This is a genomic window from Pseudomonas neustonica, assembly GCF_003797945.1.
Classification (GTDB): Bacteria; Pseudomonadota; Gammaproteobacteria; order Pseudomonadales; family Pseudomonadaceae; genus Halopseudomonas; species Halopseudomonas neustonica.
The window spans coordinates 1-43,114 of sequence record NZ_RKKU01000033.1 but is presented as its reverse complement, the minus strand read 5'-3'; the positions used below and the strand labels follow the sequence as shown (position 1 = coordinate 43,114).

The 43,114-nt window shown below is 56.7% G+C and carries 45 protein-coding genes, 3 pseudogenes and 1 riboswitch; of the genes and pseudogenes, 21 read left to right on the top strand and 27 right to left on the bottom strand.

Annotated features, from left to right (window positions below):
* Positions 1–527: 527 nt before the first annotated feature.
* Complete coding sequence (locus EF096_RS18160; RefSeq protein ID WP_123891181.1) at positions 528–1,838, bottom strand: hypothetical protein; 1,311 nt, start codon at positions 1,836–1,838, stop codon at positions 528–530.
* A gap of 356 nt (positions 1,839–2,194) precedes the next feature.
* Here EF096_RS18160 and EF096_RS18155 point away from each other — a divergent pair, with 356 nt between their 5' ends.
* Entirely contained in the window at positions 2,195–2,428 is a 234-nt protein-coding gene (locus EF096_RS18155; RefSeq protein ID WP_123891180.1) for a helix-turn-helix domain-containing protein, read from the top strand.
* Between the two features lie 139 nt (positions 2,429–2,567).
* Here EF096_RS18155 and EF096_RS18150 read toward each other — a convergent pair.
* From EF096_RS18150 to EF096_RS18110, 10 genes are all read right to left on the bottom strand, one after another.
* Positions 2,568–3,718, bottom strand: a protein-coding gene (locus tag EF096_RS18150) for an IS3 family transposase (protein WP_123891179.1) whose coding sequence is annotated in 2 segments (ribosomal slippage) — positions 2,568–3,475 and positions 3,475–3,718 — 1,152 coding nt in all. Because the reading frame shifts where the segments join, the coding sequence is not laid out codon by codon here.
* Positions 3,719–3,822: 104 nt separating this feature from the next.
* On the bottom strand, positions 3,823–3,996 hold the full coding sequence (locus EF096_RS20335; protein ID WP_158611315.1) for a hypothetical protein: 174 nt from the start codon (positions 3,994–3,996) through the stop codon (positions 3,823–3,825).
* A 218-nt stretch (positions 3,997–4,214) separates the two neighbouring features.
* Positions 4,215–4,529, bottom strand: a complete 315-nt coding sequence (locus EF096_RS18145; RefSeq protein ID WP_372237935.1) for a helix-turn-helix domain-containing protein — start codon at positions 4,527–4,529, stop codon at positions 4,215–4,217.
* Positions 4,530–4,546: 17 nt separating this feature from the next.
* On the bottom strand, positions 4,547–5,431 hold the full coding sequence (gene ccmI / locus EF096_RS18140; protein ID WP_218565796.1) for a c-type cytochrome biogenesis protein CcmI: 885 nt from the start codon (positions 5,429–5,431) through the stop codon (positions 4,547–4,549).
* 2 nt (positions 5,432–5,433) lie between these two features.
* Positions 5,434–5,922: a cytochrome c-type biogenesis protein gene (locus EF096_RS18135; protein ID WP_011784903.1), complete on the bottom strand. Its 489-nt coding sequence runs from the start codon at positions 5,920–5,922 to the stop codon at positions 5,434–5,436.
* Complete coding sequence (locus EF096_RS18130; RefSeq protein ID WP_022964277.1) at positions 5,913–6,437, bottom strand: DsbE family thiol:disulfide interchange protein; 525 nt, start codon at positions 6,435–6,437, stop codon at positions 5,913–5,915. Before EF096_RS18130 ends, EF096_RS18135 begins: the two co-directional genes overlap by 10 nt.
* The gene (locus tag EF096_RS18125; RefSeq protein ID WP_123891176.1) at positions 6,434–8,431 is read right to left on the bottom strand and encodes a heme lyase CcmF/NrfE family subunit; all 1,998 of its coding nucleotides are present in this window, start codon (positions 8,429–8,431) and stop codon (positions 6,434–6,436) included. The genes EF096_RS18130 and EF096_RS18125 overlap by 4 nt, the downstream gene beginning before the upstream one ends.
* A gap of 113 nt (positions 8,432–8,544) precedes the next feature.
* On the bottom strand, positions 8,545–9,183 hold the full coding sequence (locus tag EF096_RS18120; protein ID WP_123891182.1) for a peroxiredoxin: 639 nt from the start codon (positions 9,181–9,183) through the stop codon (positions 8,545–8,547).
* Positions 9,184–9,283: 100 nt separating this feature from the next.
* Complete coding sequence (gene lspA, locus EF096_RS18115) at positions 9,284–9,796, bottom strand: signal peptidase II (protein ID WP_123891175.1); 513 nt, start codon at positions 9,794–9,796, stop codon at positions 9,284–9,286.
* Position 9,797: 1 nt separating this feature from the next.
* Positions 9,798–10,694, bottom strand: a complete 897-nt coding sequence (locus EF096_RS18110; protein WP_123891174.1) for a cation transporter — start codon at positions 10,692–10,694, stop codon at positions 9,798–9,800.
* A gap of 97 nt (positions 10,695–10,791) precedes the next feature.
* On the opposite strand from EF096_RS18110, the gene cadR (EF096_RS18105) reads away from it, so the two are divergent.
* Complete coding sequence (gene cadR / locus EF096_RS18105; RefSeq protein WP_123891173.1) at positions 10,792–11,196, top strand: Cd(II)/Pb(II)-responsive transcriptional regulator; 405 nt, start codon at positions 10,792–10,794, stop codon at positions 11,194–11,196.
* A 224-nt stretch (positions 11,197–11,420) separates the two neighbouring features.
* On the opposite strand, the gene EF096_RS18100 is transcribed toward cadR (EF096_RS18105), so the two are convergent.
* The 6 genes from EF096_RS18100 to lnt form a co-directional block, all read right to left on the bottom strand.
* Positions 11,421–12,374, bottom strand: a complete 954-nt coding sequence (locus tag EF096_RS18100) for a bile acid:sodium symporter family protein (protein ID WP_058089841.1) — start codon at positions 12,372–12,374, stop codon at positions 11,421–11,423.
* 437 nt (positions 12,375–12,811) lie between these two features.
* Positions 12,812–13,387, bottom strand: a complete 576-nt coding sequence (locus EF096_RS18090) for a TlpA family protein disulfide reductase (protein ID WP_123891172.1) — start codon at positions 13,385–13,387, stop codon at positions 12,812–12,814.
* A 56-nt stretch (positions 13,388–13,443) separates the two neighbouring features.
* Complete coding sequence (locus tag EF096_RS18085; RefSeq protein ID WP_235869792.1) at positions 13,444–14,127, bottom strand: SCO family protein; 684 nt, start codon at positions 14,125–14,127, stop codon at positions 13,444–13,446.
* A 61-nt stretch (positions 14,128–14,188) separates the two neighbouring features.
* Positions 14,189–14,779, bottom strand: a complete 591-nt coding sequence (locus tag EF096_RS18080; RefSeq protein ID WP_096346787.1) for a protein-disulfide reductase DsbD domain-containing protein — start codon at positions 14,777–14,779, stop codon at positions 14,189–14,191.
* Positions 14,780–14,795: 16 nt separating this feature from the next.
* Positions 14,796–15,986, bottom strand: a complete 1,191-nt coding sequence (locus EF096_RS18075; RefSeq protein WP_096346804.1) for a protein-disulfide reductase DsbD family protein — start codon at positions 15,984–15,986, stop codon at positions 14,796–14,798.
* Between the two features lie 257 nt (positions 15,987–16,243).
* Positions 16,244–17,683: an apolipoprotein N-acyltransferase gene (lnt, locus tag EF096_RS18070; RefSeq protein WP_036992120.1), complete on the bottom strand. Its 1,440-nt coding sequence runs from the start codon at positions 17,681–17,683 to the stop codon at positions 16,244–16,246.
* Positions 17,684–17,976: 293 nt separating this feature from the next.
* Here lnt and cadR (EF096_RS18065) point away from each other — a divergent pair, with 293 nt between their 5' ends.
* On the top strand, positions 17,977–18,378 hold the full coding sequence (cadR, locus tag EF096_RS18065; RefSeq protein ID WP_022964291.1) for a Cd(II)/Pb(II)-responsive transcriptional regulator: 402 nt from the start codon (positions 17,977–17,979) through the stop codon (positions 18,376–18,378).
* Between the two features lie 46 nt (positions 18,379–18,424).
* On the opposite strand, the gene EF096_RS18060 is transcribed toward cadR (EF096_RS18065), so the two are convergent.
* From EF096_RS18060 to EF096_RS18050, 3 genes are all read right to left on the bottom strand, one after another.
* The gene (locus EF096_RS18060; protein ID WP_235869791.1) at positions 18,425–18,733 is read right to left on the bottom strand and encodes a TlpA family protein disulfide reductase; all 309 of its coding nucleotides are present in this window, start codon (positions 18,731–18,733) and stop codon (positions 18,425–18,427) included.
* 56 nt (positions 18,734–18,789) lie between these two features.
* Complete coding sequence (locus EF096_RS18055; protein WP_023007037.1) at positions 18,790–19,173, bottom strand: YkvA family protein; 384 nt, start codon at positions 19,171–19,173, stop codon at positions 18,790–18,792.
* A 69-nt stretch (positions 19,174–19,242) separates the two neighbouring features.
* Complete coding sequence (locus EF096_RS18050; RefSeq protein ID WP_158611314.1) at positions 19,243–20,298, bottom strand: DNA-binding protein; 1,056 nt, start codon at positions 20,296–20,298, stop codon at positions 19,243–19,245.
* 195 nt (positions 20,299–20,493) lie between these two features.
* Between EF096_RS18050 and EF096_RS18045 the strand changes: the two genes are divergently transcribed.
* Positions 20,494–21,483, top strand: coding sequence for a site-specific integrase (locus tag EF096_RS18045; RefSeq protein ID WP_063091982.1), 990 nt, complete (start codon positions 20,494–20,496; stop codon positions 21,481–21,483).
* A 161-nt stretch (positions 21,484–21,644) separates the two neighbouring features.
* On the opposite strand, the gene EF096_RS18040 is transcribed toward EF096_RS18045, so the two are convergent.
* The 4 genes from EF096_RS18040 to merT are packed head-to-tail and all read right to left on the bottom strand — an operon-like array spanning position 21,645 to position 23,959.
* On the bottom strand, positions 21,645–21,857 hold the full coding sequence (locus EF096_RS18040; RefSeq protein ID WP_223305241.1) for a hypothetical protein: 213 nt from the start codon (positions 21,855–21,857) through the stop codon (positions 21,645–21,647).
* 20 nt (positions 21,858–21,877) lie between these two features.
* Positions 21,878–23,281 (bottom strand): mercury(II) reductase, encoded by a 1,404-nt coding sequence (merA, locus tag EF096_RS18035; RefSeq protein WP_123891169.1) that lies wholly within the window; start codon positions 23,279–23,281, stop codon positions 21,878–21,880.
* 5 nt (positions 23,282–23,286) lie between these two features.
* A complete protein-coding gene (gene merP / locus EF096_RS18030; protein ID WP_232774847.1) occupies positions 23,287–23,538 on the bottom strand; it encodes a mercury resistance system periplasmic binding protein MerP in 252 nt (83 codons plus the stop codon).
* A gap of 58 nt (positions 23,539–23,596) precedes the next feature.
* Positions 23,597–23,959 (bottom strand): mercuric ion transporter MerT, encoded by a 363-nt coding sequence (merT, locus tag EF096_RS18025; protein ID WP_085682208.1) that lies wholly within the window; start codon positions 23,957–23,959, stop codon positions 23,597–23,599.
* Between the two features lie 164 nt (positions 23,960–24,123).
* Here merT and EF096_RS18020 point away from each other — a divergent pair, with 164 nt between their 5' ends.
* The 14 genes and pseudogenes from EF096_RS18020 to EF096_RS17955 all read left to right on the top strand — a co-directional run.
* A complete protein-coding gene (locus EF096_RS18020; protein WP_198556035.1) occupies positions 24,124–24,798 on the top strand; it encodes a MerR family transcriptional regulator in 675 nt (224 codons plus the stop codon).
* Positions 24,799–25,026: 228 nt separating this feature from the next.
* On the top strand, positions 25,027–26,481 hold the full coding sequence (locus EF096_RS18015) for a cytochrome D1 domain-containing protein (RefSeq protein WP_123891168.1): 1,455 nt from the start codon (positions 25,027–25,029) through the stop codon (positions 26,479–26,481).
* A gap of 73 nt (positions 26,482–26,554) precedes the next feature.
* Positions 26,555–27,139, top strand: coding sequence for an RNA polymerase sigma factor (locus tag EF096_RS18010; protein ID WP_123891167.1), 585 nt, complete (start codon positions 26,555–26,557; stop codon positions 27,137–27,139).
* A complete protein-coding gene (locus tag EF096_RS18005) occupies positions 27,132–27,947 on the top strand; it encodes an anti-sigma factor family protein (RefSeq protein ID WP_123891166.1) in 816 nt (271 codons plus the stop codon). The genes EF096_RS18010 and EF096_RS18005 overlap by 8 nt, the downstream gene beginning before the upstream one ends.
* A gap of 128 nt (positions 27,948–28,075) precedes the next feature.
* Positions 28,076–29,305: a SorT family sulfite dehydrogenase catalytic subunit gene (gene sorT, locus EF096_RS18000; RefSeq protein WP_123891165.1), complete on the top strand. Its 1,230-nt coding sequence runs from the start codon at positions 28,076–28,078 to the stop codon at positions 29,303–29,305.
* A gap of 66 nt (positions 29,306–29,371) precedes the next feature.
* Positions 29,372–29,686, top strand: a complete 315-nt coding sequence (gene sorU / locus EF096_RS17995) for a SorU family sulfite dehydrogenase c-type cytochrome subunit (RefSeq protein WP_085682203.1) — start codon at positions 29,372–29,374, stop codon at positions 29,684–29,686.
* A 133-nt stretch (positions 29,687–29,819) separates the two neighbouring features.
* The gene (locus EF096_RS17990) at positions 29,820–30,470 is read left to right on the top strand and encodes a cytochrome c biogenesis CcdA family protein (protein ID WP_123891164.1); all 651 of its coding nucleotides are present in this window, start codon (positions 29,820–29,822) and stop codon (positions 30,468–30,470) included.
* Positions 30,471–30,610: 140 nt separating this feature from the next.
* Positions 30,611–33,037, top strand: a complete 2,427-nt coding sequence (locus EF096_RS17985; RefSeq protein WP_123891163.1) for a heavy metal translocating P-type ATPase — start codon at positions 30,611–30,613, stop codon at positions 33,035–33,037.
* Positions 33,038–33,078: 41 nt separating this feature from the next.
* Positions 33,079–33,396 carry a heavy-metal-associated domain-containing protein gene (locus EF096_RS17980; RefSeq protein ID WP_085682200.1) on the top strand — a complete coding sequence of 106 codons (318 nt, stop codon included), beginning with the start codon at positions 33,079–33,081 and terminating at the stop codon, positions 33,394–33,396.
* On the top strand, positions 33,386–33,805 hold the full coding sequence (locus tag EF096_RS17975) for a hypothetical protein (protein ID WP_218565795.1): 420 nt from the start codon (positions 33,386–33,388) through the stop codon (positions 33,803–33,805). Before EF096_RS17980 ends, EF096_RS17975 begins: the two co-directional genes overlap by 11 nt.
* A gap of 96 nt (positions 33,806–33,901) precedes the next feature.
* Positions 33,902–33,975, top strand: a riboswitch (Fluoride riboswitch).
* Positions 33,976–34,058: 83 nt separating this feature from the next.
* Complete coding sequence (gene crcB / locus EF096_RS17970; RefSeq protein WP_372237933.1) at positions 34,059–34,439, top strand: fluoride efflux transporter CrcB; 381 nt, start codon at positions 34,059–34,061, stop codon at positions 34,437–34,439.
* Between the two features lie 74 nt (positions 34,440–34,513).
* A complete protein-coding gene (locus EF096_RS17965) occupies positions 34,514–34,834 on the top strand; it encodes a DUF190 domain-containing protein (RefSeq protein ID WP_085682198.1) in 321 nt (106 codons plus the stop codon).
* A 144-nt stretch (positions 34,835–34,978) separates the two neighbouring features.
* Positions 34,979–35,356, top strand: coding sequence for an MFS transporter (locus tag EF096_RS17960; RefSeq protein WP_218565794.1), 378 nt, complete (start codon positions 34,979–34,981; stop codon positions 35,354–35,356).
* A 27-nt stretch (positions 35,357–35,383) separates the two neighbouring features.
* Positions 35,384–35,752: pseudogene (locus EF096_RS17955) on the top strand (YkvA family protein); the annotation flags it as partial.
* 317 nt (positions 35,753–36,069) lie between these two features.
* On the opposite strand, the pseudogene EF096_RS17950 reads toward EF096_RS17955, so the two are convergent.
* A pseudogene (locus tag EF096_RS17950) lies at positions 36,070–36,852 on the bottom strand (ISL3 family transposase); the annotation flags it as partial.
* Between the two features lie 7 nt (positions 36,853–36,859).
* Positions 36,860–37,023 (bottom strand): annotated as a pseudogene (locus tag EF096_RS20675) (mercuric transporter MerT family protein); the annotation flags it as partial.
* A 73-nt stretch (positions 37,024–37,096) separates the two neighbouring features.
* Here EF096_RS20675 and merR point away from each other — a divergent pair.
* Together merR and EF096_RS17930 are read left to right on the top strand one after the other, a co-directional pair.
* Complete coding sequence (gene merR, locus EF096_RS17940; protein WP_085682196.1) at positions 37,097–37,561, top strand: Hg(II)-responsive transcriptional regulator; 465 nt, start codon at positions 37,097–37,099, stop codon at positions 37,559–37,561.
* Positions 37,562–38,080: 519 nt separating this feature from the next.
* On the top strand, positions 38,081–41,053 hold the full coding sequence (locus tag EF096_RS17930; RefSeq protein WP_063091986.1) for a Tn3 family transposase: 2,973 nt from the start codon (positions 38,081–38,083) through the stop codon (positions 41,051–41,053).
* A 474-nt stretch (positions 41,054–41,527) separates the two neighbouring features.
* On the opposite strand, the gene EF096_RS20665 is transcribed toward EF096_RS17930, so the two are convergent.
* Positions 41,528–41,746 carry a hypothetical protein gene (locus tag EF096_RS20665; RefSeq protein ID WP_235869790.1) on the bottom strand — a complete coding sequence of 73 codons (219 nt, stop codon included), beginning with the start codon at positions 41,744–41,746 and terminating at the stop codon, positions 41,528–41,530.
* A 100-nt stretch (positions 41,747–41,846) separates the two neighbouring features.
* Here EF096_RS20665 and EF096_RS17915 point away from each other — a divergent pair, with 100 nt between their 5' ends.
* Positions 41,847–42,566, top strand: a complete 720-nt coding sequence (locus EF096_RS17915; protein ID WP_123891160.1) for an SOS response-associated peptidase — start codon at positions 41,847–41,849, stop codon at positions 42,564–42,566.
* Positions 42,567–43,114 lie beyond the last annotated feature (548 nt).

The window sequence follows — 43,114 nt, the reverse complement described above, 5'->3', positions numbered from 1 at the left end:
GCTCAAAACGCGGTATCGATTGACCCATCGTGACCGCTCAGAGTACAAAACCCGTTCCAGCGTGAAGGCCGTGTGCAAATCGGTCACGATCACCGGAATGACCGGTCACGTTCGCCGGAATACGCACCAGTCAACGTTTTGCAGAAATCGCTGAGAATAGGGTTTCTGACCGGCCTAACCAAAAGCGATAGAGAGTCCAGCAACTTGCCTTGGCGAGTTGCAATTGCACATCCCAGCTCAATGATCTCCATGTTGAAAACGCTCTGAGGTTCGCCATCTGGACTGATTTGATCCTTCCAGCATGTCGCTTCAAGATCAACCACCAATAGAAGAGGTTCTTCCGTTAGCGTAGGGGTCGCGGAATGTAATGTCATGGTGAACCTCGCGCAAAGGGACGTTTATCGCGTTATTAGTCGGCATGTTTGCCAATACCATTTTCGTGCTTTTGGGATTTACTGGCCAAGGAATGGGTTTAAAATCGGCCTTAACCAGGCATCAAACTGAAGTGAATGGTATGCCGGAATAGCTTATGCACCGCGGTTTACGATTTCTAGGATCGCATCCTCCGTCGACAAGCCTGAACGTATAAGCACGGCGAACGCATCTAGAGCCGCAACCGAATCTTGTCCTTCCAATGTTTCCTTCATAAAACTGGCTGCCAACTTGTAGAGATCTCCTTCTCCTTTTCGTTTATCACTGATAGCCGAGAACAGCCTTAGAACTTCTGCACCTTTGGTAAGCTCATTCATACCAAACTGCGAATTGAATACCTGCCCAATAGCACCAGCGATATGGGGTTCTGGCCGACCCCAGTCATTACGCAGCGTTGCACCTTGATAAGCCGCTTCTAACTGCTTATGTATTTTTGTGGGAATCGTCGCAGTTGCCTTCTCGTGACTGTAATAAATGCGGCTGGCTAGAGCCGCAGCATCCCTTGTGACCTTCCAAATAATGAACCACATTTGAGATACGCTGAAGGTGCGTAACCCGTGCCGTACCAAACCCTCGACTTTCTGGATTGCCTCTTGATCCAGATCGTGATTGTGAAGTGAGCACTGATTGTCCATGTATCTCATAACATCAGTGACTGCAAAATCAAGCCAGAGATTAGTCAGCGCATTAGCGTCCGAAAACTCCCTATCAAATAACTCTCGGATCGCTTCTGGTTCGCGTCCCCTACCTGTATCAGGGGGCAGCAAATAACGAGCTGTAGATTTCTTTATCAGTAATTTGCCTTTTTCTACGAGATAGGTCCCGTTGGGGGCGTCAGTGGGGTCGTCTACCAACACCTCTTCCGTATAAAGGCGATCAATAAAATCACGCGCCCCCATAGGGGTCAGCTGCTCACAATCGCTAAGACAGAACGTTCCAAGCAACAATCGTGGACCAATCAGTATGCTAATTGCCTGCAATACAATTATCGTGTCATCCGTAAAGCCCTTGTAGGAAACCGTTTTGTTCTGCATATCATAGATATGGGGCCCTAGATGCCTCTCCAGTTCTGCTCGCTCTGCAGCCCTTCTGCCTGCAAGCTCTTTTCCCCGGCGCTCCAGGCAAATATCGCAAGTTTGGTAGGCTCGACGTGGTGTTTTCTTCACATCCGCCCGACCGTTGATAGGCATTGCACCGTCACATACAGGACAACTTTGGTTTTCATCGAATGCCTGACAGATCTCGCGGATATATTTAGCAACCACCCCAGGTTTAGTGATATCTCTAAACGGCAGAAGCTCGGCCACTCTCTCCAGATAAAGACCCTCGGCGTCCATTGCCCAGTACCGTTTAGCAAAATGGATTGCTTGCTGATCCTCGGTTAAAAACTCTAGTTTCACCGCCATATCATCACCTAAAAATCTTCATCGTCGGCTCTATAGCTAGTTGGTGATCCTGGAAGCGCAAGCCACTAGCAAACCATTACGAAGCATTCAATGGGGCTTTTCGTGCTATGACAGCACATCTCGTCAAGTCGAAAACATGGTCCGGTTAAACGCTTGGCACAAATATCCAGTTAATCGGGGTTTATGAATCGCCAGTGCTGCTCGTACAGGAGCAGCTTGCGTAGTCACCTGTCGAAGCTGAGGGGACCGAATCTCAAGCTGTCAGCCCAACAAAGAAAGCCAATACGGATTATAGTCCGTGGCCTACGAGTCCGCAAACACTGGATAGTTCTGCCTCAAATTACATTGAGGCGTTTATGGAGCTACTGGCTGAAGCAATGGGAGCTCGCATCCGGATGCAGAGAATGGCTTGTCGAATTTCTCAAGATGCGCTCGCGCTTGCTTGCAATATCGACCGTAGCTATATGGGGCGCATTGAGCGCGGAGAGGTGAATATCACCGTTCAGAAGCTATACCGGATCGCCATCTCGCTAGACTGCGACCCCGCCTTGCTGTTGCCCCCAATGAAGGACTGCAATCCTGCCGATTGATGAGTCAGTAGCAATGCAAATGGATGGTCAGGTGCACGCAATTTCGCAATAAATGATCGCAATATCCAGACGGATAGCGTAGCGGACTAGTGCCCTCTCTTAACAGGTAGCAGGCGCTCTGTGAATCGCCCCCGGTATCCTAGACACCCGTCAGGCTCTGGTAGTGACGCTTTTCGTACTCGACCGGTGACAGGTCACCACTCGTGCCGTGTCGGCGCCTTGGGTTGTAAAACATCTCAATATAATTGAACACATCGCGCCTTGCAGCCTCACGTGTCGGATAGATCTGCCGCTTAATGCGCTCCCGTTTGAGCAACTGAAAGAAGCTTTCGGCGACTGCATTGTCATGGCAGTTACCGCGACGACTCATGCTGCCCACCAGATGATTCGCTTTCAGAAAGCTCTGCCAATCACCGCTACTGAATTGACTACCTTGATCCGAATGGACCATTACGGACCCTGACGGTTTACGGCGCCATACTGCCGCTAACAGAGCGTCCAGCGCCAAATCCGAAGTCATGCGCGGCTTCATCGACCAGCCAACGACCTGGCGAGAGAACAGGTCGATAACCACGAACAAATACAGCCAGCCTTCGTAGGTGCGGATGTAAGTTATATCTGTCACCCAGGCAACATTGGGCGCCGACACTTCAAACTGACGATCTAGGTGGTTCGGTGAGACAACAGCAGGTTTACCGCTGTAGTAGCCTCGACGGCGCCGATAGCCGGTCTGAGACCGCAGTCCTTCGCCGCGCATTAGCCGGGCCACCCGGTGCTTACCGCAGGTCTCGCCAGCTTCACGAAGATCCAGATGAATTTTGCGATAGCCATACACGCCGCCGCTTTCAAGCCATGAGTGTTTTATCTGGCCCAACAGGCGCTGATCTTCCCGAGCACGGTCAGATAGCTTGTTGCGACAACAGGCATAGTAACCACTGGGGTGCACTGTCATCATCTTGCACAGGCGGCGCACGGGATATTTGTCCACTTGGCTCTGAATAAACGCGTACCTCAGTCGGACTCTCTGGCGAAGTACGCGGTGGCCTTTTTTAATATATCGCGCTCTTCTGATACGCGTTTGAGCTCGGCCTTCAATCGCCGGTTCTCAGCCTGGAGATCGTCATCCTGCTGTCGCTGGGCGGTGGGCTTATCGTAGCGCTTGAGCCATTGATACAGGCTGTGTGCCGACACGCCTAATCGAGCGGCGACCTCGGCAACGGAATGGCCTCGATCTGCCACCTGCTTGACGGCTTCGATTTTGAATTCTTCGGTGTAGCGTGGGTTGCTCATTGGACCTCCTGGGTGCCTCGATTATAAGGCCTGGAGGTGTCTACGAAACTAGGGGCGATTCACTGCGCCGCATTCCCATATGAACTCATTCCGCCCATATCTTGTCAGCGCTCGATAGAAATAGAGGCGCTGCCGAGTTCCTCCAGCGCCAAGTTGATGTAGTCGCTGAGGAGGACGCTCAGTTCAGTAGGACTTCTGCCGTGGCTGAGTTCGAGAGCAACATCCTTAAGATTGGACTGTAGGGATTCGACGGCAAGCTTTGCTTTAATCAGGTCCAAGGTGCTTCCAAACCTCGCCACTTCCTCGCAAGCTGCAGGCCGCACCAATTCCTTAACTCCCTTCCGGACAAAACAGTTCACACGAGTTCTCAGACCTGGTACGGATCCTGTTACCTCCAAAAGGTCACGTCCTGCAGTACCTCGAGGCCCAGCCGCATCACCTCCAAGAGTCACATCGCCGGCACCGCGTCCGGCAGGTCCTGTGGCCCTGGGTGACGCTAGGCGGCGACGACGGAAACCCGGCCTGGCGTTGTAGAGTGGCTGTCAGCGCCGATCACAATCTGTACATCGAGCCCGAGCCGCGTCAGGCATTCGAGCATCATGGCTTCACTGATGCCTCGAAATTGGCCCCGAAGCATCTTGGATACCTTGGACTGAGGCATGCCAATCACTTCTGCCGCTTGGCCCTGTTTCCATTTGTGGGTCTTGATGATTTCGCCGATCTGGGAGGCCAGTTGGGCCTTTATCTGCATTTCATCAGCATTAGGAATGTCGAGGTCGGCATAAACATTGGCCGTCCTGACTCTGTTTATGAAAGTGTGTCCGGGTTTTAATCAACAACAAGGCCAGCTTCATTGGCAGACTGTTCCAGCCGCTGCTCAGCAACAGCGGTACCTTTACGAATGGCCTCTGCGGAGGCGGAATCCTCGAAGCCAGCCAACGCCCGGCGCCAGTAACCGATCGCCTGTTCATAGCGGCCATCGTCAAAGGCCTCGACCCCCAGTATGCCCAGCGCCGTTGGCTCACGTGGATCCTTGTCGAGTATTTCGTCGATCAGCGCATGCACTTCATCGGTCAGGCTGCGCCCGGCCACAAAGAATTTTATCTGAGCCAGTTGGGCCAGAAGATCTACTCTGCGGCCTTCCAGTTCGATCAGTCGTTCCAGGGCGTCAATCGCCTGACCCGGTTGACCGATTTTCTGGTAAAGCGGAAACAGCAAGGACCAGACCTTGGGATTATCCGGCTGAGTCCCGGCTTCCTCTTCGAGCCGACCAACCAGGGTTTTCATTGAGGCACCGGGCGTGTTGAGCACGTCCTGCTGGGCGGCATGCAGCGCCAGATCGCCATCGGCACCCAGCCATCGATAGCCGATCATGCTGGCAGCCATGACTGCCGTTATCACCAGTGGAATCATCAAACGTCCTGACAGGGGGCGCCTGAGAGGCATTCGGCGATGGGCCTCGGTGTCCTCCAGCAGATTGCGGTCCAGCTCGTGGCGGCCTTCTTCAAAACGGGCGACGTCAATCTCGCCGCGATCGCGGGCGCTTTTCAGGGCTGAAAGCCGGCGTTCATAGACGGCCAGGTTTTGCGCCTCAGCGTGATCATCGGCCTCAAACCGCTGCTGCCAGTCATGGATCGCCCTTGCTCTTCGCAACGGTAGACTCAGGAACCACAGCGCTATAAGCAACAGTGTGCCGATACTTAACCAGAGCATAGTCATTCCGACCTCTCACGATGACGATGAATCAAAGAGGACAGGCGGGTACGCTCCTCCTCGGAGAGCGGCCGCACTCGCCGGTGCCTGCGTGCCCGGACAAAGGCAATCACAACCAGGGCGCCTCCTGCTACCAGCGCTGCCGGCAATGCCCAAAGCAGCCACGTGCGCCCGTCAAGGCGCGGATTGTAAAGAACGAACTCGCCAAAACGATTAGCCATGAAATCAAGAATTTCCTTATCCGCACGCCCCTCATGAAGCATCAGCGCTACCCGCTCCCGCATGTCCGCCGCCACCGGCGAATCGGAGCTGTCGATGGCTTGAGCATCACATTTAGGGCACCGCAATGACGCCGTAAGGTCGCGATAACGCTCCGCCATCACCGGATCCTCGAAATGACGCGCATCAATTGCCGTATCCGCCATCGACTGGAACGAGGCCATCAAAAGCACGATGACCACACAGCAACGGATCTTCAGGGTTAGCGCCATTTCTCTACCTCCATCATGACTTCATCCACCTGGGCGGGCGTTATGTACCCAACGTGCTTGTATCGAACGATACCGTCTGCGTCGACCAGGAAGGTTTCGGGCACGCCATACACGCCAATTTCAAAACCCAGGTCACCGGCAGGATCGAAGATGTTGACCTCGAAAGGTTTTCCGAACTCTTCGAGAAACTGTCGCCCCAGGTCACGGGCGTCTTTATAGTTGATGCCCACCATCTGAATGCCGCGCTCGGAGAGCGCCAGTAGCTGGGGCATTTCCTCCTTGCAGGTCGGGCACCAGGATGCCCAGACATTGACCAGAGATATCTGCCCGCGAAGCAGGGATTCATCCACCTCGGTATCAGGGTCCTCCAGCGTCGGGAGCGTGAACGCGGGAAACGCCTGGCCTATCAGGGCTGACTCGCGAGCACTGGGATCCAGCGAAAGCCCCCGGTACAAAAAGAAGGCCAGGCCAACGAATACCAGAAAAGGAAGCAGCAGCAACAGTCGGCGTATCATGCGCGGACCTCGCGCGTCGGCCTCATCGATTCCCCATTAGCGGCGACTGCACGGCGACGACGGTAGCGACGGTCTGCCACGGCCAGCACGCCCCCGGAGGCCATCAGCAGCGCACCCAGCCAAAGCCAGCGTACAAATGGCTTGACCTGTAGGCGCATTGCCCAGCTGCCGTCGTCCAGTTCCTCCCCCATGGCCACGTAAAGGTCCCGCAACAGGCCGGGGTCGAGTGCGACTTCGGTCATCGGCTGCCCTCGGGCAATGTACAGGCGCTTCTCCGGGTACAGGGTGGTGACAATCCGGCCTTCACGGGCAACCTCGATGGTCGCCGTATCGGCGAGGAAGTTGGGCCCCCGACGCTCGCCCAGTTCGGTCAGCGTAAAATCGTACCCGCCCAGATTCACCTGCTCACCGATATCAAGCCGCACATTACGCTCCATGGCGTAGTTCGACACCATCACCACGCCCACGATGGTGACGGCCAGGCCCACGTGGCCGACCACCATGCCCCAGTATGAAGGGGTCAACTTACGCAATCCGGACAGCGCAGAGGACGCATTGCGGACTTTATCAAACAGGTCGCGCACCAACGCCAGTACTACCCACAGGGCCGCCACCATCCCCAGCGCCACGGCGACATTCCACTGGCCGTTGTAAAGAAACGGTATCGATATCGCAATCGCCAGTGCGGCCAAGCCCGCCCCCAGTAGTCGCCGGAACAGCTCCCGACCGGGCATCTGCTTCCAGCGTGAGACCGGCCCCAGCCCCATAAAGGCACACAGCATGACGGTCAGTGGCACGAACAGGCTATTAAAGTAAGGCGCGCCGATACTGACCTTGCCCAGCCCGAGTGCATCCAGGATCAAGGGGTACAGGGTGCCCATCAGGACCGTGATCGTCATGATGACCAGCAAAATATTGTTGATCAGCAACAGAGCATCCCGGGAAAGCCAGCTAAAGCCCGCATTGGCGCTCATTCGCGGCGCCCGTAGCGCAAAGATCAAAAGCGAGACGCCGACCGTTATTCCCAGCAACGCCAGAATGAAGAGCCCCCGAGATGGATCATTGGCAAAGGCATGAACCGAGGTCAGTACCCCTGAGCGCACCAGGAAGGTGCCCAGTAACGAGAGTGAGAACGTGAAAATCGCCAGCAGTGCCGTCCAGCTCTTGAACGTGCCGCGTTTTTCCGTGACCGCCAGTGAATGTATCAGCGCTGTCCCGCTCAGCCAGGGCAGGAGCGATGCATTTTCCACCGGATCCCAGAACCACCAGCCGCCCCAACCCAGCTCATAGTAGGCCCACCAGCTACCCAGAGCGATGCCGAGGGTGAGAAAAGCCCAGGCAATGTTGGTCCACGGCCGAACCCAGCGCGTCCAGGCCGCATCGAGACGCCCCTCAATCAGCGCAGCGATGGCAAAAGCAAAGACCACTGAAAAACCCACATAACCCATGTAAAGCATCGGCGGATGGATGATGAGGCCGACGTCCTGCAACAACGGATTCAGATCGGCACCGTCGGTTGGTATGCCCGGCAGCAAGCGCTCGAAGGGGCTGGACGTAACGACGATAAAAAGCAGAAACCCTGCGCTGACGACACCCAGAACACCCAGAACCCGTGCCAGCATGTCCCGTGGCAACTCGCGGGAAAACAGACTGACGGCAAAGCCCCAGCCACTGAGAATCAGACTCCACAACAACACCGAGCCTTCATGAGATCCCCAGACGGCGGTGAACTTGTAGTACCAGGGCAGCATCGAGTTCGAATTACGGGCCACATAGTCCACGCTGAAATCATCCAGAAGAAAACTGGCGGTCAGGCTGGCATAAGAAACCAGCAGAAAGGCAAATTGCCCCCACGCCATGGGCTCTGCGAAAGCCATCCACAACGGGCGCCGGGTGGCGGCTCCCAGAAGGGGCACGGTCGCCTGAAGCAGCGACAGGCAAAGTGCAATCAGTAAGGCGAATAGACCAACTTCAGGGACTGTCAAGGTAAGCATTTCTGGACCCTGTTCGGGTAGGTTAAGGGTTCGGCGATGACCGAACCTATCGATGAGGGGTTCTCAGGTATTGCTTCGTTCGCCAGCCGCACGACCGGCTGGCGAACGCCTTATCACTTCCGGCCAGGTTGGCGGGTAACGCGCAGATACGGTGTCTGCTCATCCCATCCCTCAGGGAAGCGTTTTTTGGCCTCTTCGTTGGAGAGCGACGGAACGATGATCACATCCTCGCCATTTTTCCAGTCCACCGGCGTGGCCACTTTATGGTTGTCGGTTAGCTGGAGCGAGTCAATAACGCGCAGGATCTCGTCCAGATTGCGCCCGGTGCTGGGTGGATACGTCAGCATCAGACGGATTTTCTTCGCGGAATCAATAATGAATACCGTACGAACAGTCACTTTGGGGTCGGCTTTTGGATGGATCATTCCGTAAAGGTCTGCAACCACCTGATCCTTGTCTGCCAGGAGAGGAAAGTTAAGCCCTGTGCCCTGGGTTTTCTCGATATCCTTCGCCCAGTCGTTATGGGAATCGAGCGGGTCGACAGACACCCCGATCAGCTTCACGCCGCGACTGGCGAACTCGTCCTTGCGCTTGGCGAAGGCGCCGAGCTCTGTGGTACAGACGGGAGTGTAGTCGGCGGGGTGTGAAAACAGCACGGCCCAGTCGTCTCCCAGCCACTCATGAAACTGAATGTTTCCCTCGGTGGATGCGACGGTGAAATCGGGAGCGGTTTCTCCAAGTTGCAATGTCATCGTTTCATTCTCCTTTGCTTTGGCTTTCGTTCTCGGTTCGTCAACACAGACGATATGTTCAAAGTCAACTTTAAGGTAAAGGCGTTTGTCACACGTTTTTTCAGCCAGATCCATCCGGTGCGGCGTTCGTGCCCGATTTTTCGGGTATGAAACTGACATAGAGGAAAAGCACGGTGCCCAGCACAATGGCGATATCGGCAAGGTTAAAGGCTGGCCAGTGCCAGGATTGCCAATAGACATCAAAGGAATCCACAACATAGCCACGAAATATCCGGTCAATCAGGTTGCCCACGGCACCGCCAAGAATAAGACTGTACGCGATGGCTTCTCCCCTGCGGCGGCACTGAAGAATCAACCTGATCAGTACGATCGAGACCACTACCGCGATTGCGATAAGAAAGTAGCGCTGCCAGCCTCCACCATCGGCAAACAGACTGAATGCGGCGCCGGTGTTCCAGACATGAACCCAGTTAAAGAACGGGGTCACCGGAATCGACTCGCCATACGCCATTGACTGCTGGACCAGCCATTTTACAACCTGGTCAGACGCTGCGATCAGGCCGGAAATAGCCAGCAGGGTATACGGCAAGAACTTTTTGCCAGCGATGGACATTTTAACCCTTGAGCGCCAGGATGCGCCTGGCACCGTTGAGTACAATGACCCCCGCGATGCTGCCGATGATCAGGTCCGGATAATTGGAGCCAGTCCAAGCCACCAGTGCGCCGGCGGTAATGACCCCCAGGTTGATGACCACGTCGTTGGCTGAGAATATCCAGCTCGCCTTCATGTGCGCCCCACCCTCCCGATGTTTGGATATCAGCAGCAGACAGGTGGTATTGGCGATCAATGCAATGAACGCAATCCCCATCATTACCAGCGACTCCGGCTCACTGCCGAAGACAAAGCGCCTCACCACCTCTGCAAGTACGCCTACAGCCAGTATCAGTTGGAGTACGCCCGCGAGATGCGCCGCACGCACCTGCGTTTTCACGCTGTGCCCAACCGCATACAGGGCGAGCCCATACACGGCCGCGTCGGCAAAATTGTCCAGGGATTCTGCAATCAAACCGGTGGAGTGCGCGATCAGGCCGGCCGTCATTTCCGCCACAAACAGGACAGCATTGATACCGAGCAACCAACGCAGGGTGCCCGACTCCTGCTCGGCCGAGATAGCCGTACCCCCGAGCGCCTTGATTGATTCAGGGTCGGCAGCGGCCGTTTCCTGAAGCGAAGCTCCCAGCCCGAGGGTCGCCAGCTTCGCGGTGATAGGCTCAGCCTCGCCATCGTGCACAACCTTCAACCGCCGATCAGACAGGTCGAAGGACAGCCCGCGAATGTCTTCAAAACCATTCAGGGCCAGTCGAATCATCCGTTCCTCCGAAGGACAATCCATCTTCGGTACGGTATACACACTGATCCAGTTGCCGGACGCTTCAGAGGCCTCCGACCCGGCGTTACCCTCGGCGGACGTTGCGTCGCAGCCACAGGCGTCTTCACAGGATTTACTCATGATACGGCTCCACTTGAGTATTGTCGGATTATGATTTAAAACCATATAGCCACTATAAGGTCAATAGAGCAGATACCATTTGTTGAGGAGACACCCGATGCGCATTGGTCAGTTGGCGCGGTCCGTAGGGGTTGACACCCAGACCATCCGTTTCTATAAGCGAGAGGGCTTGTTACCACCGCCGGATCGTCAGGACAACGGCTACCGTATTTACACTGAACGGCATGTTGAGCGACTGGCCTTCATCCGGCGCTGCAGAATACTTGAGCTATCACTCGCTGAAATTCACGAGTTACAGCGTTATCAGGGCGCGCCCCATCAGCCTTGCAGGGCCATCAACACCTTGCTTGATGATCACATCGCTCAGGTACGGTCTCAGATAACCGATCTGCAGGTACTGGAGAAACAACTTGTGTCGCTGCGAGCAAGTTGTAACGATGATCGGGAAATTGAGGCCTGCGGGGTTCTCGAAGGGCTCAGCGAAGGAAACATGCAGCAGTAGCCTGAAGCACTTATGCTCAGTATTAGGGTAGCCAGCGCGGAAAGATCAAGATACTTGCGTAGGTGCTGAACATCCGCTCCCTGGCAGAGTTTTTCGGCAACACGTAGCCTGAGTAGTCGGCAGATGGAGCAAGCACTTCATCATGTCTTGTTTCGTTGAAAAGGCTGCATCAACTGTTGCCAGTAGTTCATTGGTAATTCGGCGCTGAAACAATACCAAGATCCTTAGTGCTGATCGCTCGCTCGGAATCGTAGTAAGCCGTGCCGTGCAAGGATCTTAGCGGCAATGGGTGAAGTGATCATTTGTATCACTGCAAAGAATGCGGCAGGAATCGCAATTTCTGAAGGTAAGCCAGATGCGGCGACAAAAGCAGCAGCAATGCTAAATTCTTTTTTGCTCACGGTGAAGAGATAGGTAATCACTTCTTTCCGGTCAGAGGTTAGCAACCGTGAGGACATTCCTATCAGGTAGCCAATCAGATTAAGACTCAGGGCTGCTCCAGCAATCAAAAAAGCGTACCAGCCATAACCAATGATAGTTTCTGCGTTTGGGCCTACTACAGCCAGTAGTATCAGAAGATATATGATTGATCCAATTCCCGCGTACGTTGAATCATGGCGTGCAAAAAAATCTGGAAATCCTGTGCGTAAGCTCACTCCAACAACAGTGGGAACGAGAACGATCAAGGCTAATTCAAAGATGATTGCCCCGAGAGGAACTTCCAGCTGTATTCCAGTCAGCCATAAAAAAACGAATGGAACAATGAATGGCGATAGTGCTGTATTGACCGCATTAAAAACGGCTGCTAAGGCAACATTCCCCCGCGCCATTAATACCAGCAGCGGAGACGAAACATCTGTCGGCAATGTGCCAAGCAACGTTTGACCTGCTGCAAGAGGTCCGTTCCCGAAAAATAAACGGCCAGTCAGAAAACCGGCAATCGACATCGGACCATAGACCAGACCTAGTGCTAAAAATTGCCTTGAAGGTTTGCGAAAGACCACTCGAACGGCATGTGCGTCGAAGGTAAGACTGATGACAAGCATCAGCAGCGCGAGCAGTGGACCGATAAAGGGCTCTAGGTGCGTTCCTAACCCTGGGAATACTAAGACCAAACCAGCTAAAGTGATAACGAACCAAACAAGATTAGACTCCACAAAATAGATGAATCTGATCATATCTTGGAGTCCACCGTGCCCGGTGAGGTTGGGCGACCTTCACACTGCGCGAACAACTCGATGGCTTTGTCGCAATAAGCACAGTGCCCATCGCAGCAGTCGTGCATCAGAAACGCTATGAGATCAGCAAGTACAGGAAAAATAGCACTGTAAATTATTGAACGCCCCTGGCGTCGTTTTTCTAAAAGGCCTGCGTGTTCTAGATGGTTGAGATGAAAGAGAGTCGCGATGATGAGACACCACCTAGCGCGTCTCCTATCTCACCAGCCGATAATCCATTGGCTCCTTTCACCACCAGTAGTCTAACGATGCGAAGTCGTGTTTCTTGAGAAATCGCCCCAAACGCCCTTACAGCTTCTGCTTCATTTCAATATCTCAATACCTATTGCTATATTGAAATATTAGGTGTCCCCTGGTCCAGTCGGCGTGGCCCGCGGTCAGTCCGGAACCTCGGAGATCGCACGGGTCATCAAATCCACCATGGCCGGGCTGTCCCATTCCGCGGCACCTACCAGGCGGCCAATTTCGCGACCGTTATGATTAATCAGCAGCGTTGTAGGAACACCTTCTATGCCCAGTGTTGAGGTCGCCAGTGTGGACGGATCAATATACTTGCGAAGGTGCTGGATGCCTGTTTCCAGGTAGAATTTTTCGACAACGCTGATGCCTGCGTGGTCAACAGACAGCGCGACCACTTCAAATTGCTCGCCGCCCAGTTGAGCCTGAAGTGAGTCCAGCGTCGGCATTTCCTCACGGCAAGGCAGGCACCAAGTCGCCCAGATATTGAGCAATATCGCCTTACCCTTAAAGTCAGCCAGTGTCAGCGGCCTGCCGACTTCGTCTTCAAAAGCCAGCTCGGGCAGAGTGCGAGGGGACTCCCAGATCAGGAAACCCTGGGGCCCCACCGACTTCGGAACCTTCCCAGCTGCAAAAACTGGAGCGGTCATGGAAATAACAAGCGCGAAAAGAACTGCGGCGATTCCCCGGGCGGCGGATATGTGCTGGTGACTCATTGGACATTTCTCCTGATTACAGTGGTCGGTTTGCTGCCCGCATGGCGCCCCGAGCGTTATTCGCTTTGTAACAACGCTTCAATACGCCCGTGCAGTCGGCCCCAGAACCCATCATCGGCTGCCGCGCTGGGGCCTTTGGCAATGGCCGTCAGGTAGGTCACCAGGTGTTCAGGCTTGAATTTCAATCCATGGAACCGGGCCCGCATCTGCCCTTCCGGGTCAATCACGTGGGTTACCACACCATGGACCTGTACACCCTCACCCGTATCCCTGAACTGAACGCCGTAGGCTTTAGCAAGTTCTGGTGTCAGTTCAGGTGGTTCCATCCTGGCTCGGTAGAGGAATTGCCAGTTGCGGGGATTCAGATCGAAATTCTCGCCGTAGGCACGCATGTTTCTCCGGGTGCCTGCAACATCTTCCCGGTCCGTGGCAATGGTGATGAACACCACCTCTTCACTCAGCCCTTCTTCTTCAACCCCGGTTTGCAACTGCCGGATCAGGTTCATATGCAAAGGGCAGGCCTCGGTACAGCGCGTGTAGAGAAAGTTAAGCACAACGGTTTTGCCGTTTAAGTCGGCAAGGGCAAGGGTATTGCCATCAACGCCTGTAAGATCAAATTCAGGGGCCGGCTGATCCACAAACTGGGCATACCGCTCTTTCTCGTTCAACGAGGCCTCCACATCTTCCATGGAATGGGCCATGGCATTGGTGCTGACCTGGGCAACCATGGCAATCAGCAATTCTGAATACACTGTTCACAGTCATTCTCCATTTGAGTTGTTTTCCGAAGGGAGTCCCGGTTTATTGTGGCTTGATATCGTCCAGATTCAGCGCAACGGGCAGGTCAGCTGGTGCCAGGCAAACGCCCTCGTCACTGCAGGCCTGTACCCGTACCGTCATGTCTAGCTTGCCTGCCTCTTTCAGCGCGGCGGTCTGTTTTTCGTCTGGCAGCAGCCGGATACTCGCACCGTCGTCGTACACCTCCAGGGCGGTGTCACCCAGTGTGATGTCACTGACCCTGCCGCGGGGGTACTGGGTCGGGATGTCAAGCGACTGACCGTTGACCGAAGAACTGGCGACGGTGGGAATCAGTAACTCCATGGAGGCCGGGTTGGCGTTCACGTGCCAGCCCGATTCAATGTCCAGTGTCAGAATAATTTCACCGGTCTCCCCTATCAGGGCTTTGCCGCCTTCCGCAAGATTGAGGCGGACCTTATCGGAAGAATCTGCCAACCCCGTGCGGGCAACTGGCGCCTGGGGGTCGGAATTGGCTCGTTCGGTCTGGGCCGAGCCAGGAGCGTTTCCGGAATTGGTACCGATCAACGTGAACGCCGCGATCGCGATCAGAAAAACCGCTACGCCGGTCAGCAATACTTTGGTTCGGGTTGTCATGGTTCATCTCCAGTAGCTAGCGTTGTGAGTTCTCGGTGCGGTTGATCGCCTCGACCAGGCTGTCGGTATCAAATAGCCCAGTGAAACGGGCGACAACGGTGCCGTCAGCGTCAAAAATCGCCGCAAAAGGTAAAGCCTGCCCTCCCGTTGCGGTTAACAATGCGTCTTTTTCGGGATCGCTTGCTGTCACATCAACCTGAATCGGCACCATGCCGGCCCGCGCTACGGCTTCAGCCACAGCGGGCTCTTTATACACGGTGCGCTCCAGGACCTTGCAGTTGATGCACCAATCGGCAGTGAACTCCAGCAAATACGGTGTGTCCCGGGCTTTTGTGTCCGCCAGGAGTTCTGCGGAGTAGGGCTGCCAGACAAGTTCGTCTTCGCCGCTGCCCAACGGAGATGCGAATACCACTGTCACCGCAAGGGCAAGGCCTGTCGCCGTTGCAGTGATCACGCGAACGGCACCGCTCCCCTGAACGAAACGACGGAGACCCCAGACCAGCACCAGCGCCAGCCAGGCCCACCACAGCCAGGGGTATACCGCTTTGGGCACCAGGCTCGCGCTGAAAAAGACGGCGGCGGCCAGCAATATCAGCGCGAGCACTTCTCGAATGGCCAGAGTCCAGGGCCCCGCCTTGGGCAACCGGCTCAGCCACTTGGGTTTGAGGATCAGTGCCGCGTAGGGCAGCGACAACCCCAGCCCGATACTGCCGAATATCCCCATAGTTACCGGCGCCGGCTGGGTAACGGCAAAGGCTAGGACTCCACCCAGGAAAGGACCAGCACAAGGTGCAGCCAAAACCGCACTCAATAACCCCGATAAGAATGCTTCAGAGTAACGCCGGCCATGGGCCGAGGCGGCGAACGACGGGATCGGAATGGGCAAATCCAGCCACGTGACCACCGCAAACCCGACCAGCAAGGCAACAAGGATACCAACGAACACCGCGGACTGAAACAAAGTGCCCCAGCTCCACTGAAGAAATGCGGTCAATCCGCCCAGCGTCAAGAAAAACGCGAGTGTTCCTGCGGTGAACGCCAATGCGGCCAGCACGCGGTGCGATCGTTGGCTGCCCGCCTCTCGTAAGATAGTCCGGACCTTAATAGGAATCGCGGGCAAAACGCAGGGCGTCAGGTTGAGCAGCAAACCTGCCACTGTCGCCATTAAGAGCTGGCTGGCGATGAGTAAAGAGGGAATGTGATCGATCATTCAGCTATTCCAGCCCTTCCCACGATTCCCGACTGAAACGTCCGGTCTGACCCCGCCATTGGCCGCTTGCATCCTTAAACAGAAGGTTGTTTGAGTGCTCATATCTCTTCTCCATATAGACGCCGCCAATATTAACAGGAGCGAGAGCCACAGCAACGCATCGCTTTCCCGGCTTGTGAGCTTTTTTCTTGATAGCCAATTGCCACATGTAGACAAATCCCTTCCTCCTCATCCGATTTAAAATCTGCTCGCTGTCATGTACCCAAGCGATGATACTGCCGAATTCGACGAAGCAGGAGCAAGCCGAGTCCGAGTGCGATCACGCCAAGGACAGGCCAATCCCGCCAGCGCACATAAGGGGTTGCGCCAGTTCTGGGGGTCACTTCGGCACTGAGGGTGGCTACGCGGAATTGAGGAGCGCGTGTAAGAACCTTTCCCTCGTAGCTGACAGCTGCTGTGATACCCGTGTTCGTGGCTCGCAGTAGGTCACGTCCGGTTTCGATGGCACGCATGCGGACCATCTGAAAGTGCTGGAAAGGGCCGAGCGAGCTGCCGAACCAGGCATCGTTACTGACATTCACCAGCAACTGCGCTTCGGGCAGAAACTCCGTGACTTCAGCACCAAAGACCGCCTCGTAGCAGATGAGTGCCCCTACAGGCACCCCTGCTGCCTTCAGGACGTGCGCTTCCCGTCCCGGTGTGAAATCGGACATGGGCGCCCCGAGCACGTCGAGGGACGAACCCAAAAACTCCCGAAACGGAACATACTCACCGAAGGGCACCAGGTGACGTTTGTAGTAGAAGCCTGAGGGATCGGAGAGGCTTGTCACCGCGTTGTAGGTGCGACCGTCCTCCTCGCGTATCGGGACGCCAATCATCAACGAGGTGCCTGCCTGATCGGCTAACGCCTTAAGCTCAGCAAGATATTCTCTAGCCTCGTCATGCCACATCGGGATTGCCGTTTCTGGCCAAATCACAATGTCGGCCCCGAGATGCTGCTTCGTAAGCGCCTGATAACGGTCCAGCGTGATTCCCCGTGAATCCGGGTCCCATTTTCTGTCTTGCGCGATGTTTCCTTGCAAGAGGGCAATATTGATAGGATCAGCGGCTGGCTGCGTCCACTCATGATCCAGGAGCTGCAAGCTGGCAAGAGTAGCGGTTAACACGGCACCGGCTACCGCTGCACGGCGCAGGCTTGGATTTAAAACAACCCAAGCCAGGCCGCCAGCGAGCAAGGCCACCAGAAAACTCACGCCAAGCACACCAAAGACAGGCGCGATAGTGGCGAGTGTGGTGTCGGTCTGGCTGTAGCCGACAAAGAGCCAGGGAAAGCCGGTTAAGAACCAGGTGCGCATCCATTCACTCAACACCCATGTCGCTGGTAGCCCTAGCCAGAGGGCCGTCGCATCCATCTCAGGGTGCAGGCGGCGTACGAGGTACGCGACGCCCCATGGAAAGAGGGCAAGCAGCGAGACAAAGGCCGCTGTAGCTAACATCCCCACCACGGGGCCATTGCCGTACTGGCTGATGCTGACGAAGACCCAGGAGACACCTACACCGAAGTAACCAAGGCCAAAGAAGTAAGCCGACCATAACGCCTGACGCTTTGAAGGTTGCGCGGTCAGGACAAACAATGCGGCCAGAGCGACCACCGCAAGCCATGCCCAACCAAAAGGGGCAAAGGCAAGCGGCATGGCGCCTCCGGCAAGCAAAGCCATCACCCTCGTTACAAGAGTCTTGTAGCGCATTCCCGTGGATAGGTCGAAGAGTAGCGCGCACTTATCACCCAATGCTCTCGCCTCCGAAATCAAGATCAACCCTGTGGCTCATGCCTTTTTTTGCTCCGCTCAATTCAGTCCGCAGCCACATGGGCCATCACAAGATTTACTCATGACACGGCTCCACTTGAACAATATGGTGTTACCATTCAAAACCATATAGTAGCTATAAGGTCAACAGGGTAGAGAATACGTTGAGGAGAAGCATGATGCGCATTGGACAGTTGGCACGGTCAGTAGGGGTCGATACTCAGACTGTCCGATTCTACGAACGGGAGGGCTTGTTGCCACCGCCAGATCGGCAGGAAAACGGTTACCGTGTCTATACCGAGAAGCATGGTGAGCGACTGGCTTTCATCCGTCGCTGCAGGATCCTCAACTTGTCACTGGCTGAAATTCAAGAATTACAGCACTATCAGGGCGCGCCCCATCAGCCTTGCAGGGCCATCAACGCCTTACTTGATGATCACATCGCTCATGTACGGTCTCAGATAACCGATCTGCAGGTATTGGAGAAACAACTCGTGTCGCTGCGAGCGAGTTGTAACGATGATCGGGAAATTGAGGCCTGTGGGGTTCTCGAAGGACTCAGCGAAGGGAGCGTGCAGTAGTAGCCTGAAGCATTAACCACCCGCTTTTTCCCTTGCGTGAACCCAGTCAGTCCGGAACCCCGGCAATGGCCCGGGTCATCAAGTCCACCATGGCTGGACTGTCCCATTCCGCAGTACCAACCAGGCGGCCAATTTCACGACCGTCATGGTAAATCAGCAGCGTTGTAGGAACACCTTCTATGCCCAGTGTTGAGGTCGCCAGTGTGGACGGATCAATATACTTGCGAAGGTGCTGGATGCCTGTTTCCAGGTAGAATTTTTCGACAACGCTGATGCCTGCGTGGTCAACAGACAGCGCGACCACTTCAAATTGAGGGTCGGCAACGATTCTGACGAAATCCTCCAAAAAGCGCATTAACCATCTGTTTTACAAGCCTTAAATTAACTATTTCATCACGTGCAGACGATGCGTTACCTGCTGTATTCCCACACCCAGTAGCCAAAAGCCGTGGCACATAAAAGCCATGTGCCAATAACGACTGCGGCCGCAACGTGGCTGATCGGCTTGATTGCCACTTTAGCTGCTTTCGAGCGACTTGCTTCTATCACATTCGATGGCGTCAGCTTGATGACAAGGACGATGCCCAGCGGGACCAAGATAATGTCGTCAAGATAGCCCAGGATCGGCATGAAGTCCGGAATGAGATCAATTGGACTCATGGCGTACGCTGCGATTGCGAGCAGCCGAACGACTATGGGGGGTATTCGGGTCTCGCGCCACAAAATAACCGTCAGCGCATCATGCTGAATGCGTTTTGCCGCAGCTCGCAGCCTGCCAAAGATCACGGTAGACATCTAACTACTCCTTGCGCGATTGGCATCACTCGCAACTCTCAGGGATGATCAGGCCGAGACAATAGCGGGCTATTTAGCCAGGCTTGTTTGTAGTTGTTTCAACTGACCCTGGAGGACAGCTTTTTCCTGCAGTAATTCGCGATTCTGATCGTTGAGGAACTGGTTTCGGTCGTCAGCCGCTGCCACGCGCTCTCTGAGGTCGGAGATCCGCTGCTGGCAGGCCGCGAGATGTTTTTCAGAATCCGTTAGGGCCGCACCAAGCTTCTCCCTGTGTTCGGCGTCGCTATCTCGCTCCAGCTGGAGGCGGTCGACTGTCGCTTCCAGCGTTTCTGTTCGCGTTGCCCATTGTGTTATGACGGCCTGGCTCGCGTGCAATTTTTCTTTCAAGTTTTCAGCGTGATCCTGACTGGCCTCATAGCGCTGGTTTATTTGGTCGCGATGTTGTCTCAGCGTGTCGCGGTCCTGTTCGCTGGAACGGAGCTGCTGCGTCAGCTGATCCACCTGACCCTCCAGCCCTGACTGGGTCCTGTGGAACTGGTCCCGTTCATGACGGCGATCCTCGGCAATCTCCTGCTGGTAGTGCTCGAAATGGCTGCGGATATCGCGGTTTTCCTGCTTCATCTCTTGGACGGTTGCAGTGGTCTCACTGAGTTTCTCCTGACTTGCCTCCAGTTTGGACGTGAGTGAGGCCGCCCGGAGCTGTTCCTGTTGAAGAGCGTGGGCCTGGGCATCGCTTTCGTTGCGAAGCGCTTCATTGGACTTCTCCAGCCCGCAGCGTTGCTCTTCCAGTGACTCGCACCGCTGCCGCACCTCTTCCAGCTCGGTGCGCCACTGCTGTTCCAGCGTCTGGTGCGCTTCGCGCTCCTGCGTAATACGTTCATCGGCCGCGTATTGAGCTCGCTCATGCAGGGCTTTCACGGCGGCCACCAAGTCAGCCGGGAGTCCGTTCAGATCCGCTGCGGCTTCGCTGCCTGTTTTCCAACGTTTCAGCATTGGCCCGAGAGTGCTGCGACTGCCGGTACCGAGTTCCGATCGCACCCGGTCGACAGTGGGCTCGTCACCGCGTTGGCGGACGCGTTGCGCAGCGTTGGCGACATCCTGGTAAGTAATTCCGGCGCGGGCCATGACATGCCTCATTTTTATCATATAACGTGATATGTAATATTACATTATTTATTCGATAATTAACAAAATTTATTTAAGATTCCTAACGCACGTTAAAGCGCGTTAACGTGCGTTAGTGTGTGGTCTGTTCTATCCTGCTCCTGTAACGCCGGTACATCAGCGGCTCTTGAAAGCACGCCTCGAATTGGAGCGGTCATGGATCCAAAACCCACCGTCAAGTCCACATTACGTAACGCGGAAAAGACCGTATTAGCCGATACGGCTAATCGGTACATCCACATGGCCACCACCGACAACACGCGGCGGACCTACCGTGCGGCCATTCGCAGCTTTGAGCGCTGGGGTGGACGTCTCCCGACACAGCCGGCGACCCTTGCGGCCTATCTGTCCGATCAGGCAGACGCGCTTAATCCTCGCACGCTGGATGTTTACCTGACGGCCCTGGGGCGCTGGCACCAGACTCAGGGATTGCGTGATCCCGCTCGAGACCCCGGCGTGCGCAAAACGTTGGAAGGGATTCGTCGCGCCCATGGTCGGCCGAAACGGCAAGCCCGGGCGCTGCGCCTCGAACACATTGCGGCCTTCCTGGAAACACTCCAGCAACAGCCTGACTCGCTCAAGAAGCATCGTGACTGGGCCCTGCTGCAGGTCGGTTTTTTTGGGGCGTTTCGCCGCAGTGAATTGGTAGCGATTGAGGTGAAGCACTTGTCGTGGGAGCCGGAAGGGCTGGTGGTGACCCTGCCGCGCTCTAAAACAGACCCTCACGGTGAAGGCCTGAAGCGGGCCCTGCCTCGGGGCAACGAGCTGGTCTGCCCGGTCAGCGCCCTCGAAACCTGGCTAGAGCATGCCGGCATTCACGAAGGCCCCGTCTTCCGCGCCGTCAACCGCTGGGATCGGTTGCAATCCCAGGCCCTTTCAGGCGGGTCGGTGAACCGAATCCTGAAAGCGCTTGGGGAAACCTGCGGCCTGGACTTCGTGCCGACCCTGAGCAGTCACAGCTTCCGGCGCGGTCTATCCACCGCCGCCGCGCGGGAAAAGGTCGACTTTGCGCAGATCAAGCGCCAGGGTGGCTGGAAGCATGACGGGACGGTGCGGGGCTACATCGAGGAAGGACAGCAATTTACGGACAACGCCGCAAACACCTTACTGACCAAAGTCGCCAGGTTGATCCGGGACACCGACTAATGGTGAGTGTGGTCGCGGCTGGCTACGCTGCCCGGAAGCACTCAGAATACGATGAACAGGTATCTGTAGTGGCTCACAAAGCTAATCTGTTGGGCCCGCAATTATCCTGAGCAGTGGGACCACATTGGGTGAGAAAGGGCGCCCGGTTGGGCCCAGATTAGCTACGAACCGACCAACCCCTGACCGTCATACTCGACGGTTCCGCAAGGCAGCTGTTCCCGCACCTGCACCACCTGGTCCGTCGTCCAGTTGAGCGACGCTGCAAGCCGCTTAAGAGTGACAGGACGACCCTGGACCAGCTCACGCAATAGCGCCACATGAAGCGTGGCCTCCGCTTCTCCGGTCAGGCCCAGCCGATTCACGATTTCTCGCATATCATTCACGGGGCCTTGCCTTATCCCGCGCAGCAGGATAGTTGTTTGACATCCTTGGTAAACGTTTGAGCGCACAGCTTCAAACCTTCTACCATCGTCAGGTACGGGAACAGCTCATCGGCAATCTCGTTGACGGTCATGCGGGCGCGTAGCGCCATCACCGCGGTCTGGATCAGTTCGCCGGCCTCACCCGCCACGGATTGCACACCCAGTAACCGCCCGCTTTCACGTTCCGCGACCATTTTAATGAAGCCTCCGGTATCAAAGTTGACCAGGGCCCGTGGCACATTGTCGAGGGTCAGGGTACGGCTGTCGGTGACGTAGCCACTTGCATCGGCGTCGGCCTCGGATAAACCGACGGTTGCAATCTGTGGCTCGGTAAAGACCACCTCCGGCATGGCGCTGAGATCCAGGCGGGCATCGCCGCCGGTCATATTGATCGCGGCCCGGCTACCACCCGCTGCCGCCACATAAACAAACTGGGGCTGATTGGTACAGTCGCCGGAAGCGTAAATGCCCGGCACCCGGGTCTCGAGTTGCTCATTGACGATAACGGACCCGCGATCAGTCTCGACGCCGATAGACTCCAGGTTCAGCCTGTCTGTGTTCGGTGTGCGTCCCACGGCCACCAGCAGCTGATCGGCCCGCAGTTCCCCGGCGTTCGTGTCGAGCACGAATTCCTCGTTGGTATAACTGATCTGGCTCGCCTGGGTGTCATTCAGAACCTTGACACCCTCGGCTTTGAACGCGGTTTGAATGGCCTCGTCAACAGCCGGGTCCTGCCGGGATAACAGTCGACTGCGCGCCAGGATGGTCACCTCGCTGCCCAGTCGGGCAAACGCCTGTGCCAGCTCCACTGCCACGACGGATGCCCCAATGACAATTAGTCGATCCGGAATGGTGTCACTGGCCAGTGCCGTGGCGGACGTCCAGTACGGCGTATCGGACAGGCCCGGAACCGGGGGGATGGTAGGCCGCGCACCGGTACCAATGAACGCTCTGTCAAAGCGTACCTCGCGTTCCGTACCATCAGGTGTAGTAACCTGCACTGTATTGGCATCGATAAAACGGGCCTCACCCCGCAGGACAGTAATCGCCGAATTGTCGTCGAGAATGCCCTCATACTTGTCGCGACGAAGCTCATCGACCCGGGCCTGTTGCTGGGCCAGCAACCGGGGCCGGTCAATGGTCGGCTCGACTGCCGCAATGCCCTCGTCGAACGGACTGCGGCGGCGCAGATGGGCCACGTGAGCGGCGCGGATCATGATCTTCGAGGGCACGCAGCCGACATTGACGCAAGTGCCACCGATGGTACCACGCTCGATCAGCGTCACTCGGGCTCCGCGTTCCGCCGACTTCAAAGCGGCGGCCATGGCACTGCCACCACTGCCAATCACGGCAATGTGCAGATCGTTATCACTCATAAACACTACTCCTGTTTCGCCCCGGACTGTATCAGTGTGGACGGGTAGCCCGCGTTGGTCGTGGCTTGAGTTATTGCGTCGACAGAGGTTTTGTCATCGTAGAAAGTAACCGTCGCATCACGTTCCTCATAGCGGACCTGGACAGAACTCACCCCATCAACTCTCTTGAGAGCGGCTTTGACGGTAATCGGGCAAGCCGAACAGGTCATTCCGGGAACAGACAGGGTCACCGTCTTTTGCTCCGCCAAGGCAGGCATGCTGAACAGCGTAAACAGTACGGCAGTGATCAGGGACTTTCTCATGGTGTATGGCCTCTCAGTAAAATAACGGTAAGACGAAAGGGAATGCCAACGCGATCAGTACGAGCAACGCGACGATCCAGAAAGTGATCTTGTAAGCGGTGCGCACTTGCGGTACTGCGCAGACCTCGCCCGGCTCGCAATCCTGTGCAGGCCGGTATATCCGACGCCAGGCAAAGACCATCGCCACCAGAGCAGCACCAATAAACCACGGCCGGTAAGGCTCCAGAGCGGCAAGATTGCCGATCCAGGCACCGGAAACACCAAGGGCGATCAGGACCAGGGGGCCAAGACAGCAGGCCGATGCGAGCAATGCTGCGACCCCGCCTGCAATTAATGACCCGCGACCGGATTTGGACTCTGATTTCAACTCTGACATTGCGACGGTTCCTTTCATGACTTTGCTGGCTATCTTCAAAATACTTCCGTAGTCGGCTACGGAGTCAAGCCCCACACTCCTATAAAATGTTCAGCACTCTTGACCCCGTACCGTGGTACGGGCACTAATCTTATTATTCGGATCTACTGGGTGGGAGTTCTGCCATGACAGACATGACCATTGGCAAAGTGGCTGACGTGGTGGGTGTTGGTGTCGAGACGATTCGTTTTTACGAACGCCGCAAGCTCATTGAACAGCCGCCACGTCCCAGGGAAGGTGGCTATCGGATTTACTCGGACGCCACGGTAAGGCGACTGCATTTTATTCGTCGAGCGCAAGAGCTGGGCTTCTCACTGCGTGAGATCGCTGAGCTGCTCGCGTTGCGTGATGCCGAAAGCAACCAGGCAGACGCAAGTGATGTACGCCAGCGGGCGATGGCAAAGCTGCACGACGTAGACCAGAAAATTGAACAGTTACGGCGAATCCGCCAGGGGCTGGCGGCACTTGTGGACTGTTGTCCCGGACAGGGGCCGTTGCAGTGTTGTTCCATATTTGACGCCCTGGAGCAGAATGCGGGGCCTACAGGCGAGCCGATCATAAGTGAGGAGACAGACATGCAGACAATCAGGCTTTCAATCGGCGGCATGCACTGCGGTGGGTGCGAGGAAATTGTTCGTCATGTTCTCGAACAGCAAACCGGCGTCAAGGGGTGTTCCGTCTCCCATGAAAGCGGTGAAGCCCGGGTGGCAGTTGACGAATCAAGGATTTCGGACGAACAACTTGCGGAGGCTGTGCGTGGTGCGGGGTACTCCGCAAACATCATGAACACGACAGAATAACCCCTTGGAATTCTCGGCGGCCTTGCCCTTGGCCGCGAGCCTCGGGTTACTGGCCTTCGTTGAGCCTTGGTCCGCGGGTAGGGGGCCGGGCCGAAAGTTTCGGGAATAAATCCCGGCCCGGTGACGCCTTTGGCTTCACAGATCGTTTTCGACCGGTGCTTTGCTGGCAAGAGGTCTTGCCAGCACATGAGTCCGGCCGAACTTCTTTTAGCCTTTGGAGTTTGTAATATGCGTCCACCGATCCCCCATGCCATCACATCATTCGTCGCCGCAACCCTGCTCAGTGTCAGTGTGCCCGTGAGCGCGGCGGAAAACACCCGCTTTGAGCGCGGCAGCGAGGTGTACAACCAGCAGTGCGCTGCCTGCCATCAGGCTCAGGGTCAAGGCATACCGGGGTCGTTTCCCCCGCAAAAAAACCACACCGCTCAAATGTACAATGCCACTGACGGTATCGGTGGCCGCCGCTATCTGGGGCATGTGCTGCAGTTCGGCCTGACCGGCCCCATCAAAGTCGACGGCACAAGCTACAACGGCAACATGCCGGCCTGGGGCGGTGCGCTCACTAACCAGCAAATGGCGGATGTGCTGAATTACGTGCTGACGGCGTTCGGCAATGAAAAGCGGGTTGCTGGTGAGTTTCAGCCCTACACCCCTGAAGAAATCGAAGCGATTGCGGGTAAGGACCTGTCCGGCAAGGATGTTTACCAGCTGCGGCAGACCCTGCTGGGCCAATCGCCTGAGCAGTCGCGGACCAAAGCCACTCCCGTGCGGTCGGCGCCCGAACTAAGCCTGGAAAAGTCCATTCGCGACCCTCTGTATGTGGCGGTCCAGAACAGCGGCATCGTGAAAGTCCTACCCTCAAAGCAGGCCTGGCCCGGCGTCGCGGGCGCTCACTACAATGCCCTGAGTCCTGATGGTTCCCGGCTGATGGTGTCCGGCTTCAAAACCGGCAATGTCTACGTTTTGAATACCGCCAGCGGTGAGGTGATGGCCAGCGTACCGATCGGTGAGGTGGCCCAGGGCGTAAAAATCTCACCGGATGGCCGTTACGGCCTCGTCGTGGCGCCGACCCAAGGCGACGTTGCGGTGATCGATATGAATACCCTTGAACTGGTCAGGAAAATTCCAGTGGGCAAGGTACCCCACAACCTCGTTTACAGCGCCGACGGCACACTCGCCTACGTCACGCTGCAGGGCGAAGGCGCGCTGGCGGTAGTGGATATGCGGGCCCTGGAAAAACAGCGTCAGATCCCCACTCCGGGTCTCAAGACGCCTCACAACATTGACATCAGCGCCAACGGTCAACGGCTATGGCTGCGCGACTTTACCGGCAACGTGGGGGTACTGGACCTGGCTAGCGAAACCATGCTGAAAACTTTTAAAGTGGGTAGTGGCCATGGCGGCATCGACGTGGTGCCTGGCGAGCAATACGTCGCAACCGGTGCGATTTCTGCGTCCGTGGTCACTATAATCGACTCCGAGAGCCTTAAAATTGTCAAAAATGTCGACGTGGGCGTTGGCCCCCACGGCGTTCGGGCAAGCCGCGATGGCCAGTTCATTTACGCGTCGGTCACGGCGGATAACCACATTGCCGTTATTGATACCCAGTCCCTCGAGGTGGTCCGCCGGGAGCCGGTTGGAGGCCAGTTCCCCTTCTGGCTCGCGGTACCGGGCAATCCATAAAAAAGTCGGGAATAAAAGGCGACCCGGTGACGTCCTCCAGTGAAGTGACCATAAATAGGTAGCGGGCAACCCCATGCGCAGCACCGGAAGCAGGCAGCAATTCGACACACTGGTACGGCCCTGGCGCTACCGCCTGTACGGTGTTGCGCAACGCCAGGCCCCCTCACAGGAAATGGCGGAGGACTGGACCCAGGAGACCTTGCTCCGGGCCTGGCGGGACTTTGACCAACTGGACGATCACGTGGCGGCCTACGCCTGGCTGCTAAGGATTCTCAACCGGGTGGTTGCCGATGACTATCGGCGGGATGGGCGCCGGCAGCAACTGGCTCCGGTGCTGACCACCGGTGACGCGGTGTTGAATGAGTATCCCTGCAGTGCCCCGGGCCCCTTCGATCAGCTCCTGAAAAACCGGAGCGATGCGCAGGTCATGGCTGCGGTTCACGCCCTGCCGGACAGCTTTCAGCAGGTCATTCTGTTGCGGGACTTTGAGGAGCTGAGCTATCAGGATATCGCACAAATTCTGGACCTGGCACCGGGGACGGTCATGAGTCGCCTGTCACGCGCGCGGCGCCTGCTCGCTAAGCGACTGATCAAGGCAAGCCCGAGGTCCCTGGCTGCCAGCCACACAAAATACACATCGGTGAATTCCCATGAGTGATCTCAAAAACACAGACGCCCACGAATGGTCCGACCTGCACGCCGAAATCCAGGATTGGCTGGCGGGCTATGCCGATGGTGAGTTGGATGAGCATCACACCGCCCTGGTCGAGGCCCATCTTGCTGGATGCGAGACCTGCCAACACGATGTTGAACGTCAGCGAATTCTTTCCGAACGACTGCAGATGATACCCACTCCGGGACTGTCCGCCGATTTTGACGGGCGGCTCGATATCGCCCTTGCGAACGCCCCCGCCGGTGGCAAGCGCCCATCCGGTCGTCGCCGCATGACGAATCTGAAACGCTGGCTGAGCAGCCTTCGCCCGTCGGTTGTGATTGGCAGCGGCGGTTGGGCCGTTGCCCTGGTACTGGCAGCGGTACTGCTGATGCCCAGCCTGACGCCGGATAATATCAACAGGATTCCCATGGTCAGTGACGTGCTGAGCGATTATCAGCGTGTCGCCCTTGAGGAACTGCCTCGCCAGGCCGGCGGCTCGGAAGTGTCTCCGCCATTGCCGTGGGCAAACAGCCGGGTGCTGGCAACCTGGATGACCCGAGTGGGGGGCGAGCCTGCCCAGGCGTACGCCATGCGCCAGGGTAACAGCCTAGTCATCCAGTATCGTATCTCGGAGCGCGTATTCTTCCGGGATCCGGATGTGCGACAGGCGGTGGCCCGAGCCGGCGACTTTCGTACCCGGGCCGATCAGTTGGAGGTGCTCGGGCTACCCATGGAGGACTCGGGATTGCTGGTGGTTGCGCCAGCCGGGAATATGCCGGCGGTAAGCGAAGCCACGACGGGGGGCTCCTGACACGCTGTCAACGGTGATTATTTGACCATGACCTACTACACTGAATCAAAATCAGGTTTGTCACGAATTCATGGCACCGATGACCACCGTCGGCAAGTGTTCTGAACAAACATCAACGAGGGAAAACCATGTCTGTTTTCGATGCGTCTTCAACGTCCCGCCGTGCACCCGAAAGTTCTTTACCGATAAGTCGCCGGCGCCTGCTGCTGGGCTCTGCCGGCGCCATGGCCTCCGTCAGTCTGCTGGGGCTGAGCCCCCTTGCCAGGTCGGAGGAACCCAAAACGCTGCCCGATTACGTGCGCTGGAAAAACGCCAATGACGTGATCGTGCACAGCGCCAACACCATCGAAACCGAGCGCGGCGCCATTGGCAGTGGTGTGGTGACGAACAGTGACAAACTGTATGTCCGTAACAACCTGCCAGCCCCCAATGCTGATGTTGTGGCGGACCGGAACGCTTGGAAAATCACGTTGGAAGGCGTCAATTCGCCCCAGACCCTGACCCTGGGTGAGCTGAAAAAAATGGGTGTTGAGACGGTAACCGCCGTTCTGCAATGCTCGGGCAACGGGCGAGCCTACTTTGAGCACGGCCCGGGCGGAACCCAATGGGGCACCGGCGCGGCAGGCTGCCTGGTGTGGACCGGCGTACCGCTGCGTGACGTTGTGGCCCGGCTCGGCGGAGTAAAGCCGGACATGAACTACATCACCAGCACCGGCGGCGAAACCTTGCCTGCAGGGTTGGACCCGAAAACCATTATGGTGGAGCGCTCCGTTCCGGTGAGGGCACTGGATCAGGCGCTGCTGGCCTGGCAAATGAATGATGAGCCCGTGCCGCTGGCTCATGGCGGCCCACTGCGCATGGTCATTCCGGGTTATTTCGGGGTCAATAACGTGAAATACGTGGAGCGAGTCGCGTTTACCGAGGGGCAGTCGGACGCCAAGATCCAGGCCTCAGGCTATCGCATTCGTCCCATTGGCGAAAAAGGCGCGCCCGGTCAGCCGTCGATGTGGGAGATGCCGGTCAAATCCTGGGTCACCGCCCCGCTGACAACGGCCAGCAAGGGCAGGAATCTGATTTACGGCGTCGCATTCGGCGGCATCAATGCCGTTAACCAGGTGGAGGTGTCGGCCGACGGTGGCGAGACCTGGAAGAGTGCCCGTTTCCTGGGTCCGGACATGGGGCGCTACGCCTGGCGACCGTTTGTGGTGGCGATGGATCTGAGCGCCGGCGACCATCGAATCGTTAGCCGCGCGACGGACACCGAGGGCAACACCCAGCCGCCCACACGCACCGAGAATGAGCGCGGTTACGGCAACGCCAGTTGGAAAGACCATGGCGTGACCGTCACCGTTTCCTGAGTGTATTAACCCTGTGGTGGTCCGTTGGTCGGGCCGCCTGTTCCCTTGATTGAATCAGGATTTTCCATGTCATTACGCACACTGTTGTTGACGATCTTTGCCCTCGCCACTGGCCCTGTATTGGCGGATGAGCAGCTCGAACTGGGTAAGAAAGTGTTCCTGGAGCAGGCACAACCATCCTGCACGGTTTGCCATACGCTGAACGATGCCGGTTCCGCCGGTGAGATCGGCCCCAATCTTGACCAGCTCAAGCCCTCGGCGGAGCAGGTCAGCAACGCGGTGAAGAGTGGCGTTGGCATCATGCCGGCCTTCGGTGACTCACTGTCAGAGCAGCAGATCAGTGCCGTGGCGAAGTACATTGAATCGGTCACCCGAAAATAGTCCTCACGCATGCCGGATGACTCACCGCTATGGGTCAGGGTTCATTCTGTGCCACTCAGCTGAGAACCCTTGACCCTGTATCGGGGTACGGGTGTTAATCTGCGGCTTAATTCACGGACGACAGAGTAGTTCCTTGGAATTTTCAGTTGCTTTGCCTCTGGCCGTCGGCCTCGGGCTACTGGCCTTTATTGAGCCCTGTTCCGTGGGCAGTCACTTATTGTTCATCCGTTACCTCAAGGGGTTATCACAGCGGATGAAGATTGCTCACACACTGCTTTTTGCCCTGACGCGGGCCTCTTTGATGGCCGTGCTTGGCGTGATTGCCGTCTTCGTTGGAACCGCCTTCACCGGGCTGCAGCAAGGCCTGTGGGCTGTGCTCGGGAGTCTTTATGTGGTGGTTGGGCTGCTGTACCTGGGCGGTGGTACATCCTGGTTTATTGCGCTGGTGAACCGTTTTTTGCCACGCATCACCCGCATCCCTGGCGGTCCCGCGTTAGGCGTGGTGTTTGGCTTGAACGTGCCGGCCTGCGCGGCCCCCTTGCTTGCGGTGCTGCTCGGCGACGCCGCTGCCCGGGGTGCAACGGATGGCGCTGTTATCTTCGGCGCTTCGACCCTGATGGTGTTTGGACTGGCGTTTTCCGCCCCACTGCTATTCATTGTTTTTACCGCCCGCGGCCGTCGCTGGCTTGAACACCTCACGCGGCTTGTGGGACGCATGCTACGATGGACCGGTGCCATAATGGTCGTACTGGGCCTCTGGACCTTTTGGCTGGCGCTGGCTTAGGCCTTAAGACCAAGTACATCCTCCCTGTTTTGACAGCTTTCCCTGTTTAACCTGTTTGATATTCCTCGATCACTTGACTCCGTATCTTGGTACGGGGCCTACCCTTGAAACATGACCTCATTTCATCAAGGGGATGCATCATGAATACGGCAGTGACAACCGCTGACGACGATACCCGGCCCTGGAGTCTGGAATCAACGGCGGACCCCGACATTCAACGGGTCAAGGCTCATATCGGTGGACTGCACTGCTCGCTGTGCACGGGCACGATTGAAAGCGCGCTGGGCAAGAAATCCGGCGTGCGTCGGGTTGCGGTGAGTCTGACTCACGAGCAGGCGCTGGTGGAGTTCGACTCTCGGGAGAACACCGCCGAGGCTCTGATGGGTACCTTGCAGCAGATCGGCTACACCCTGAGCGACCCGCGCAAGGTGGAACCGTTCGAACGCCAGGAGCAGGCGCTGGCGATTGAGCGCAATCGGTTTGTCGTCGCCCTGGCCATGAGCCTGGCAGCGGTCGGACTGATCGTTGATTTTACCTCGGCCTGGACCTTCGGGCTTTCCGCGCTGGTTTACGTCAGCCTGGTTCTGTTCGGCTTTGCGGTGTTACGCGGCCAGGGTAGGTCAGCCGCGCTCACGGGCACGGCCCTGTTGGCGGCTGGCGGATTGGCCTTCCTTGCGCTACGCACCGCCGGCGTTTTGGGCGGCTATGAGCCGTTGGCCGTCGGTGCGCTGGCACTGGGTATGGTGTTTGGCGTGGCACGGCAAATGTTGAACATGGCCTTTCAGGCGTTACGCCGTGGCATCCTCAACCAGCACGTACTGGTGGAAATCGGTGCCTTCGCAGGGCTGACCGGGGGCGCCATCGGCCTGATCGCATCGCCCGAAGGTTATCCCACGGCGGCGTTTTTCGCCGTCTCCGTCATGGTACTGACCTATCATCTGTTCTCCGAATGGCTGTCGCTGATCGTCAAGACCCGAAGCTCGCAATCGGTCAAGCGGTTGCTGGACCTGCAGCCGGAGACGGCGCGCGTCGTCACCGAGGACGGTGAGCGTGACATGCTCGCAGACCAGGTTGAGATTGGTATGCGGGTACGTATTAGGCCTGGAGAACGCGTTCCCCTGGACGGCGAGGTGGTTGAAGGCGGTTCGGCCGTGGACGAGTCCCTGATCACGGGCGAGCCGCTACCGGTGGAGAAAACCACTGGCGATACCGTCGTGGGCGGCGCCATCAACGGCTCCGGCACCCTTCTTCTGCAGGTAACGGCCATCGGCAGCGAAAGCTTTCTCCAGCAAGTGATCAGCAGCATTGAGGATGCGCGTGCACTCAAGCCGGGATTGCTACACCTGGTGGATCGCGTACTGCGGATCTATACGCCGGCCGTGCTGATCATATCGGCCCTCGCCTTTGGCTTCTGGTCGGTCGGTCCCGTACTGATTGGCGGCGAGCCGGCCCTCGAACGAGCCGTTTTTGCCGCCCTGACCGTGCTGGTCATGGGTTACCCTTGCGCCGTGGGCATCTCAGCACCCCTATCCATCGTACGTGGCGCAGGAGAAGCCGCGGACAAGGGCGTACTGATGCGCACCGGCGAGGCTTTTCAGGCCCTGCGTAAAGTGAACAAGGTGGTGTTCGACAAGACCGGCACTCTCACCGAGGGTCGCCCCGCCGTACGCTCTCTGTACAGCGTGGATGGCGACGACAATGCGCTGCTAGCGCTGGCTGCAGCCGTGGAAGCGGCCTCGGAGCACCCATTGGGGCGGGCCGTGGTTGAAGCCGCACTCGAAAGGAATGTGGATTTCCCCGAGATCGCCGATTTTCAGGCCCAGTCCGGCCGTGGTGTCACCGCGCACGTGGATGGCACGCAGGTGCTGGTGGGCAGCCCGCGGTTCGCCGAAGCGTCCGGCGTGGAGATGACATCCGTTGCCGATGCCGTGGAAGCGGACGAGGCGCAGGGCCATACGGTAATCGTGGTGGCCCGCGACGGCACTTTGTTGGGCACCATCGCACTCGGTGACGCTCTGCGACCCGATGCCGCCGACACCATAGCCAGCTTGCAGTCGATGGGCATCCGCACCGCCCTGTTGACGGGCGATAACGAACGCACCGCCCGCCACATCGCGCAACAGGCCGGTATCGATGAAGTGCATGCCGGCGTGCTGCCCGAACAGAAGGCAGACCAACTGCGAACGATGCAGCAAAGCCAGCGAGTTGCCATGGTCGGCGACGGCATCAACGACGCCCCCGCCCTGATGCAGGCGGACGTGGGTATTGCCATGGGTGGCGGCACGGACATCGCCATTGACGCCGCCGACATTATCATCCTAAACAGCCGGGTGGACGCCGTGGTGACGGCAATACACATCAGCCGCTGGGGTTATCGCAAAATGCTCCAGAACGTCAGCCTGGCATTTCTGTTCAACGGTATCGGCATTCCGCTGGCCAGCACGGGGCTGATTTACCCGGTCTGGGCGATGGTGGCTATGGCAGCCAGCGTGACAGCCATTTTCATTAATTCACTGTGGCAACGCCCGGCCCTGTTTTTCGACACGGTCGCGAGTGTGAATAATTGACCAACTCGTTTGTAAGCTGCCCCCTGAAAAGAGGATTCGTCATGTTTAAAAAAGGGTTCCTGATGTTAGCGGCGTTGGCATTCAGCGTTGCCGCGCTGGCCGCCGACAAACACTACGTATTGGGCGTGGACGGCCTGGCCTGTCCCTTCTGTGCCTATGGCATTGAGAAACGTCTGAATAAAGTGGATGGCGTCACCGGCGTGGAGGTGGACGTCGGAAAAAGTACGGTGCGTGTCACCCTTCAGGAAGGCAGGACTTTCTCTGAGGAGCGGGCACGTCAGGCTGTCGAGGAGGCCGGCTTCACGCTGCGCTCCTACTCAGAGGCCGAAGGTGAAACGGGAGGCAGCGATGCGAAATAACAACCAGTCAATCGGCTTGCCCCTGCTGGTCGGTGCCCTGGTACTGACCGGTGTGCCTTCGGCACAAGCCGCACCCAACACCTTTAACACGGCTCTGCCCGTGCCCCAGGGTGAAACCATCTGGCGGGAGCAACTGGTCTCGCGGGAGCGTTCCGACGGTGGCCCCTTGGATCGTGAGGTCTCGGTCCAGGCTCCGGGCAGCGTACTCGGTTATGGCATTACCTCGAAGCTCGCGGTGTTCGGCGTTGTCCCTTACTTTTTCAACAAGGAACTGGACGTCACCACGCCCATGGGCCGGATTGAGCGCGATACCGGCGGCATCGGCGACGTCTCGCTGTTCGGGCGTTACAGGAGTTTGAAGTCCAACGGAACGAAAACGTACGGTAAGGACGCTCTCATAGCGGTGTAGGAATGGCCGCCGAGACTGTCAATGTATTCGGTGAGTATTACTCTGGGTGACAATGGCCAGCGATCTTGTTCGAGATGACTACCTCCGATAAGATAACGCATATCAGGAGATGGCATGCCTCCTTAAACCGCCACTGCACGTTCGCAGTGGCTGATGATGCCTACGCAGGGTCCCGGTTCGGGCGCGTAGGTTATTGCCGTTTCGCCTGTCCGGGTATTGTTTCATGTAATGCTTCAGGACAGGATCTTTACTGATGTACTCTATTCTCGCAATCTGCGCTGGTGCCTCGGGCGGGGCCTTATCCCGCTGGCTACTCGGCCTGCAACTCAACGCCCTGTTTCCCACCATCCCTCCCGGCACGCTGGCCGCAAATCTGTTAGGCGGTCTCTTTATCGGCGTGGCTTTGAGCTTTTTCAGTGCACAGGGCTCGGTGGCACCGGAGTGGCGACTGTTCATTATCACCGGGTTTCTTGGTGGGTTTACTACCTTTTCGACGTTTTCCGCTGAAATTATTACCTTGCTACAACAGGGCCGGTTTGCCTGGGCAGCCGGCGCAGTATCCGTTCACGTACTGGGGTCATTGCTCATGACGATTCTGGGTATGTTTACGGTCGGTTGGATTCGTAGTCTGTAATGGTCTCTGTCGGACGGCGGTTCCTTATTCAAGCAGAAAAGTTCATAGACATTTCCTTTTTTAGGAGAACTAGGATGAAAGGTTATCAACTGACGTTCTTTACCCAGCAAAACCGCCATCACCGTGGCAAGCACGTTTGTGATTGGCTGATCGACTCTGCCCGGGAGCTGGGTGTGCGCGGCGGGACCGTGCTCGCCGCAACTGAGGGTTTTGGTCATAACGGCAAAATGCACTCCAGCCATTTTTTTGAGCTTGCCGATCAGCCAGAAGAAATCACGATGGTAGTGACTGAGGACGAGGCAGAGCGGCTGCTCAAACGTTTGCTCGCGGACCAGTTGCACATCTTCTATGTGAAGATTCCGGTCGAATTCGGCACCCTTGGAGAGTCGGACTGAATGACTAACGACATCAACGAGGCCGGCGCAGCTGAAAAAGCCACCAGGCCGAAAGGCTGGCTGAATCGAACTGTCGTCGGTGCCGGGATCACCAGCGCACTGGGCGACTTCTGCTAGGTCGCGATGTCCTACCCGGTCGGCGCTATGGCGGATCGCCTCGGCCATCTCCCCATGCTGGTCGGCGGGTATGTGCTGGGAACGCTCACGGCCGTTTTGACAGCACTGGCCTTCTGGCTTTCGGTAGACAGCGTGCCGCTGCTCGTCGTCATCTTCTTCGTCGCTGGCTTGTACGTCACTGTCGAGGAAGCGTTGGAGTCCACGGTGGCAGCCGAAATGGTGCAGGCCGACACCCTGATGATCAGCTATGGTGCGCTGGGGACGGTCAACGGGACGGCCAAGTTCGTCTCCAGCGCCACGATCGGTTTGGTGTGGACCGCAGTCTCGCCGACTCTCGGCTTTGGCTTGGCGGCCCTGCTGATGGCGGCCGGGACATTGGCTATGCTCCGCGTCCGTAATGCGTAGCGTATAGAAACACTTACTATGACAATAAAACTGGTTTCGAACGCCAAGCAATGGGCACGAACCATCAAGCGTGACGTACACGCGGTCTGGCTTTCCGCTCGTGATCCCCGCACCCCGTGGTTCGCAAAGGCGCTTGCGATGGTTGTCGCGGCCTATGCTGTCTCGCCCATCGACTTGATCCCCGACTTCATTCCCGTGCTCGGCTACGTGGATGACATCATCATCGTGCCGCTCGGAATCATGCTGGTCGTGAGGCTTATCCCGCCAGAGGTAATAAGCGAGCACCGAGAAACCGCCGCCAAAGCCACCGAGCGTCCGGTAAGCCGCATGGCAGCGGGGGTATTTATCACCCTATGGATCGTCTGTGCAGCCCTTCTAAGCGCCATCTACTTGTGATTAATTATAAACACCGGGAGGGCGAGTTGTACTTGGCGGATGACGCTGGCCACTGCCCAATTCTGGGGGCCGCGCACGCTCTCCAAGAATTTACCCCGGAGAACACCATCCAGGCCAGCACATACAATGGTGACCGCATAATTGTTGCTCACCTTCGTCCTCCGTTACCCAGCATTGAAGTGTGAGCCATGATAAATTATCCGAGTGTCATACATGACGCTATTGCGCATCTCATTTGAGATACGGTCAAGCTGTGGCCATTAGAAAATGGGTATCCGGATTAATTGGTTGACGATCCCTGTAGGCCCACCGATATCTTAATTTTCCCAGAAGGTTGATAGATCGACACCGAAGTTCTTCTCGGGCTCGGGTAGACCCATGCCGTAGGTCATGGTGGCCTTGCCCAGGAAGGGGGATTCCTTGGTCTGCGGCACCTTCTTCTTGTGCTTGGTGGTGTAGAGCATCCGGGCCCGCATCACCTCGAATGAGTAGCCCCGGCCATCGCGGTTCTTGTCCTTGGCCAGCCGGTTGATCGACTCCGTGAAGGCATTGGTGACTGGGATGTCGTCAATCCAGGCAGCCAGCGCCTGCTCAGCATCTCGCCGGCTGGCACAGTCCCAGATGTGGTAGAACCGCTCCTTGTGCTCGTAGGCTGCCAGGAGCTGGGGGAAGGCCCCCATTCAGGTTTCCATGATGAGACGTTCGCGGTCGGAGACGTCGTGAGCCCGCTTCAGCAAGATCTTCCGGTCACCCTTGAGGGTTCGGCGTTGGTTGGCCTTCAGCTCCTTCCTGAGCCCCTTGCGGACCTTCTCCAGGGCTTCGTTGGCCATACGCACAACATGGAACTTATCGACCACGATGCGGGCCTGTGGCAGCGCCGCCTGGACGGCACGGCGATATGGCTTCCACATGTCCATGCTGACGATCTCGATCTTGTCGCGCTCGGTCATGCTCATGAGCCGCTTCGTCACTGCCTCCTGCTGACGACCGGGCAGCAGGTCTAACAAGGTACGCTCCTCCAGGTTGGTCAGGATGCAGAGGTAGCGGCGGTTCAGGTACAGCTCGTCGATACCTAGGTAGCGGGGTGTCTCGAAGCGGTGCGCACTTGCGGTACCTCGCAGACTTCGCCAGGTTGCCGATCCAGGCACCGGAACCCCCCAGGGCGATCAGGGCCAAGGTGCCCAGACAACAGGCCGACGCGAGCAGGCTGCAACCCCGCCTGCGATTAACGACTCGCGACCGGATTGTGACTCGGAATTCAACTCTGATATTGCAATTACACCTTCTACGGCCTTGTTCGATAGGTTAAGCTTGAAGCCGTAGTCAACTACGGAGTCAAGGCAAATGCCGGATGAAATGAACTCATTGACCATCGGGGGGCTGGCTAAGGCGGCGAACGTCTCAGTTGAGACCATCCGCTACTACCAGCGACGTGGGTTAATACCTGAGCCCCAGCGTCCTCTCGGGGGTATTCGACGCTACGGTCCCAGCGATATCGGCAGGTTGAGCTTTGTGAAAACATCGCAGCAGTTAGGCTTCAATCTCGATGAGGTCAGCGACCTGCTCCGACTCGAAGACGGCACCCACTGCCAGGAAGCCAGCACTCTCGCGGAGCGCAAGTTGCACGACGTACGTGGGAAGATCGAAAAGCTACAGCAAATTGAGGTTTTACTGAGCGCCATGGTTGATCGGTGCTGCGCCCAAGAGGGCAATATCTCGTGCCCCTTAATTGCGTCATTACATGAAGGGGTTGGGCGAAAATTTTGTACCTACCCTAGCCAGAGTGGGCCCCCTGCCAAACCTCAGTGACAAAGGGCAACCCCGCAGGCCCTCAGAATGTCCAGTGTGACCAGCAGAGTACGGCGGGGAAGTTTTTGGGCAACAGCCCCAAACTGAGGTGCTATTAGGGCGTAGGCAGTCATCTTCAGGACCAGCGCAATGCCGAGCACCTGGCCCGCACTGCCGCCCGTCAGTCATGGGCCAGCGGCGCCAGCGCCACCGTCGTTAGCCCGGTCCCTGCCAGAGCGATTAGCTGGGCACTAGAAAGGCGTTGGTAGGTGTGAATGCTCAGTGGGGGGGGGGGGGAAGATGCTCAATGGCCATAGCTCGAATCAGTCTGCGGTGTGGTGTAACGATTCAATAAATCGGGGAACCGGCGATCTATGACCGAATAATCCCGTAACGTAAAGCGAGCGTGGCGTTCACAAAATAACGGGCGGTTCCTTTGGTCTTGACGAATTGCTGCCTACTATAAGCAATGCCCCCCTCAAGAGCGAAAGTACTGTGGGCTAATGCCTTTCACTGGAACCCCATAGCGAAGGACTGCGTATGAGTAGCCTCCATGAAACCGCCTATCCGCGATTGAAGGCGGTGGTCTCGGATCAAGAACTGGCAGAAATTTATACACCCTCTACCCAGGAACGATCCTTTGCCCGAAAGCACGGTCGAACTCCGGCTGCTCGTGGCGCCCTACTCATTCTCCTGAAAACAGTGCAGCGTCTGGGCTACTTTGTCCATCTCAAAGCCGTTCCCCAATCCATTACAACGCACATTCTGGCGTGCGACGACCTTTCACATCTCGCATTGAGCCAGCTCAGGGTCTACGACCGCAATGGCGGCGCCCGTCAGCGGATGCTGGAGACGGTTCGTCAACAGGTGGGCATCAAGGCGTTCACCGTTGAAGGCAAGGCAATTGTACGGGAACTAGCGCGTGAAGCGGCCACCACCAAGCAGGACCTGGCGGACATCATCAATGTGGTGATTGAAGAGCTGGTGCGCCAGCGTTTTGAGTTACCGGGTTTTTCAACGTTGCAACGGACCGCGCGTCAGGCTCGCAGCACGGTCAACACCGGTTACTTTCGGACGCTCAATGTGGGTTTGACAGCGCATCAAAAAAACGAATTTGACCAGTTGCTGCAAGTGCCGGATGATTCCCCTCATACCAGTTGGCATAAGTTGAAACAGGAACCCAAAAAGCCGACCAATACGGAAGTGAAGAAGTATCTTCAGCACCTGGAATGGCTTCAGGGTTGGTGTCAACAATTGCCCGCTGTTGATCACATTCCCGCCGCCAAATATCACCACTTCATACTGGAAGCACGAGCGCTGGGCGCGGCCAACATCAAGGCCATGCAAAGCACCAAACGCTACGCTTTGATGGTTCTGCTGGTCCATGCCCAATTGCGTCGCGCGATGGACGATGCGGTCGACATCTTTGTTCGCAAGATGCGCAACATCAAAACCAAGGCAGAAGCCAACCTGAACCAGTATCACCTGGATCACATGAAACGCATGGACAGGCTGGTGGCTCAACTGCGTGACGTACTGACCGCCGTCCAGGAAGCGCCAACGGACTCCGAGCGAGGTGCCCGAGTGGCGGCTGCCATCCAGAGCGATCCTGATGAATTACTGGCAGAGTGTGAGGAACACATGGCCTATGCTGGCAATAACTTCATCCCGTTCATGCTGCAACCCTACCGCCCGTTACGCCCCCTGTTATTCAATTGCCTTGAACTACTGGATCTGGCGGCAACCAGCCACGATCAATCTTTGATTGAGGCGATTGCGACTCTGAAAAAGCACCGGCACAGCCGTAAGGAATGCCTTGTCCTCAGTAGTCAACCCGTCGACGTGTCCTGGCTACCGGAGCGTTGGCGCCGTTTGGTATTGGGGACCGGGCCAAGCCAGCTGCCCCCCGGGATGGTCTACCGGAAGTATTTCGAGCTGGGCGTACTGACACAGGTGAAGCGTGAACTGATTTCCGGCGATCTCGCGGTCGCGAATAGCGACCAGTACAGTGACTACCGCGATCAGCTGGTGGATTGGAGTGTCTATGATGCCCAGATAGCGGACTACAGTGCGATGATTGATATCGAATCCGACCCAGCCGCTTTTGTGGTACAAGCCCACTCCCGGTTGAGCGAAACGGCCGACCGCATTGACCGTGGCTTCCCGGAGAATGAATACGCCGTCTTCCATGGTGAAGATCTGGTGATCCGGAAGCACCGCCGTAGAGCGCCTCCGGATGGGTTAGCTGAGATTGATAAGCAGTTATCCCAAAATATGCCCGAAAAGAACATTCTCGACATCCTGGTGGAAGCCGAAAAATGGCTGGGCCTCCACAAACGCTTTGGGCCACTTTCCGGATTTGAGGGCAAGCTGGACGACCCCCGTACCCGCTTTGTTTCGACCTTATTTTGCTATGGCTGCAATCTCGGGCCAACTCAGACCGCGCGATCCATCACGACGCTTAATCGCCGGCAGGTGTCCTGGCTCAACCTGCGGCACGTCACCGAAGAGCGCCTGGAGCAGGCGATTGTACAGGTTATCAATGCCTACAACCGCTACCGGCTGCCGCGACACTGGGGAACTGGCCAGCGGGCCGCCGCCGATGGCACAAAATGGAACCTGTACGAACAGAATCTGCTATCGGAATACCACATACGGTACGGTGGCTATGGCGGGGTGGGCTACTACCACGTCTCGGACAAATACATCGCGCTGTTCAGCCACTTCATTCCTTGCGGCGTTTATGAGGCCATTTACATCCTTGATGGACTGATCAAAAACGACTCCGATATCCAGCCTGACACCTTGCATGGCGATACTCAGGCGCAAAGTGCGCCCGTCTTCGGGTTGGCTTACCTGCTGGGTATCAACCTGATGCCCCGCATCCGGAATCTGAAGCAGCTGGTGTTCTACAAGTCTGACAAACGCCAACGGTATGAGCACATCAATGCTTTGTTCAGCGAGACTATCAACTGGAAACTGATTGAAACCCATGTGCCGGACATGCTCCGGGTGGCGCTATCGATTAAGGCTGGAAAAATCGCACCGTCTACGGTACTGCGACGTTTAGGTACCGCAAGCCTCAAGAACAAACTCTACTTTGCTTTCCGGGAACTGGGGAGGGTCGTTCGGACAACCTTTCTTCTGGACTACATTGGCAGCGTGGAGTTGCGGCGAACCATTCATGCGGAGACGAACAAAACGGAAGAGTTCAACCAGTTCGTGAAATGGCTGTTCTTCGGCGGCGAGGGGGTGATCGCCGAGAATATCCGTCACGAGCAACGGAAGGTGATCAAATATAACCACTTGGTGGCCAACCTGGTCATTCTTCACAATGTGGAGTCGATGACGTTAACCCTTAAAGATCTCAAAGAGCGCGGTCATCATATTGATCACGATATTCTCAAAGGGCTGGCCCCATACCGCACGGACCATATCAACCGATTTGGCGATTATACGCTTGATTTTGATCGGCAGGTTTCACCCATGAGCTACAACGCCAAAATAATTTAAATACAATAGGTTAAGGCAAATTTTGGAGGATTGCGTCAGAATCGTTGCCGACCCTCAAATTGCTCGCCGCCCAGTTGAGCCTGAAGTGAGTCCAGCGTCGGCATTTCCTCACGCCAGGGCAGGCACCAGGTCGCTCAGATATTGAGCAAAATCGCCCTGCCCTGAAAATCAGCCAGTGTCAGGGGCTCGCCGTCCTATTAGTTAGTTAGCTCTATGCTATTTCCCTACCCAAGGAGTAATCATTAGGCCAGTGAGGTTGCTCCTCCATATAGACCTGACATCAACCAGATAATCCGCTGTAGTGAGGGGTTGGTTGCGGCCTTGTGTTACGAACCAATCAACCAAAAAATCCGGGTACCCGTTTATCCCATGCAGCTGGCAACCTGGCTAGAAAGCGGACTTGTAATGGCACTGCATTGCTTCAAATGGTCAGTAGCTTGGCCGAACTGATTGATTCTCGCCGATGCTGAATGCCTATTGACAGTTGTCAATGCCATTCCAAAAGAGGGCATCAAAATATAGAAGGGTAACCTCATGTTCTAAAATAAATTTTTGACTAAACATTGCGTATTGATAAGACATAAGACATGGGAAAAGCGCCGGGCTAGGGAAGCCAGCAGAAACAGTAGAGGAAAAAAAGGGCAGCTCAATACCGGAGCCGCCCACAGGGCCTAGAATGGTAACCGCGCTCATATCAGATAACCTTGATAAATACTGTACGTGCATACAGTAAACGAAATTACCGAATCAGGGTCAAAGGAAAAGTGTAACCAGCAGACAGGCGGGAATGATCATGTGCGGACGCTTCACCCAATATCAAGCTCAGGTGCGCTATCTTGAGCGGCTGAACTGGCAAGCTCCACTGTCTTTCGAGCCCAGTAACGAACCGATAGACCGCTACAACATCGCACCCACCACCCACGTGCAGCTGCTGCACCTGGATGAAGACGGCCTGCGCATGAGTGCAGTGCCCTGGGGCTACGCGCCACATTGGGCCCGGGGCAAAGGTAAGCGCCCGCCGGCGATCAACGCGAGATTGGAAACTGCCGTCACCAGTAAATACTGGTCGACCCCCTGGAAGAATGGCCGTTGCCTGGTGCCGGCAGATGGCTGGTATGAATGGGTCAAGGTTCCGGACGACTCAAAGCGCAAACAGCCCTACTACATCAAGCTGAAATCGGATGAGCCCATGTTCTACGCAGCCATAGGCCAGTTCCCCCGCGATGCGGAGAGCGAACCAGGTGATTTGGACGGCTTTGCGATCGTCACCACCGCGAGCGATAAAGGCATGGTCGACATTCACGACCGCGCACCTGTAGTGCTGCCGCCGGATGTAGCCAGGGAGTGGTTGGAGAGTGGCATGGCACCGGAATGCGCAGAGGATCTGGCCAGACATCATGCGGAACAAACAGAATCGTTTGAGTGGTATGAGGTGGGGAAGGATGTGGGGAATGTGAAGAATAAAGGACCTGGACTAATTGAGTCCATAGAGCGACCTGCAATGTCACGCTAGTCTGTCACGTCACCATTAAATACCTTCGCTTCAGTCCGTTGTTAGACTAGCCCGACCACCAGGTGTAACGAGCCACCGCCTTCTGGCGAGAATGGGAACAAAGGTGGAGTTTTAAGGGAAATGGTACTTGGGAAAACGTACGCTGCGCCAACAGCACATGTGCTCCCCATGCTTACCCCAAAGGGCATCGAGCCAAACGGATCCAGCACCGGCCGGCAGAGACTCCCGCTGGCCGGCGTCTTTGAGACATGGTTCGCAGACAGGGCCACGGCTACTTGCGATCATGGCCTTTTTTGAAAAGGAATTCCCATGCTCATACTCACACGGGACGTAGGCGAGGCAATCAACATCGGCGATAACATCGGGTATACGGATTTAATGGTTGATGGGGCACCTTCACCCCATCAATCTGATACCACCCTCAGATGGTTGATAGATCGACTCCGTAGTTGAGTTCCTCTGCGAAGTCCGGCAGTCCGTAACCGATGGTTTTCTTGTAGAAAGGAGAGACCTTCGCAGTCGGTGCCTTCTTCTTGTGCTTCGTGGTG

Excerpts from the sequence above, each read along its gene's own strand:
- sorU (WP_085682203.1), top strand. The coding sequence starts at position 29,372 with ATGTCATTACGCACACTGTTGTTGACGATCTTTGCCCTCGCCACTGGC.
- EF096_RS20665 (WP_235869790.1), bottom strand. The coding sequence starts at position 41,746 with ATGAGCGCGGTTACCATTCTAGGCCCTGTGGGCGGCTCCGGTATTGAG.
- EF096_RS18050 (WP_158611314.1), bottom strand. The coding sequence starts at position 20,298 with ATGGCCCGCGCCGGAATTACTTACCAGGATGTCGCCAACGCTGCGCAA.
- EF096_RS17960 (WP_218565794.1), top strand. The coding sequence starts at position 34,979 with ATGGCGGATCGCCTCGGCCATCTCCCCATGCTGGTCGGCGGGTATGTG.
- cadR (WP_123891173.1), top strand. The coding sequence starts at position 10,792 with ATGCGCATTGGTCAGTTGGCGCGGTCCGTAGGGGTTGACACCCAGACC.
- EF096_RS18160 (WP_123891181.1), bottom strand. The coding sequence starts at position 1,838 with ATGGCGGTGAAACTAGAGTTTTTAACCGAGGATCAGCAAGCAATCCAT.
- EF096_RS18040 (WP_223305241.1), bottom strand. The coding sequence starts at position 21,857 with ATGCGAGAAATCGTGAATCGGCTGGGCCTGACCGGAGAAGCGGAGGCC.
- EF096_RS18110 (WP_123891174.1), bottom strand. The coding sequence starts at position 10,694 with ATGAGTAAATCCTGTGAAGACGCCTGTGGCTGCGACGCAACGTCCGCC.
- EF096_RS17965 (WP_085682198.1), top strand. The coding sequence starts at position 34,514 with ATGAAAGGTTATCAACTGACGTTCTTTACCCAGCAAAACCGCCATCAC.
- EF096_RS17985 (WP_123891163.1), top strand. The coding sequence starts at position 30,611 with ATGAATACGGCAGTGACAACCGCTGACGACGATACCCGGCCCTGGAGT.
- EF096_RS18015 (WP_123891168.1), top strand. The coding sequence starts at position 25,027 with ATGCGTCCACCGATCCCCCATGCCATCACATCATTCGTCGCCGCAACC.
- EF096_RS18080 (WP_096346787.1), bottom strand. The coding sequence starts at position 14,779 with ATGACAACCCGAACCAAAGTATTGCTGACCGGCGTAGCGGTTTTTCTG.
- lspA (WP_123891175.1), bottom strand. The coding sequence starts at position 9,796 with ATGTCCATCGCTGGCAAAAAGTTCTTGCCGTATACCCTGCTGGCTATT.
- EF096_RS18060 (WP_235869791.1), bottom strand. The coding sequence starts at position 18,733 with ATGCGCTTTTTGGAGGATTTCGTCAGAATCGTTGCCGACCCTCAATTT.
- EF096_RS18130 (WP_022964277.1), bottom strand. The coding sequence starts at position 6,437 with ATGATACGCCGACTGTTGCTGCTGCTTCCTTTTCTGGTATTCGTTGGC.
- merA (WP_123891169.1), bottom strand. The coding sequence starts at position 23,281 with ATGAGTGATAACGATCTGCACATTGCCGTGATTGGCAGTGGTGGCAGT.
- EF096_RS18135 (WP_011784903.1), bottom strand. The coding sequence starts at position 5,922 with ATGGCGCTAACCCTGAAGATCCGTTGCTGTGTGGTCATCGTGCTTTTG.
- EF096_RS18020 (WP_198556035.1), top strand. The coding sequence starts at position 24,124 with ATGACAGACATGACCATTGGCAAAGTGGCTGACGTGGTGGGTGTTGGT.
- cadR (WP_022964291.1), top strand. The coding sequence starts at position 17,977 with ATGCGCATTGGACAGTTGGCACGGTCAGTAGGGGTCGATACTCAGACT.
- EF096_RS17930 (WP_063091986.1), top strand. The coding sequence starts at position 38,081 with ATGAGTAGCCTCCATGAAACCGCCTATCCGCGATTGAAGGCGGTGGTC.
- EF096_RS17915 (WP_123891160.1), top strand. The coding sequence starts at position 41,847 with ATGTGCGGACGCTTCACCCAATATCAAGCTCAGGTGCGCTATCTTGAG.
- EF096_RS18120 (WP_123891182.1), bottom strand. The coding sequence starts at position 9,183 with ATGACATTGCAACTTGGAGAAACCGCTCCCGATTTCACCGTCGCATCC.
- EF096_RS18045 (WP_063091982.1), top strand. The coding sequence starts at position 20,494 with ATGGATCCAAAACCCACCGTCAAGTCCACATTACGTAACGCGGAAAAG.
- EF096_RS18055 (WP_023007037.1), bottom strand. The coding sequence starts at position 19,173 with ATGTCTACCGTGATCTTTGGCAGGCTGCGAGCTGCGGCAAAACGCATT.
- EF096_RS18125 (WP_123891176.1), bottom strand. The coding sequence starts at position 8,431 with ATGCTTACCTTGACAGTCCCTGAAGTTGGTCTATTCGCCTTACTGATT.
- merP (WP_232774847.1), bottom strand. The coding sequence starts at position 23,538 with ATGCCTGCCTTGGCGGAGCAAAAGACGGTGACCCTGTCTGTTCCCGGA.
- crcB (WP_372237933.1), top strand. The coding sequence starts at position 34,059 with ATGTACTCTATTCTCGCAATCTGCGCTGGTGCCTCGGGCGGGGCCTTA.
- merR (WP_085682196.1), top strand. The coding sequence starts at position 37,097 with ATGCCGGATGAAATGAACTCATTGACCATCGGGGGGCTGGCTAAGGCG.
- EF096_RS17980 (WP_085682200.1), top strand. The coding sequence starts at position 33,079 with ATGTTTAAAAAAGGGTTCCTGATGTTAGCGGCGTTGGCATTCAGCGTT.
- EF096_RS17975 (WP_218565795.1), top strand. The coding sequence starts at position 33,386 with ATGCGAAATAACAACCAGTCAATCGGCTTGCCCCTGCTGGTCGGTGCC.
- EF096_RS18155 (WP_123891180.1), top strand. The coding sequence starts at position 2,195 with ATGGAGCTACTGGCTGAAGCAATGGGAGCTCGCATCCGGATGCAGAGA.
- ccmI (WP_218565796.1), bottom strand. The coding sequence starts at position 5,431 with ATGCTCTGGTTAAGTATCGGCACACTGTTGCTTATAGCGCTGTGGTTC.
- EF096_RS18005 (WP_123891166.1), top strand. The coding sequence starts at position 27,132 with ATGAGTGATCTCAAAAACACAGACGCCCACGAATGGTCCGACCTGCAC.
- EF096_RS18100 (WP_058089841.1), bottom strand. The coding sequence starts at position 12,374 with ATGATCAGATTCATCTATTTTGTGGAGTCTAATCTTGTTTGGTTCGTT.
- sorT (WP_123891165.1), top strand. The coding sequence starts at position 28,076 with ATGTCTGTTTTCGATGCGTCTTCAACGTCCCGCCGTGCACCCGAAAGT.
- EF096_RS18010 (WP_123891167.1), top strand. The coding sequence starts at position 26,555 with ATGCGCAGCACCGGAAGCAGGCAGCAATTCGACACACTGGTACGGCCC.
- lnt (WP_036992120.1), bottom strand. The coding sequence starts at position 17,683 with ATGCCGCTTGCCTTTGCCCCTTTTGGTTGGGCATGGCTTGCGGTGGTC.
- merT (WP_085682208.1), bottom strand. The coding sequence starts at position 23,959 with ATGTCAGAGTTGAAATCAGAGTCCAAATCCGGTCGCGGGTCATTAATT.
- EF096_RS18090 (WP_123891172.1), bottom strand. The coding sequence starts at position 13,387 with ATGAGTCACCAGCACATATCCGCCGCCCGGGGAATCGCCGCAGTTCTT.